The sequence below is a fragment of the Micromonospora sp. KC723 genome (assembly GCF_004348595.1).
Lineage (GTDB): Bacteria > Actinomycetota > Actinomycetes > Mycobacteriales > Micromonosporaceae > Micromonospora.
Genome location: NZ_SMKD01000038.1, coordinates 1 through 43,288 on the forward strand (window position 1 = coordinate 1; position 43,288 = coordinate 43,288).

Genomic DNA, 43,288 nt, shown 5'->3' on the forward strand with positions numbered 1-43,288 from the left:
GCGCCATGCCCCGCCCTACTCTCCGTGCCCCTGCACCGACCGTAGGCGCTGTTCAGGGCCCGGCCCGGCGGAACGGGCAAGCCGGCGGCACGCACCCGGCAGACGGCTGGTTCCCGGCGGTCACCAGCGCCCGCGGGTCGCCGACGGTCACCGGGGCGTACCGCCGGGAGAACCGGCGTCCGACCCCGTCGGGGCCCTGCCGGGCAGGGACACGTCCCCGCGCCCCGGTTTCCCGGAGCGCGGGGACCCCCCGTCCCGGCTACTGCAGGAACGCCCCCAGCGGCGAGAGCAGTAGCCGGCCGAGCGCCGCGGCGTTGTCGTCCAGCCGCGTACGCTCGCAGTCTCGGGCGTGCGGGTCGTGCCGGCAGCGCCAGATCTTCTGGGCGTTGCGCCAGGCCACGTCCCGGGTGTATTCCACCAGTTCGCCCTGGTACCAGTCGTCGATGTCGCCGTTGAGCATGTCCAGCAGCAGTTGCCAGCGCTCCAGGTAGCCACGGCGCAGCGACGGGATCTTGTCGGCGAAGATGTCGTTGATCTTCAGGTAGTCGCGGTGCTGGTCGGTGCCGTCAACCGGCTCCGACTCCAGGTGGTCGAAGGTGGTCACCAGCGCGAACGGCAGGTCGAAGTTGATGTGCGCGTTCACCCCCGCGGCCGCCGACGGCAGCGGCCGGGCGTCCGGCCCCCGCATCCGCGCGAACAGGCAGGACCACGCCTTCGGGGTGGTCGGGCTGGACTCCGTCCACAGGCGCAGCGCGTCGAAGTAGCGGGCGGCGAACTCCACGTCGAGGCGGGCGAGGAAGACCGGGTCGGCGAAGAAGTCGTCGTACAGCCCCTCCAGGACCCTGGTGGTGATGACCAGGTAGAGCCGGTTGAAGTCGGCCAGCGGGCAGCTCGCCTCCAGCGGGGGCAGCCGGACCAGCAGGTCCTGGAGTTTGGTGAGGTGGTCCACCACCGCCGGCACGTCCTCGGGGTGGTCGGCGAGCAGCCCGACGATGTCGGCGTGGACCGGACCCCAGACCGATTCCGTCATGTCTCCTCCACAGTGGTCCGGGGCGAGCCCGTGTGCCGTCGTCCTCCGCGCATCAGCCTTCCAGCGCCGTACGCCGGCGCCATCAGTAGAACGACGTATTCGCGCCGCGACAGTCGTACGTCACTCGCCCCGGTTGCGCAGGAAGATCGCGCTGGCCTGCACCCGGGTCCGGACCTGGAGCTTGTCGAAGATGTGCGAGACGTGCACACCGATGGTGCGCTCGCTGATGAACAGCCGCTGGCCGATCTCCTTGTTCGTCAGGCCCTCGGCCACCGCGGCGAGCACCTCCCGTTCCCGGGCGGTGAGCACACCCAGCTCGTCACCGGTCGGCTCGCCCCGCCCGCCCGACCGGGTAGCCGGCTGCGACCGCTCCTTCAACTCCACCCGAGCCCGCCCCGCCAGGTTCCTGATCTCGCTGGTCAGCGGCACCGCGCCCAGCCCCTGCGCCGTCTCGTACGCCTGGCGCAGCAGCTTCGCCGCGGTGGCGCTGCGACTGCGTCGCGCCAGCAACGCCTCGGCCTGCCGCAGCCGCGAGTACGCCGCCGGGTACGGGTGGTGGCGTCGGTCCCACTCGGCCGCCGACCGGGCCCACGCCTCCGGGTCGCCTCGACCGTCGAGCCGGCTCAGCTCGGCGGTGCACAACGCCAGGAAACCCTCGGCGACGTAGCGGACCGGGCCGGCCGCCGTCATGCTCTTGGCGGTCACCCGCTCGACGGCGTCCCGCAGCCGCCGCAGCGCCGTCTCGTCCACTGGCACGCGGCTGGCGCGCGCCTGCGCCTCCGCCCGCAACCCGTGCCAGGCCAGGGTCGCCAGCAAGACCACGTCGTCGGAGCGGCTCTCGGTGAGACCACGCTGCACGGCCTGCCGGGCGACGTCGTGCCGACCCTGCCACATGGCCAGCCCGGCCCGCAGGATCAGCATCGGCAGCACGTGGCGGGGAGCGCCGCCGCCGGCGAGCATGGTGGCCACCGCCTCCAGGTCGCGGTCGGAGGCCTCGACGTCGCCGTAGCCGACGGAGAGCCGGCAGCGGGCCAGCAGCAGCTCGACCGCGTCGGCGCCGGACGGGCGGTGCCGCAGCGCCGCCGCGACCACCTTCTCCGCCTCGGCCCACTGCCCCACCCGGAACAGCCCGTTGGTGGCGATGGCGAGCAGCCGTGTCTCGTAGGTGCGCCCCAGCCCCAGCTCGGCGACCCGCTCGGCGCCCCGGCGGGCCACCACCACCCCTTCCTCGAGGATGTTCAGCGGCCCGGTCAACAGCTCCGCCAGGTGCAGGTACGCGCACGCGACGTCCTCGGGCCGGCCGGCCCGCTCGGCGGTCTCCAACGCCCGGCGCACCACCGCCAGACCGGCGTCGGGATCCTCCAGGAACGCCTCGCTGAAGCCCAGCGCGGCGCTGGCGAGCACCACCTCTGTGGTGCTGCCCTCGACCGTCGCGGCCAGGTCCAACGCCTCGCGGGCCCGCTGGCCGGCCTCGGCGTAACGCCCCAGGTGCAGCAGCAGCTCGGCGAGGCGGGCGGCGGCGGTGGCCCGTTCCCCGTCGGTGCAGTCGGCCGCCTCCAGAACCCACTGGTACTCGGCCTCGGCGGGAGCGGACCGGCCGGCGGCGGCGAGGTAGCGGGCCCGCCGGATACGCAGCGCGCACGACGGCGCGGTGTCCGCGCCGGTCAGCTCGGCCAGCAGGGACAGCGCCCGGGCGTGTTCGCCGCACTGGTGCGCGGTCTCCGCGGCGTGTTCCAGCAGTTCCGCCCGGTTCACCTCGACCGACGCCGGCATCGGGCCGGTCGCCGGGGAGGCGGCCAGCTGTAGCGCCACCGACCAGTGCCGGTGCGCCTCGGCGAAACCGTGCAGCCGTTCGGCCTCCCGGGCGGCGGCCATGGCCGCCGACAGGGCCCGGGCGGGTTCCCCGGCCAGCCGCCAGTGGTGTGCCAGCCGGGCCTGGTGCAGGTCGGCCGGGACCCGGTTCAGCGCCTCGGCGTAGCGCCGGTGCAGGGCCGACCGCTCCGCCGGCAGGAGTTCGTGCTCCAGCACCTCGGCGACGAGCCGGTGGCGCAGCCGGTAGCCGTCGTCGGCGCTCACGAGCAGGCGGTGCGCCACGCTGGCGCGGACGGCGTCGATCAGTTCCTGCTCCGGCAGGTGCAGCACGTCGGCCAGCAACCAGTGCGCCACCGGTTCCACGCCGGCAGCGACGGCGTGGACCACGGCGTGCGCGTGCCGGGGCAACGCGTCGACGCGGGCCAGGAAGATCTCTCGCAGCGTGTCGGAGAGTCCGTCGTGGCCGTCACGCAGGTCACGGGCGAGTTCCTCGACCACGAACGGATTGCCGCCGCTGCGCTGCCAGATCTGGTCGGCGGCCTCCGGGGTCAGCGGGGCGCCGACGATGGCGGCGGCGAGGCGGTCGGTGTCGGCCCGGCCCAGCGGGGCGAGGTCGAACACCCGTACCGACCGGAGCCGACGCAGCTCGGTGAGGACCCGGCGCAGCGGGTGGGCGCCCTGCAACGCCTCGGCCCGGATCGCGGCGAGCACGGACAGTTGCAGGTCGCCGAGGCCGGCGAGGAGGTAGAGCAGGAGCTGGCGGGTGCTCCGGTCGACCCACTGCAGGTCGTCGAGGACGAGCACCAGGGGGCGTCCCTCGGCGATCAGGCTCAACCCCCGGGAGACCCGTTCGAGCAGCGCGCCGCCGTCCGGGGTGGCCGGCTCGTCGGCGAACATCCGCAGCAGACCGCGAACGGCGGACGAGGTACGGGCCTGGGTGACGGTCAGGTCGGCGTCGAAGCGGCGCAGCGCCTGCACGACCGGGTGCAGCGGCGAGGCGTCGCCGATGTCCAGGCAGGAGCCGGTGAGCACCACGGCTCCGGCGTCCCGCAACCGCGCTCCGGTCTCGTGCAGCAGACGGGACTTGCCCACCCCGCTCTCGCCGGTGACGAAGACCGCCGCGGTCTGCCCCGGCCCCGGCTCGCCGAGGAGCACGGCGCGCAGCTCCGTCAGCTGGTCGGCACGGCCGACGAGCGGTGCGGTGTCCACATCGCTGGCCATGCTCGCAGCCTAGTCACAGGGCCCCGCACCGTTCTACGGGCCGGACGGCCCTGTGGTACCTCTCGTGTCGACTTTGGGACCGAAGGTTGCGGTGGGCCGACATACGTCGTTCTGCAGATCCCCCCGACGGCCCGGTGGTGACAGTCTCCGTAGGCCGTCAGGGCACCGCTGCTGGGGAAGGTGGATGCGATGCCAATGTCCACGATCGTCACCGGTCGGCAAGAGGACGTCACCGCGCCGGCCTGGCCGGTGCCGGAGGAACGACGCCTGGTCAGCGTGCTCTTCGCCGACATCGTCGGCTCGACGGCGCTGACCGAGCGGCTCGACCCGGAAGACGTCCGGGCCCTGCAACTGGCGTACTTCGACACCGTCGCCGGGGTGCTGCGGCGCTGGCAGGGGGTGGTCGAGAAGTACGTCGGTGACGCGGTGATGGCGTTGTTCGGGGCCCGCCGTTCCGACGGCCTCGACGCGTACCGGGCGGTGCGTGCCGGGCTGGAGATCCAGGGGGCGCTGGACCGGCGGCCGATGCCGGGGGGCGTGCGGCTGCGGGTCCGGGTGGGGGTCGCCACCGGCGAGGCGGTGGTCGACCTGGCCGCCGCCCGCGACGGCGGTCACGGCGCGGCCAGCGGCACGGTGACCACCACCGCGGCCCGGTTGCAGGAGTACGCGCCGGCGGGCGGCGTGGTCGTCTGCGCCGCCACCCACCGGGCCACCGCCGGGCTGGTCGAACAGCACGCGCTGGCTCCGGCGGCGCTGGCCGGCAAGGCCCTGCCGGTCGACGTGTGGCGGGCCCGCGCGGCGTGCCGGCCCCGGCCGGCCCGGCACGACGGGCCGCTGGTGGGGCGGCGCCGCGAGCTGGCCACCGCGCGGGAGCAGCTCGTCCGCGCGGTGCGGGAGCAGCGTCCCCGGTGGGTGTCGCTGGTCGGCCCGGACGGCATCGGGCGCAGCCGGCTGCTGCACGAGCTACGCCGGACGCTGCGGCAGGTCGACGGGGTGTCGGTGCGGTGGTGCGTGGCGCACTGCCCGCCGTACCCGGAGGCGGCGCTCGCCCCGGTCGCCGACCTGGTCGGCGATCTCGCCGGCGCGTGCGAGGGGGACGCGCCGGCGGTGCTCCGCCGCCGGTTGGCGGCCCTGGTCGGTGGGGTGCTCCCGCCGGCCCGGGCCGCCACGGCGGTCGGCGCGCTGGCGGGGCTGCTGGCCGGCGCGGGCAGGACGGCGGACGGCGCGGCGGCCTGCCGGGAGGTCCTGCTGGCGTTGGCCGCCCGGCAGCCGGTGGTGGTCGCGGTCGACGACCTGGACCGCGCCGCCCCGGAGCTGGGCCGGTTCCTGCACACCCTGTTCGCGGCGGCCACCGTGCGCGGGCTGCCGCTGGCGGTGCTGGTCACCCATCGGCCGCACTGGGCGGATCTGTTGCCCGGGCCCGCCGACCGGCGGTGCCGGGTGACGCTACCGCCGCTGCCGGCGCTCGACAGCGGCCGGCTGGTGCGGCGGATGCTGGCCCGCGCGGGGCAACCGGCCGCGCTGGCCGCGCGGCTGCTGCCCCTGGTCGCCGGTGTGCCCGGCTACGCCACCGGGTACGTCGCCGAGGCCGGACGTGGCGCGGTCGTCGCCGAGCCGCCGCTGCCCGAGGCGGTACGGCGGGTGGCCGGTGCGCGGCTGGACCGGCTCGACGGCGTGGGGCGGGCGGTGCTGATGGCCGGGGCTACGCTGGGCGGGCCGCTCACCGCGGCGGCGGTCGACCGGCTGCTCTGCTGGACGCCGGGCCGGGCGGCGGACATCCTGTGCCGGCTGGCCGCCGACGGCCTGCTCCGGCCCGACCCACGCGGCCGGTACGCCTTCGTCGACCCGGCCCTGCGCCGGGTGGCGTACGAGCGGCTCCCCCGGGCGGTGCGGGCCGAGTTCGTCCGCCGGGCCGGCGGGTGCGGGTCGCCGGTCGTCGCGGGAGCGCCGACGTGCGACGGGACGGGTCCGGCACGGCCGGGTACGCCGACCCGGTCGGTCGTCCGCACCGACCCCGACACCGCGCCGACCGGACCGGACGCCGGCAGTGCGTCGACCGGGCGTCGCCACGGCGGGGCCGCCGGGGACACGGTCGGAACCGACCGCGACCGCTCGACCGGGTCGCCCGCCCAGGGCGGCGCACCCGATCCCCACGCGTCCATCCTTCAGGTGGGGTCCTTCCGCCCGGCCGGGTCCCCAGCACGACGGCGATCGGCCCGCGTCGCCGTGGAACGTCCGGCGCTGGCGGTCGTACCGGCGGCCGACCTCGCAGCCGGGCGCGGACGCCAGTCGCGGAGCGATTCGACGCCGCCGCTGTGCGCCGCCTGATCCAGAGTGGCCGGGAAGCCGGCGGTGAGTGCGTCGATCGCGCGGCGGATCCGGACGTTCGCCGCCGATCCGGTCGCGCCGGTGAGCGCGACGTGGTGCAGCACGCCGACCACGGCCAGGGCCAGCGCCTCGGCGTCGGTTTCCGCGGGCACCCGTCCGAGTTGTTGTTCGGCGCTCAGATAGCCGGCGGTCGCGTGCTCGATCGCCTGTAGCCCGGCGGTCCCGTTCCCCAGTACCGCCTCGACGTCTGCCGCCAGCTCGGGCCGGAGGGCCATCAGCCGGGTCAGCGCCAGCAACGTGTCCAGCGGGGTGGCCAGGGCGGCGTCACCCAGATTGCCGGCGACGGTGCCGGAACCGGCGCGCTGCGCCAGGCCCGCCACCTCGCCGGAGATCTGGAAGGACCGATCGACCGCGTACCCGGTCAGGAAGTCGTCGAAGGTCGCGAAGTGCGTGTAGAGGAGCCCGGTGGCGACGCCGGCCTCGCGGGTCACGGCCCGACCGGTCAGTCGACTGGGCCCGGCCGTGACGATCACGCGTTCCAGGGCGGCGAAGAGCTGCTGCCTGGGCTCGGGGATGGTGACTCCGCGGGGCATGGCCGAAGTCTATGCACTGCCGGGGCCGCTGTTGCACCAGGATGAGCGTCTGTTCATACTGGTATGAGCAAGTGCTCATTCTGGGATGCGGGGAGTGTGGGATGAAACGCGCGGTCATCGTGGGGGCGGGCATTGCCGGCCTGGCCGCCGCCCTGCGACTCGGACAAGACGGGTGGCGCGCCCTCGTGGTGGAGCGCGCCCCCACCCGACGCGGCAGCGGCTACCTGGTCAACCTGCTCGGACCCGGCTACGGCGCCGCCGAACGGCTCGGTTTGCTGCCCGCGCTGTCCGCCCACGACGTGGGACTGTTCACCACCGTGCTGGTCCACGCCGACGGACGACCCAAGTTCACGGTGCCATCCGCCATCGCCGAGGCCACCATCGGCAAACGGGCCATCTCGGTGTTCCGCGGCGACCTGGAGTCCACTCTGTACGAGGCGGTGCGCGACCGCGTCGAGATCCGCTTCGGCGTCACCGTCGAGTCCATCGACCAGGACACCGACGGAGTACGGGTGGTGCTGAGTGACGGCACCACCGAACACGCCGACCTGCTGGTGGGCGCCGACGGGGTGCACTCCGCCACCCGTACGGCCGTCCTCGGATCCGGCTTCCGGGTCGACCTGCCGTACGTGGTGGGCGCCTTTCCGCTGGACCACCCGGTGGCGGGCGTGCCGCGGTCGTCCGCCACCACGTTCATCGGTCCGGGGCGCACAGCGGCAGTCGTCAACCTCGGCCCGCACCGGTCAGCGGCGTTCTTCACGTACCGGTGCGCCGACCCGGCCGCCGAACTGAGGCGCGGACCGGTCGGCGCGCTCGGCGCGACGTTCGGGGATCTGGGGGCAGGGGTGCCCGACGCGCTCCGCCACCTACGGGAAGATTCGGCCCGCGCCTACTTCGACGCGGTCAGCCAGGTGGTCGTGCCACGGTGGAGCAGCGGCCGAGTCGTGCTGCTCGGAGACGCGGCCTGGTGCGTCACGCTCTTCGCCGGACACGGCGCCGCCCTCGCGCTCGCCGGCGCCGACCACCTCGGCGCCGCCCTGCGACGGCACGCCGACGACATTCCGTCGGCGCTGGCCGAGTGGGAGTCGCGCCTGCGCCCGGAAGCCGCCAAACGGCAGGCACTCGCCCGCCGGGGAATGCTGCAGTACGCGCCGCCCAGCCAGTTCCACGTGTGGATGAACGACCTGACCATCCGGGCGATCACGCTCCCGGGCATCCGCGGCCTCGTCCGGCGGGGCATCGAACGCGCGAACCGCTGAGGCTCAGCCAGGCGCCGTGCCCGTCCTGTTACCCGTCCCCGCCCACACGTCGTTCGGTGAGCCGGGCGGCAGGGCGGCGAGGAACGACAGGACACGTTCCCAGGTCAGGGCCGTGGCCGCCGGATGGTGGTCGAGGTCGTCCGGGTCGGTCCACAGGTGACCGCGACCCGGGTAACGGAACACCTCCAGCCTCGCCCCCGCGCCGGTCAGTGCCCGCTGCCAGTCGTCGACCTCGACCCGCGACTCGTACGGGTCGGGGTCGGCGAGGTGGCACTGGACCGGCAGCCCCGGGCGGACCGCCGCCGGAGCACCGCCGGTGCCGTGCAGGAGCAGCAGCCCGGCGGCGGCCGGCCGCTCGGCCAGCAGCACGCCGGCCACCCCGGCGCCCATCGAGTAGCCGGCGAGCACCGTGCCGGCGGGCAGCGGGGCGAGCGCCGCCCGGGCCCGGCGCAGCACCTCCTCCAGGGTCACCTTCTCCAGCAGGGCGAAGCCCGCCGCCGCGGTGTCGGCCGGGGGCAGGGCGTACAGGTCGGGGGTGACCACCTGGTGCCCGGCGGCGCGCAGCCGCTCGGCGTCGGCCAGCACCGCCGGTCGCAGCCCGTAGACGGAGTGGAAGAGCGCGATCTGAGCCACGAACTCATCCTGCCCCGACCGGCCGCCGGTGTCCCGCCGCCACGTCGGGACCGGTCGCGCCGTCCCGGTCGGTCGCGGCACCGCCGGGCGGGTCGCGCCGACCCGATCGCGTGGACGCGGCGGCGGGGTCAGCCGGGTGGTCCGGCGACCGGGCTCAGCGTCCGGCTGCGGCCCCGGAACTCGGCGATCACCTCGTCGCCGCGCAGGACCGTGACGTCGTAGATGCCGTTGCGACCGTGACGGACCCGCTCGGTGGCCCGTGCGGTCAGCACGTCGCCCGCGCGGACCGGACGCAGAAAGCTGATCTCACCACCGGCGGCGACGGTCGCCGGGCCGTAACTGTTGCAGGCCAGCGCGAACGCCGTGTCCGCCAGCAGGAAGACGTACCCCCCGTGACCGATACCGTGTCCGTTGACCATGGCCGGGGTCACCCGCATCCGGGCCTCCGCCGCGCCGGCGCCGGCACCGACCAACTCGATGCCGAGGCTGCGGGACGCGACGTCCACGTCGAACATGTCGTGCGCGGGGGTACGCGCCGACGCCACCGGTTCGTCCCGCCCCCGCCGCGCGACCGGATCCCGCTGCTGCCGCCGGGGGCTGTGGTCCTGCACACGCTCCTCCTGCCGGTCGACTCCGCGGCCCCGGACCACCGGGGCCTCCCCGGTACCGTACGCCGCCGCGGGCCAGGAAAGCGGTGGCGGGGGCACCGCCGGGGGTCACGCACAGGCACGGCACAATGGCGGACCGTGGAACGGATCGGAGAGGAACGCCGATGACGCGCAGCGCAGCCGCCCCCGACGCGGTCGGGGCCGACGTGGCCCGACCCGGGCAGGCCGACCGCCCCCGGGTACGACCGACCAGCCGCGGCGAGGATCTCGTCACCGTCCTGCTCGGCGCCTGCCTGGTCGCGGGGGCGATGTCCGACGGCTGGGCGCACACCAACATCATCGACACCATCGAGGGCTTCTTCACCCCGTGGCACGGTCTGCTGTACGCGGGGTTCGCCGCCACCGCCGGCTGGACCTGCTGGCTGGCGTACCAGCGACGGGACGTCGCCCCGCGCTGGTGGCGCGACGGCTGGCCGGCCGGCTACCGGGTGGGCGCGCTCGGCGTCGGGATGTTCCTCCTCGGCGGCCTCGCCGACATGCTCTGGCACGAGACCCTCGGCGTGGAGGTCGGCCTGGACGCCTCGTTCAGCCCGAGCCACCTGCTGATCGACGCCGGTGCGGTGTTGCTGCTGACCAGTCCGTTGCGTGCCTGGTGGGCCAGTGGCGAGGGCGGTTCGCGGTCGGTCACCGGGGTGCTGTCCCTGGCGATGGGGGCGATGGCCCCGACCCTCCTGCTCACCCACTCGTCGGCCTTCCTCTCCGTCGCGCCGACAGAGGCGATCGGCGCGTACGGCAACCAGAACGGCGCGATCCTCGGCGTCGACGCGTACCTGGTGACCACCGTGCTGCTGACCGCGCCGTTCCTGCTGGCCCACCGGCGGCGGCCGACCTTCGGCGCCGGGGCCGCCCTGGTGGCCGGGGTGGCCCTGTTCGACCTGGTGATGGTCGAGTTCCCGGCCTCCCAGACGGTCGCCGCGCTCACCGCCCTGCTCGGCGCGGTGCTGGCCGACCTGGCGCTGCTGCGGCTGGACGCGGTGCGGGGCCCCGACGCGGCGCTGCGGCTGCCGGTCGCGGGAGCGGTCTACGCCGGGCTGGTCTGGGCGGGGCATCTGGTCGGCCTGGCGCTGACCGACGGGCTGCGGTGGACGCCGGAGGTGTCCGGCGGGGTGGTCACGCTCACCGCGATCGTCGGAGCCGTCCTCGGTGGACTGGCGGCCCGGCCCACCGCCGCGCGGGCGACCTGAACGCCCACCGCACCCGACCCGACCGGGCGCCGGTGGGCCGGCGCCCGGGGGCGTCGGGGCCCGGCGGGGTTAGAGTGGGGGCACGGCGGTGGGGCCCGCCGCCCCGGCCACCACCGGGAGAACCGCGTCCGGCACGCCAACGGTCCCTGCCAGTGGCCCGTGTGCTGGTGGGGAGGAACAGGTGCCGACACCACGCCGCATCGACCCCGACGTCGACCTGCGGGTGCCCGCCGACCGTCGCGAACTCGACGCGCGCCCGGCGGCCGTGCTCGGCGTCGTCGCCGCGGGCGGCGCGCTCGGCGCGCTGGCCCGGGCCGCGGCCCAGGCGGCGCTGCCGCACTCCCCGACCGGCTTCCCCTGGGCCACCTTCGGCGTCAACGTGCTCGGCTGCCTGCTGATCGGGGCGCTGATGGCGCTGATCGGTCGACGTCGCGTCCCGCCACTGACCCGTCCCTTCCTGGGTGTGGGCGTGCTCGGCGGCTTCACCACCTTCTCCTCGTACGCGGTGGACGCCCACCGGGCGTTCGTCGCCGGGGCCGCCCAGACGGCGCTGGCGTACCTGGCGGCGACGCTGGTCGCCGGGCTGCTGGCCGTCGTGGCCGGCGACGCGCTCACCGCGCGGGTGCTCGACGGGCGTGGAGCTGGGCGGTGACCGTCCTGCTCATCGTCCTCGGCGCGGCCGTCGGGGCGCCGCTGCGGTACCTCACCGACCGGGCGGTGCAGGCCCGGCACGGCTCGGTCCTGCCCTGGGGCACGCTGACCGTCAACGTCGTCGGGTCGCTGCTGCTCGGCGCGGTGCTCGCGGTCCCGGCCGGGCCGGCCGTCACCGCGCTCGTCGGCACCGGCTTCTGCGGAGCGTTCACCACCTGGTCCACCTTCGGCTACGAGACGGTGCGGCTGGCCCGCGCCGGAGCCCGGACCGCCGCCCTGGCCCACGCGCTGCTCAGCGTGGCGACCGGGCTGGCCGCGGCGGGTGCCGGCCACGCCCTGGGGCACGCGCTGGGCGGCTGACCGTCGGCCCTGCGCGCCCGGACGGCGTGGGCGTATGGTGACGGAAGCGGTCGTCGTCAGTGGCACCCGCACGCCGGGCGGCCGGCCGCCCGGCGGCCGAGACTGCCGTACGGCGGAGCGCCTGGGCGGCACGGATGGGACGGAGTGGCGCTGTGGAGTGGTTGTTGGCCCCGGCGACCCCGGCGGCGGCCAGCGCCTTGCGCGCCGAGCTGACCGCGTTCCTGCGCCGGCACGCACAGGAACGCGACGAGGTCGAAGACGCCGCGATGGTCATCTCCGAACTGGTCGGCAACGCCGTCGAGCACGCCGGAGGCCCGGTCTGGGTGGGCCTGGACTGGTCGGGTGTGCGTCCCACGCTGGTGGTGCACGACCTCGGCCCGTCGTTCGACCCCGCCGACCTGCCGGCGCCGGCCACCGGCAGCATCCGGGGCCGCGGCCTGTGGCTGGTCCGCCAGCTCGGCGCGGAGCTGGATGTGGTGTCCAAGCGGGGCACCGGCAAGAAGGTACGCAGCGTGCTGCCGGTGACCCGGCGGATCGAGCTCTCCTTCGACCCGCCCCGCCGGGAGGTCAACCCGCTGCCCGCCCTCGACGAGGCGGGGCCGCGCGGCTTCGGCCGGGAGTCCTTCCTGCGCGCCCTTGTCGTAGAACTGGCCCGCACGGCCGAGAACCGGCAGGGGCCGAGCGCCACGGAGGAGATGGTGGCCCAGGTGGGCGCGACCGTCGGCGGCCAGATGGAGGAGGAGTACCGCCGGGCCCGTGACGTGGTCGGCCAGCTCACCCCCGCGCAGGTGGCCGAGTGCTACCTGCGGCTCAAGTCCGCCATCGGCGGCGAGTTCTACGTCATCTCGATCGACGACGACCGGATCGTGCTGGGCAACCGCCGCTGCCCGTTCGGCGACACCGTACGCCGCGCGCCCGCGTTGTGCCGGATGACCTCCAGCGTGTTCGGGGGCATCGCTGCCCGCAACCACGGCGCGGCGGTCGTGCTGCTGGACGAGCGGATCGCCGTGGGCGACCCGGAGTGCCAGGTCACCGTGCTGCTCGGCGCGGCCGCCCGGGACAATCCGGGCGGCCACCACTACCGTCAGGGCTCCTGAGCCCCGGGGCGTGGCCCGTGCGGTCAGCCGCGCAGCGCCACCACCGGGCCGAGGACGACGACCGCCGGCGGCCGGACGCCCTCCCGGGCCGCCAGGTCGCCCACCTCGTCCAGCCGGGACGCCCAGGTCCGCTGACCCGGGTGCCCGGCGTCCTGCACCACCAGCACCGGGGTGTCCGGCGCGCGGCCGTGCTCCACCAGCACCGCCGCGATCTTGGCGATGGTGTCGACCGCCATCAGCAGCACCAGGGTGCCCCGGGCGCGGCCCAGCGCCACCCAGTCCACGAGGGACTGTGGGTGCCCCGGCGGCAGGTGCCCCGAGACGACGGTGAGGTCGTGGGCGACCCCCCGGTGGGTGACCGGGACTCCGGCCAGCGCGGGCGCGGCGAGCGCGCTGCTCACCCCGGGCACGAGGACCGTCTCCACACCGGCCGCCGCACACGCCTGGACCTCCTCGTGGCCGCGACCGAAGACGTACGGGTCGCCACCCTTGAGCCGGACCACCCGTTTGCCGGCGCGCGCGTGGTCGACCAGGGCGTCGTTGATGGCGTCCTGCGCCATGGACGGCCCGCGCGGCACCTTGGCGGCGTCGATCACCAGCACGTCCGGGCGGAGCCCGGCGAGCAGCCCCTGCGGGGCGAGCCGGTCGGCCACCACCACGTCCGCGCTGTCCAGCATCGCCTTCCCGCGGACGGTGATCAGGTCGTCGGGGCCGGGGCCGCCGCCCACCACGGCGACCTGCCCGGGGCGCAGGCCCGGCCCGTGGTGGCCACCGTCGTGGTGATGGTGGTGATGGCCACCGTGAAGGTGATGGTGGTGGTGGCCGCCCACCGGGTCGTCGGGGTGGTCGTGCGGCGTCTGCGGCCGGCCCACCTTGTCGGCGAAGCCCGGCATCAACACCCGGTACGCGCAGGTGTCGCAGTTCATCCGGATGTCCCCGCGCAGCGCCTCGGTGTGCCGTTCCAGCACCAGGTCGGCCAGCGCGTCACAGTCGCCGATCAGGCCGGCGACCCGCACGTCGAGGTCGGGATGCTCGGCGGCGAACTCCTGCGACTGGTTGACGATCCGGTCCGGCAGCACCCCGGCGAAGAGAAAGTACGGGGCGACGACGATCCGCCGGGCGCCGAGCCGGCGCAGCCGCGCCAGCACCGCCGGCACCGACGGCTCGGCGAGGGAGACGAAACCCGGTTCGACGCCGGCGTAGCCGCGGCCCTCCCACAGCAGCCGGGCCACCTTGGCCACCTCGGCGTTGGCGTCCGGGTCGGTGGAGCCCCGCCCGATCAGGGCCACCCAGGTTCCGGCCCGGTCCGCCCCGGCCAGGGCGGCGTCGATCCGCTCCTGTAGGGCGGTGTGCAGCAGCGGATGCGGGCCCAGCGGGCGGCCGTACCGGTAGGTCAGACCCGGGTGGCGGGCCTGCTCGCGGGCCATCGCGGCGGGAATGTCGCCCTTGCCGTGGCCGGCGGCGGTGAGCACCAGCGGCAGCGCGACCAGGCTGCGGTGGCCCCGCTCGACGAGCGTGGTCACCGCGTCGGTGAGCGGCGGGCGGGACAGTTCGATGAACCCGCCCTCGACGTCGCCGACGCTTCCGCCGGCACGGCGGCGGACCCGGTCGACGAGCGCGGCGAACTGGTCGACCCCGGCCGCGCTGCGCGTGCCGTGCCCGACGATGACCAGCGCGGTCATGACGTTTCCTCCAGGTAGAGCAGGGCGTTGAGGGCGGCGGCGGCAACCGCCGAACCACCCTTCTCGCCGACGTTGGACACGGCCGGCAGGCCACTGGCCCGCAGTGCCGCCTTGGACTCGGCGGCGCCGACGAAACCGACCGGCAACCCCACCACCAGCGCGGGCGCCGCGTCCAGGGTGATCAGCTCCGCCAGCGCGGTGGGGGCGCAGCCGACCACCCACACCGCGCCCGGTCCCACCCGGCCCAGGGCGACCCGGACGGCGGCGGCCGAACGGGTCAGCCCGGTGGCGCGTGCCAACTCGGCGGCGGCGGGCTCGGCGACCGGGCAGACGATCTCCCGACCGGCCCGGGTGATGCCGGCGGCGACCATCCACACGTCGGTGACGATCACCGCACCGGCGCGCAGCGCGGCGAGGCCGCCGGCCAGGGCCGCCTCGTCGCAGACCAGATCGGTGACGTAGTCGAGGTCGGCGCTGGCGTGCACCACCCGCTCGGTTACCGCCCGGGTCAACGGGGGCAGGTCGGTCAGGTCGACCCGGGAGCGCAGGATCCGGTACGACTCCTGCTCGATCGGGTGCACCACCCGGGTCACGGGGCCGGCTCCGCGCCGGGCGGGGTGCCGGTGCCGGTGCGTACCCGCCCGGCGGGGCTGCGCCGGGGCACAGCGGTCGGGGTCGAGGTCATCGGTCTCCTCGCGGGTCGGGGGTGGCGCGGATGGCGTCCACCGGGCAGATCTCCAGGCACTCCAGGCAGCCGGTGCACCGGTCGGCGCGGACGGTCAACCCACCGGCAGTGGGCAGGATCGCGTGCGTCGGGCAGGTGAGCAGGCACGCGCCGCAGCCCTGGCAGGCGTCGACGGTCACCGGCGCGGTCACGACCGCCACCGGTAGCCGCGCGGGGTCACCATCCGCCCGCCGACCATCCGGGTCTGCGAGCTGCCGACCACCACCACGCTGTACATGTCGACCGTCGCCGGGTCGACGGTGGCCAGGGTGGCCAGGTGCACCCGTTCGCCGTCGCGGCTGGCGTTGCGCACCACCCCGACCGGGGTGTCCGGCGCGCGGTACGCGGCGAAGGTCTTCAGGGCCGCGCCGAGCTGCCAGTCCCGGGCCCGGCTGCGCGGGTTGTACAGCAGCGCCACCAGGTCCCCCTCGGCGGCGGCGGTGATCCGCCGGGCGATGACCTCCCACGGGGTGTGCAGGTCGGACAGGCTCAGGTACACGTGGTCGTGCCCGAGCGGGGCGCCGAGCAGCGCCGAGGCGGCCAGCCCGGCGGTGACCCCGGGCACGCCCACCACGTCGATGCGTTCGTCGGCGTGCTCCAGGGCGGGGCTGGCCATCGCGTACACGCCGGCGTCGCCGGAGCCGACCAGCGCGACGGCGTGTCCGGCGGTGGCCTCGACGACGGCGGCCCGGGCCCGTTCCTCCTCCGCGCCGAGCCCGCTGACCAGCACCCGGGTACCCGGGCGGAGCAGGTCGCGGACCTGGTCGACGTACTGGTCGAGGCCGACGACCACGGCGGCCCCGCGCAGTTCGGCGACCGCGCGGGGAGTGCGCAGGTCGACCGCGCCCGGGCCGAGACCGACGACGGCCAGCCGGCCGCGCGGGACCTGCCGGGCCACCGCCACGGTGGCCATCGCCGAGGCGGTCTTCGGCACCAGCAGGGTTCCGCCGCCGGCGAGCGCCGCGGCCTCCGCGACGCTGGGGGTGCCGACGGCGGCGCGGACCACCTCGCTGGGGTGCGGCACGTCGACCGCCGCCAGCTGCGCCGCCGGCCGGGTCACCAGGGGTACGCCGAACGCGTCGGCGGTCGCCACGATGCCCGCCTCGTCGGCCTTGAGGTCCACGGTGGCCAGGCAGCGCAGGCTGGCCGGGGAGAGACCGGCGGCGGCGAGCACCCGGCGCAGCAGGTCGGTCACCTCGGCGGTGGGGACGCCACGGCTGGAGCCGATCCCGGCGACCAGGGACGGGGGCCGCAGCACGGCGGTCCGCCCGTCCGGCGGCACGACCCGGTCGGTGACCAGCAGCCGGTGGGCGTCGGCGGGGGCGTCGGGGTGGACGTTCGGCGGCAGGGCGGGCAGCGGCCAGGTGGCGTCGGCGACCAGCCGGACCGGCGCGCCGTCGAGGATCGCCCGGGACACCGCGGCGACCGCCCCCTCGACCGGCCAGCCCAGGGTGTCCAGCCCGGGAAGGCCGACCGCGTCGGTGGCGGTGGTGACCACCGGCTGGGCGTCGAGCAGCGCGGCCACCTCGGCGGCGAGCGTGTTGGCGCCGCCGCCGTGCCCGCCGAGCAGGGCGACGGCGTGCCGGGCCGCCTCGTCGACGACCACCACGCCCGGGTCGGTGCGTTTGTCGCCGAGCAGCGGCGCGAGGACCCGCACCACCGCCCCGGTGGCCAGGAACGCCACCACCGCGTCGCACTCGGCCCAGGCGGCACGCAGCGCGTCGGCGGCGCTGTCGGCGTCGACGAGCCGCGCGTGCGGCCAGGCGTCGGCGAGGACCCGGGCGTGCCGGCGGCCGGCGGCGGTGGCCGCGACGAGTCCGACGTGGCGGGTGGCAGGGCTGGTCACGGGCACTCCCCGGTGAGGACGACCACCGGGTTGGTGGCCGCGAGTCGGACGGAACCGCCGGGCAGGTCGGCCAGGCGGGCGGCGGCGAGCTGGCTGCCGGAGACGGCGTAGCCGGCGGCGCGCAGCAGGTGGACGGCGGGGGCGACCCGGTCCAGGGCGGCGAGGGTGACGACCACCCGGCCGGGCCGGCGGGCGGCCACCGCGTCGAGCACGTCGGTGCCGCCCCCGCCGACGAACACGGCGTCCGGATCGGGCAGTCCGCGCAGGGCCGCCGGGGCGTCGCCGGTCACCACCCGCAGGTGTACGCCGTGCCGGACGGCATTGGCGGCGACCGGCGCGGCCGGGTCCCGGTCGACGGCGACGACCGCCGCGCCGAGCAACGCGCACTCGATGCCGACCGAGCCGCTGCCCGCGCCGACGTCCCAGACGAGCCGGCCGATGCGGGGACGGAGCCGGGCGACCACGAGAGCCCGCACCTCCGCCTTGGTGATCATGGAGTCGCGGTGGGCGTACGCGGACTCGGGCAGCGCCCAGCCGCCGGCGGGCGCGGCGGCCGGCTGGTTGTCGGTCCGCATCGGCCCGACGCCGGACCGGAGCTTCCCGCCGGCCTCGGCGGTCGGGGCCAGGCTGAGCAGGACGTGCGGGTCGGCCCAGGTCCGTTCGGCCGCCGCCTCGGCGGTGGTCCGGGTGACCCGCTCCGCGTCGGTGCCGAGGTGCTCGGCGACGACGAGGTGCCGGGGCCAGCCGGCCAGTCCCGCGCCGATCTCGGCGGCCCCGGCCCCCGGGGCGGTGAGCACCGCGACGGCGGGCAGCGCCCGGCAGGCGTTCAGCGCCGGCCGCAGGTCCCGCCCGTGCGCGGTGATTACGGCCGCGCCGTCCCAGTCCAGGCCGGCGCGGGCGAAGGCCGCCGCGACGCTGGAGACGGCGGGCAGCACCCGCACCGGCAGCCCGGTGGCGCGCAGCCGGCGGACGATGCCGAAGAACCCGGGGTCGCCGCTGGCCAGGACGACGGCCGGCGCGCCGGCGGCGACGGCGGCGACAAGCCGGTCGAGGGCGGGGGCCAGTGGCCCGAGCACGACGGTCGCCGCGCCGACCGGCACGGTCACGGCGGCGAGGTGCCGGGCCGCCCCGACGACCAGCCGGGCCCCGGCGAGCAGCGGCGCGACGGCCGGATGCGGCGGGGCTCCCCCGGCGTCGACGCCGACCACGCTGACCAGCGGCTCGCCGGCGGCGGCCGGGGACCACGGGAGGCTCACGCCACCCACCGCCCGGAGGAGGCGACCACCCGGGAGCCGGCGAAGTCCACCATCGCCACGTCGACGGCGACACCGTGCCCGGCGAAGCGGAGCAGCACCTGGCGTACCCGGTGGCAGAGCAGGTCCCCGGCGGGACCGAGCAGCCCGGCGGCCTCCCACAGCTCGTACGCGTGCCGTCCGGTGTTCGCCGCCGCGACGGCCGCGACGAGGCCGGCGTCCCCGCCCGCCTCGGCGGTGACCGCGCCGAGCAGCGACAGGTCCACCTTGGACCGGGTGTAGTGGGTCATCAGGATCCCGGCGGCCAGCTTGGCCAGCTTGCCGGCCATCCCGACGAAGACCACCGAGGTCATGCCGTCGGTGACGGCGGCGGTGACCGCCGCGCCGGTGAAGTCGCCGACCTCGACGAAGCACACCTCGGGCAGCTCCGGCAGCAGCGCCCGGGCGGCCCGTTCGGTACGCCCGCCGGTGCACAGCACCACGGTCCGCTCCCCCTGCGCGGCCATCACCTGCACCGCCTGCACCACGCTGGCCCGCCACGAGGCGGTGGAGAAGGGACGGACGACGCCGGTGGTACCGAGGATGGAGATGCCGCCGAGGATGCCGAGCCGCCGGTTGGTGGTCTTGCGGGCCATCACCTCACCGCCCGGCACGCTGATCACCACGCGTACCCCCACCTCGGTCAGGTCGACCACCTCGGCGACGGCCTCGCCGATCATGCGGCGCGGGGTGTCGTTGATGGCCGGCCCGCCGACGGCCAGGCCGAGCCCGGGTTTGGTGACCGTGCCGACGCCGGGGCCGCCGTCGAGGCGCAGGCCCGGCTCGGCGTCCCAACCGACGGTCGCGGTCAGGTGCGCGCCGTGGGTGACGTCCGGGTCGTCCCCGGCGTCCTTGACCACCACCGCCTCGGCCCGCGCCTCGGGCGGCGGGGTGAGGTCGCAGCGGGCGACGGGGAAGGTGACCCGCCGTCCGGCGGGCAGCCCGATCTCCACCTCCCCCGGTGGTGTCCCGGTGACCAGGGCGGTCACCGCCGCCTTCGCCGCCGCCGTCGCGCAGGCCCCGGTGGTCCAGCCGGTACGCAGGGCGGCGGGTCGGACCTTCGCGGTGCGCGGCAGGTCCGGTTCCCGCAGCGGCGGCTCGGCGTACGTCATCGGGGCGGCCCGTCCCCGCCGGCTGTCCCGCCGGCGTCGACACCGGCGGTCCGGGCGCGGCGCAGTTCGGCCCGGGCGGCCGGCTCGGCCCGGCGGTAGGTGTGGAAGTGCCCGGGATGGTAGAGGTGCGAGCGGGTGCCGGCGGCGGCGAGCGCCGGACCGACCAGGAACAGGGTGTGCTTCCACAGTTTGTGTTCCTTGACCGTGGCCTCCAGCTCGCCGAGGGCGCAGCGGACCACCAGCTCGTCGGGCCAGGTCGCCTGGTAGGCCACCACGACCGGGGTGTCCGGCGGGTAGCCGCCGGCGAGCAGTTCGGCCTGCGCCTGCCCGGAGCGGGCGGCGGAGAGGAAGAGCGCCATGGTGGTGCCGTGCCGGGCGAACTCGCGGACCCGTTCCCCCGCCGGCATCGGCGTCTTGCCGCCCTCGAGCCGGGTGAGGATGACCGACTGGGCCACCTCGGGGATGGTCAGCTCGCGGCCGACGATCGCGGCCACGGCGGTGAACGAGGAGACCCCGGGAACCACCTCCACGGCCAGGTCGAGGGCCCGGCACAGGTCGAGCTGCTCCTGGACCGCGCCCCACAGCGCCGGGTCACCGGAGTGGATCCGCGCCACGGTCAGCCCGTCGGCGGCGGCCCGCCGGTACAGCGGCAGCACCCCCTCGATGGGCAGCTGGGAGGAGTCGACGATCTCGGCGTCGGGGCGGGCGTGGGCGAGCACGTCGGCGTGCACCAGGCTGGCCGCCCAGACGACCACGTCCGCCTCGGCGATCACCCGGGCGGCGCGCAGGGTGAGCAGGTCGGCGGCGCCGGGGCCGGCCCCGACGAACCACACCTTTCCGTTGGTCACAGCTTTCCTCCCCGCCGGTCCCGGCGGGCGGGCACCAGCAGCGTCGACAGGTATGGCAGGTCGTCGTCGGCGTCGTCGACCGTGCCGATCCGCTCGTCGGGCAGGCCGAGGCTGCGGCCGAGCACCGCGTCGGTCAGCCGGCCGTGGCGGCGCAGCGCGTCGACCAACTCCGGGTGGCGGCGCCAGCCCTTGTAGACCACGACGGTGCCGGGGCCGGCGAGGGCGTCGTCGACCAGTGCCGGCCCGGCGGTGGCCGGCAGCAGGGTGAGCGGCTCCCGGCCCTCGCACAGCGGCACGCCGCTGCGGGCGGCGAGGTCCTGCATGGCGGTGATCCCGGGCACGGCGCGCACCTCGACCGCCGGGCGCAGGGCACGCACGCTCTGTGCCAGGTAACCGAAGGTGGAGTAGACGTTCGGGTCGCCGATGGTGGCGAAGGCGACCGACCGGGCGCCGTCGTCGAAGGCGGCGACCACGGCCGCCGCGGCGGCGTCCCAGGCGGCCTCCCGGCGGGCGGTGACCCCGCCGGTGTCGTCGAGGGCGAACGGCAGCCGGCGCAACCGGTCTGACGGGACGTACCCGCGCACGGTGGCCTCCGCTCGGCCCGCCGGCGCGTCGCCGTCCGCTGACCGCCGGTCCAGCACCGGTACGACCACCAGGTCGGCCTCGCGCAGCACCCGCACCGCCCGCAGGGTGAGCAGGTCCGCCTCGCCCGGTCCGACGCCGACCCCGGTCAGCAGGGCGGCCGGGCCCGTGTCGAGCTCCGGGGCGTTCACCGGCTCGCCGCCTCGACCAGACGGCGGGCGGCCAGTGGTCGGCCGGCCCAGTGGGTGTGCAGGTAGGAGGCGTGCACCCGGCCGGTGACGAAACCGTGCGCGGTGTCGTTCCAGCGCCATGCCGGCCGGTCGCCGTGCGCCGGGTCGGTGACGGTGCGGTGGAACTCGTGGCCGCGTACCGGCTCGCCGGCGCGGTGGACCGGGGAGTCGGCGGCGGCGACGGCGTCGCGGTAGCCGATAGTGAGCCGCCCGGTCATCCGGGCGGTGTGCGGCAGCCGCCCGCACATCGGCACGCCGTCGAGGGTTTGGCCCAGGTAGAGCAGTCCGGCGCACTCGGCGACGATCGGCCCGTCGAAGCCGGCCAGGTCGGCGCGGAGCCCGGTGTTGGCCGCGAGGGCCTCGGCGTGCACCTCGGGAAAGCCGCCACCGACGACCACCGCCCGGGTGCCGGCCGGCAGGGCGGGGTCACGCAGCGGGTCGACGGTGACGACGGCGGCGCCGGCGGCGGCGAGCAGCTCGGCCGTCTCGGCGTACGAGAAGGTGAAGGCCGGCCCGCCGGCGACGGCGACGACCGGGCGGCCCGCGCCGGCCGGGCCGCCGACGGCGTCGGCCGGATCCCAGGCGGGAACGGTCAGCGGCGAGGCGGTACGGGCCAGGTCGAGCACGGCGTCGAGGTCGACGGTGGACTCGACCAGTGCGGCCAGCGCGTCGACCACGGCCACCGACTCCGGTGCCCGTTCGGCGACCGGCACCAGCCCGAGGTGGCGGGCGGGCGCGGCCACCTCGGCCGCCCGGGTGACCGCCCCGAGCACCGGTACGCCCACCTCGGCGAGCGCGTCGCGCAGCAGCCGCTCGTGCCGGGGCGAGCCGACCCGGTTGAGGATCACCCCGCCGACGCGCACCCGCGGGTCGAAGGCCCGCATGCCGAGCACCAGCGCGGCGGCGGAACGGCCCTGCGCGGTGGTGTCCAACACCAGCAGCACCGGCGCGTCGATGAGCCGGGCGACGTGCGCGGTGGAGGCGTACGCGCCGCGCCCGACCGCGCCGTCGTGCAGCCCCATCACGCCCTCGACCACGGCCACGTCGGCGGGGGTGGGGACGGCCGCGCCGTGCCGCAGCAGGGGCGCGACGCGGTCCTCGCCGACCAGCCACGGGTCGAGGTTGCGTCCGGGCCGGCCGGCGGCGAGCGCGTGGTAGCCGGGGTCGATGTAGTCGGGACCGACCTTGTGCGGGCTGACGGTCAGGCCACGGCGGCGCAGCGCGGCGAGCAGTCCGGTGGCCACGGTGGTCTTGCCGTGCCCGCTGGCCGGCGCGGCGACGACCAGCCGGGGCAGCGGCCAGGGGGCGGTCACCACTCGATCCCCTTCTGGCCCTTCTGGCCGGCGTCCATCGGGTGCTTGACCTTGGTCAGCTCGGCGACCAGGTCGGCGGCCTCGACCAGTCGGGGGTCGGCGTCCCGGCCGGTGATCACCACGTGCTGGAAGCCGGGCCGTTCGGTCAGGGTCGTCACCACCTCACCGACGTCGACCCAGCCCCACTTGATCGGGTAGGTGAACTCGTCGAGCACGTACAGGCCGTAGCGTTGCGCGGCGAGGTCGCGCTGGATCTGCCGCCAGCCCTCCAGCGCGTCGGCGGCGTGGTCGGTCTCGCCGCCGCGCTGGATCCAGGACCAGCCCTCGCCCATCTTGTGCCAGGCCACCGGGGCACCCTGGCCGGTGCGCTCGTGCACCTCGCCGAGGGCCCGGAAGGCGGCCTCCTCGCCGACCCGCCACTTGGCGCTCTTGACGAACTGGAACACCCCGATCGGCAGCCCGGCGGTCCAGGCGCGCAGCGCCAGCCCGAAGGCCGCGGTCGACTTTCCCTTCATCACTCCGGTGTGGACGATGGTGAGCGGCCGGTTGCGTCGCTGCCGGGTGGTCAGTCCGTCGGCGGGCACGTGCGAGGGCTTTCCCTGCGGCATCAGGCAACGCTCCTGGTGGTCGTGACGGACGGATGCGGGGTGTCACCGCGGCTGGAGTTCGGGCCGTACGAGGGGCGCGCGCCGGCCAGGGCGGCCAGCGGGGCGGTGGCGACCTCGGCGAGCCGGTGGTGGCCCGCGCCGAGCTGGGCGGCGAGCCGGCGGGCCAGGTCGAGGCGGACCGGGCCGGTCTCGCAGTCCACGACGACGCAGGGGGCGCCGGTCGCGGCGAGCACCGCCGCCGCGCGGGCGGCCCGGTCCAGCGGACGCGGCCCGGCGGTGGCCCGGCCGTCGGTGACGACCAGCACCAGGGGACGGCGTCTGGGGTCGCGCAGCCGCTCCAGGCGCAGCAGGTCGGCCGCCGCGAGCAGCCCCTCCGCGAGCGGGGTACGCCCCCCGGTGGGCAGTTCCGCCAGCCGCGTCGAGGCGGCCAGCACGGAGGAGGTGGCGGGCAGCACGGTCTGCGCGGCGACGCCCCGGAAGGCGACCACGGCGACCTTGTCCCGGCGCTGGTAGGCGTCGGTGAGCAGGGCGAGCACCGCTCCCTTGACCGCCGCCATCCGCTGTCGCGCGCCCATCGACCCGCTGGCGTCGACCACGAAGAGCACCAGGTTGCCCTCGCGTCCCTCGCGGACCGCCTCCCGCAGGTCGGCCGGGCGCAGCACGAGCGGTCCCCCGCGCCGGCCCCGCCCGTTCTGGTGCGGGGCGGCGGCCCGCAGGGTGGCGGGCAGGTGCAGCACGCCGGGCCGCCCGGCGGGCGTCCGGGCGCCGGTGGTCCGGCCCCGCCCGGTCCGCGCCCGTGAGCGCCGGCCGGGCACCCCGTCGCCGATGCCGGGGGCGGTGAACAGCCGGGCCTTCAGCCCCTGGTCGGGTACGGCCGCCGGCTGCGCCGTCGCCGCCTCGTCGCCGGGGAGGGGAACGTCGGTTTCGGGGGTGTCGCCCGCGCCGGTTCCGCCCGCACGGCCCTGCCCGCCGCGGTCCGGCTCGTCGGCACCACCGTCCGGTTCCGGGCCGGCGGGGTCACCGGAGCCGGAGCCGCTGTCCGGGCCGGAGCCGCCGTCGGGGCCACCGTCGCTGTCCGGGCCGGGATCGCCTGCCGAGCCGGGACCACCGCCGGGGCCACCGTCGTCCGGGTCGTCGGGGTGCTCCTCCCGGGCCCGCTCCAACGCCTCGTCGAGGCGCTTGTCGTCCAGGCCGGGGCTGTCGAACGGGTCGCGGCGGCGGCGGTGCGGTAGGGCCAGCCGGGCGGCGACCCGCACGTCCTCGGCGGTCACCCGCTCCCGGCCCTGCCACGCGGCGTGCGCTACGGCCGCTCGGGCGGTGACGATGTCGGCGCGCATCCCGTCGACGTCGAACGCCGCGCACACCTCGGCGATCTGCCGCAGGGCCGCGTCGGGCAGCACCACCCGGTCCAGCCGATGCCGGGCGGCGGCGACCCGGCGGGCCACCTCCGCGTCGGCGTCGGCCCACCGGGCGGCGAACCCGGCCGGGTCGGCGTCGGCGGCGAGCCGGCGGCGGACCACCTCCACGCGGACCGCCGGGTCGCGGCTGGCGGCCACCTCGACGGTCAACCCGAACCGGTCGAGCAGCTGGGGGCGCAGCTCCCCCTCCTCCGGGTTCATCGTGCCGACCAGCAGGAACCGCGCGGCGTGGCTGACCGAGACGCCTTCCCGCTCGACGTGGCAGCGACCCATCGCGGCGGCGTCGAGGAGCAGGTCGACCAGGTGGTCGTGGAGCAGGTTCACCTCGTCGACGTAGAGCACACCCCGGTGGGCGGCGGCGAGCAGGCCCGGGTCGAAGGCGCGTACCCCCTCGGCGAGGGCCTTCTCCAGGTCGAGCGAGCCGACCACCCGGTCCTCGGCGGCGCCGACGGGCAGCTCGACCAGGCGGGCCGGACGGCGCTCGGCCGGCGCGGCGGCCGGATGGGGCCCGTCCGGGCAGCCGGGGTCGGGTACGGCCGGGTCGCAGCCGAAGCGGCAGCCGGCCAGCGCGTCCACCGGCGGCAGCAGCGCCGCCAGGGCGCGGACGGCGGTGGACTTGGCGGTGCCCTTCTCGCCCCGCACCAGCACCCCGCCGATGGCCGGGCTGACCGCGTTGAGCAGCAGCGCCAGACGCATGTCGTCCATGCCGAGCACCGCCGAGAACGGATAGCTCATGCCCGATCCTCCAGGTCGCCCTCGCTGGCCAGGTACGTCTCGCGGAGCCGGTCCAGGGTGGCCGGGTCGGGCGCGGCCCACAGTCCCCGGTCGGCGGCCTCCAGCAGGCGTTCGGTGATGCCGCGCAACGCCCACGGGTTGGACCGCTGAAGGAACTCCCGGTTCTCCTCGTCGAAGACGTACGCGGCGGTCAGCTGCTCGTACATCCAGTCGTCGACGACACCGGCGGTGGCGTCGTAGCCGAACAGGTAGTCCACGGTGGCGGCCAGCTCGAAGGCGCCCTTGTAGCCGTGCCGGCGCATGGCGGCGATCCAGCGCGGGTTGACCACCCGGGCCCGGAACACCCGCCGGGTCTCCTCGCCGAGGGTGCGGGTCCGCACGTCGTGCGGCATCGCCGAGTCCCCCACGTACGCGGCCGGGGCCGCGCCGGTGAGGTGGCGGACCATCGCGACCATCCCGCCGTGGTACTGGAAGTAGTCGTCGGAGTCGACGATGTCGTGCTCGCGGGTGTCCTGGTTCTTCACCGCCACGGCGATCCGGGCGAAGGAGCGTTCCATGTCGGCGCGCGCCTCCCGGCCGTCGAGTCCCCGGCCGTACGCGTAGCCGCCCCAGACGGCGTACACCTCGGCGAGGTCGGCGTCGGTGCGCCAGTTGCGGGCGTCGATCAGTGGCAGCAGCCCCGCCCCGTACGCGCCGGGTTTGGAGCCGAAGATCCGGGCGGTGGCCCGCCGTTCGTCACCGTGCTCGGCGAGGTCGGCGGCGACGTGGGCGCGGACGTGGTTGTCGGTGTCCGGCTCGTCGAGGGCGGCGACCCGCCGTACCGCGTCGTCGATGAGCGCGACGACGTGCGGGAAGGCGTCCCGGAAGAAACCGGAGATGCGCACGGTGACGTCGACGCGGGGGCGGCCCAGCTCGGCCAGGGGCACCACCTCCACACCGGTGACCCGGCGGGACCGGTCGTCCCAGACCGGCCGGCACCCGAGCAGGGCGAGGACCTCGGCGATGTCGTCTCCCTGGGTCCGCATGGCGCTGGTGCCCCAGACGGTGAGCCCGACCGAGCGCGGGTACGTTCCGGTGTCGGCGAGGTGCCGGGCCAGCAGCGAGTCCGCGAGGGCCACGCCGACGTCCCAGGCGTTGCGGCTGGGGATGGCCTTCGGGTCGACGGAGTAGAAGTTGCGTCCGGTGGGCAGGACGTTGACCAGGCCCCGGGTGGGTGAGCCGGACGGGCCGGGCGGCACGAACCGCCCGTCGAGCGCGCCGATCAGCCGGTCGATCTCGTCGGTGGTGCGGTCCAGCCGGGGCACCACCTCGCGGGCGGCGAAGCGCAGCACCTCGGCGGCGTCGGGGATCGACCGTCCGGTGACCTCGTCGACGACGGCGTCCACCGTGGTGGCGTCCCAGCCGAGGGTCTCCATGCCGACGACGAGCCGGCGGGCCAGTCCCTCGATCAGGTCGACGGCGTCGGCTGCGGTGACGGCCGGCCCGTCCACCACCTTGGTCAGCGCCGCCGGCACGACGACCCGTTGCCCCGGCGCGGCGAGCAACGCCTGCTCGTCGAAACCGTACGCGGCGGCGAGGGCCTGCCGCAGGCCGGGCAGGGCGCGCACGCCGCCCCAGACCTGCGGGGCGCGCAGCACGGCGAGGACCAGGTTCACCCTGGCCTCCCCGGCGGGGGCCTCGGCGAGGATGTGCAGGCCGTCGCGGATCTGCACGTCCTTGACCTCGCACAGGTAGCCGTCGAGGTGCAGCACGAAGTCGTCGAAGTCGTCGGCGTCGGGCATGTCCTCGGTGTGCAGGTCGTGGTGCAGTTCGGCGGCCCGGACGAGCTGCCAGATCTGCGCCTGCACGGTGGGCACCTTGGCCGGGTCGAGGGCCTGCACGGTGGCGTACTCGTCGAGGAGCTGTTCCAGCTTCGCCAGGTCGCCGTAGGTTTCCGCGCGGGCCATCGGTGGGACGAGGTGGTCCACGACGACGGCGTGGGCGCGGCGTTTGGCCTGGGTTCCCTCGCCGGGGTCGTTGACGATGAACGGGTAGACCAGCGGCAGGTCGCCGAGGACGGCGTCGGGGGCGCAGTCTGCGGCGAGCCCGAGGCCCTTGCCGGGCAGCCATTCCAGGGTGCCGTGCTTGCCGAGGTGCACCACCGCGTCCGCGCCGAAGCCGCCGTCGGCGGCCGGGGCGGCCAGCCACCGGTACGCGGCCAGGTAGTGGTGGCTGGGCGGCAGGTCCGGGTCGTGGTAGATGGCGACGGGGTTCTCGCCGAAGCCGCGCGGCGGCTGGATCAGCAGCGTCACGTTGCCGAAGCGCAGCCCGGCGAGGACGACGTCGCCGCCGTCGACGTACAGCTCGCCGGGGGGCTCGCCCCAGTGTTCCCGGATCGCCTCGCGCAGGTCGGCCGGCACCCGCGCGAACCAGCGCCGGTAGGTCTGCCCCGGCACCCGGGCCTCGGCGGCGGCGAGCTGTTCGGGGGTGAGCCACTCCACGTCGTGCCCGCCGGCGGCGATCAGCGCGTGGATCAGCGCGTCCCCGTCGACAGGCGGCGGGGCGTCGCCGAGGTGGTAGCCGGCGTCGGCGAGGGCGGCCAGCAACCGCACCGCCGAGGCGGGGGTGTCCAGGCCGACGGCGTTGCCGACCCGGGAGTGTTTCGTCGGGTACGAGCTGAGCACCACCGCGACCCGCTTGTCGGCGTTCGGCACGTGCCGCAGCCGGGCCTGCCGCACCGCGATGCCGGCGACCCGGGCGGCGCGCTCGGGGTCGGCGGCGTAGACCGACAGCCCGTCGGCGTCGATCCGCTTGAACGAGAACGGCACGGTGACGATCCGGCCGTCGAACTCGGGGATGGCCACCTGCATGGCGGCGTCCAGCGGGGACAGTCCCGCGTCGCTGTCGGCCCACTGTTCCCGGGTGCTGGTGAGGCAGAGCGCCTGGATGACCGGGACGTCGAGGGCGGCGAGCGCGCCGACGTCCCAGGCGTCCTCGTCGCCCCCGCCGGAGGCGTCGGCGGCGACCGTGCCGCCGGCGGCGAGAACGGTCACCACCAGGGCGTCGCAGCGGGCGAAGAGGTCCAGGGGGCCGGTGCCGGGGGCCAGTCCGCGCAGCGAGCCGCAGAAGATCGGGACCGGGTTGCCGCCGGCGGCGGTGACCGCGTCGGCGAGCACGTCGACGAAGCCGGTGTTGCCGGCCAGGGCGTGTGCCCGGTAGAAGACGATCCCGACGGTGGGCCGGTCCGCTTCGACTTGGCGGTCGCCGTGCACCCCGTACGCCGGGGTGGCGGCGGGCGGCGCGAAGCCCTCGCCGGTGAGCAGGACCGTGTCGGAGAGGAACCGGGCCAGCTGGGCGAGGTTCTCCGGACCCCCTTCGACCAGGTAGGACAGTGCTTCGGTGGCCACCCCGGCAGCCACCGTGGAGGTGGCCATCAGCTCGGCGTCGGGCACCGCCTCGCCGCCGAGGACGACCGTCGGCACGCCGGAGGCGAGCACCGCGGCGAGGCCGTCCGGCCACGCCTGACGGCCGCCGAGCAGCCGTACGACGGCCAGGTCGACGCCGTCGAGCAGCCCGGGCACGGCGTCGACGCCGACCCGGGCGGGATTGGCCAACCGGTAGTCGGCGCCGCTGGCGCGGGCGGCGAGCAGGTCGGTGTCGGCGGTCGACAGCAGCAGGATGCGCACGGGGCGGCTCCGGAGAGTGACACCCGGACTGCCGCGCGGACGGTCGGGCGATGACGAGGGATGGGCGCGGGGTCGGCGGGCCCGCCGGGCGCGGGTCTGACCCGGCCGGCGCAAGCCGGCCGGGTCAGCGGTGCGCGGTGCGGCGACCGGCGCGGAGGCGGCCGGTCCGGAGGGCGGTGCGGGGGGTGGCGGTGCGGCGGATCGCGGGTGCGGCGGCGTGCCCGGATCGGGTACGGCGGGAGCCGCTGGCGGTGGGGACGCTGCGCGTCATCGGGTCCTCCTCGGGTGTCCACGCCCTGGGGTCACTCCGACGGCCGAAGTATCCTGGCTCCCGGATCGACGCTCACCCCCGGCCTTCCAACCGCAGACACACGGCCGTGGCGCACGAGGGGGGATCGCTCCCCGGTGACAGTGGCGGGACCGCGCCGGAATCGCACCGGCTTCCTTCACTGCCGTCAGGCCGCGAATGCTGCCACACCCCTCGCCGCCGGGTCAACGCGTCGCCACCCGGCCGGCGGTGGTCGCATCCAGCCCGTGATCGTCAGCTGCTCAGCGGTGAGTTGCCCAGCCGGCACCGGGTCGGTCGTGGACGGGCACAATCTGGCGCGTCGCCCTCAGCGCATCCGGCGCTCCGGGTGGGCCCGGTTCCAGGCGCGCATCCGCTCCGGGTAGCCGGTCTTCGCCGCCTCGTACAGCGGCACCGCATGCCGGTGCGCCAGCTTCGCCGCCGCCCGTGGCGAGCCGGTGCGGCGGCGGATCCACTCACCGTCGTGGGCGATCGCCATCACGGTGGTGTCGGTGGCGGCGGTCTCCGGTTCGAGGTAGAACTCCACGCCGTGCCGGCTGGTCACGAACGCCTCCAGCGCGGCCAGGTCGTCCCGGGTGCCCTCCCGGTCGAGCTTCGTCGGGATCCCCTCCACGGTTCGGGACCGCCGGCTGAACCAGCCCATCTGCCCGCTCCTTCCCTCGGCTGACCTCCAGTGGAGCACCCGAACCTGTCAGCAGGCTGCGAGGACGGTGACAACGAGCTGACCGCGTCAGCCGAGCGCGGCCAGGTCCGTGTCGGTCAGCCGCAACGCGCCGGCGGCGACGTTCTCCACCAGGTGCGCCGGGTCGCCGGTGCCGGGGATGACCAGCACGTGCGGCCCCTGGTGCAGGGTCCAGGCGAGGCGTACCTGCTGCGGGGTCGCCCCGTGCGCCCGGGCCACCGCCCGCACGGCGTCGGCGTGCTCGGTCACCGCGCCGGACTCCCGCCGCGTCCCGGTCAGGGTGAAGAACGGCACGTACGCCACCTGCCGCGCCCCGCACTCGCGCAGCAGCGCGTCCTGGTCGCCCCGGTTGTCGAGGGCGTAGGTGTTCTGCACGCAGACCACCGGGGCGATCGCCTGCGCCTCGTCGAGGTGGTCGAGGCGGACGTTGGACAGGCCAAGGTGCCGGATCAGCCCGGCCTCGCGCAGCGCGGCGAGGGCGCCGAAGGACTCGGCGACGCGGTCCCGGCCCGGCCGCCGCACGATCCGCAGGTTGACCACGTCGAGGTGGTCGCGGCCGAGCCGGCGCAGGTTCTCCTCCACCTGGGCGCGCAGCCCGGCCGGGGAGGCGTCCTCGCGCAGGCCGTCGGCCGGGTCGTACGCGAAGCCGACCTTGGTGGCGATCACCAGGTCCTCCGGGTACGGGGCGAGCGCGGCCCGGATCAGCTCCGTGGCGTACCGGACCGGCCCGGTGCCGACGTCGAGGGTGCCGCCGGGCGAGACGTAGAAAGCGGCGGTGTCGATGTGGTTCACGCCCAGCGCGACGCCGCGGCGCAGCACGGCGACCGCCCGGCTGGGGTCCGGGTGCGGAGTGATCCGCATGGAGCCGAAACCCATCCGGCGCACGGTCGCGTCGCCCAGGGTCCAACTGCCCGCGGCGGTCGCGGTGATCTCCTCGTCAGGCATCGGGCGACAGTAGTCACCGGGCCGCCCGCCGCGCAGTCGGTCGCGTACCCGATACCCCGGGCAGCCGTGCGCTGCTACGTTCTACGCGTGGGACGGTCCGCCGGTGGGCGGATCACCGGCACCAGGGCCAACGTCGGGATCAGCAGCAGCGGCACCACCAGCAGCGCGTGCAGCGTCCCCACCCGGTCACCGAGCAGGCCCAGCAGCGGCGGGCCGGCCAGGAACGCCGTGTAGCCGATCACCGCGACCACGCTGACCCGGACGGCGGCGTGGGCCTCGTCGTCGGCGGCGGCGCTCATCCCGACCGGGAAGCCGAGCGAGGCGCCGATGCCCCACAGCGCCACCCCGACCATCGCCACCGGCTGGTTGTCGGCGAGCACCGCCAGGCCCGCGCCGGCCACGGCGAGCAGGATCGTGCCGAACAGCACCGGCACCCGGCCCCAGCGGTCGATCAGGACGGTGCCGGCGGTCCGGCCGAGGGTCATGCCGGCGACGAAGATGCCGTAGACGGCCGCCCCGGTCGCCTCGTTGACGCCGTGCCCGTCGATGAAGGCGACCGCGACCCAGTCGGTGGCGCTGCCCTCGGCGAACGCCATGACCAGGACCAGCGCGCCGATGAGCAGGGTACGTGGCTCCCGCCAGGCGGCCCACAGGCCACCGCGACGAGCCGCACCGCCGTCGCTGTCCGCCGACGCGTGCGGCGCCGGCAGGAACGCCCGCGCGCCGAGCAGCGTGCCGCCGAGCACCAGGGCGGCCATTACGCCCAGGTGCGCCCAGATCGGCAGACCGACCCGGGCGGCGCCGGCGCCGAGCCCCGCGCCGGCCACCGAGCCCAGGCTCCAGGCGGCGTGGAAGCGGGGCAGGATGGTGCGCCCGAGCCGCTTCTCCACCGCCGCGCCCTCGACGTTCATCGCGACGTCGCAGGCGCCCAACCCGTAGCCGAAGACGACCAGCCCGACCGCCACGCCGGGCAGCCAGCCGACCAGCCCGGTGGCGAGCCCGGCGGCGGTCAGACCGAGGGCGACCAGCACGGTGGCGACCACCACCGTGCGGGCCGGGCCGAGGCGCTGGGTGACCAGGCCGGCCGTGGACAGGGCGAGCACCGCTCCGGCCGACAGTGCGATGAGCAGCAGGCCGAGCCGGCCGGCGCTGAGGTCCAACGCCTCCCGGACCGCCGGAACCCGGGAGAACCAGGTGGCCACGGCGAGGCCGTTGAGGGCGAAGACCACCGCGACGCCGGTGCGGGCGGCGAGCACCACCGGAGGTGCGGCGGCAACGGATGGTGCGGTGACCGGATCGGCTGGCCTCACGGGGGTCCTCTCGTCGGCGTCGTGCTCGACCATCGCACACCTGAAAGCGCTACCAGCACAAACCGTTCCCCGCCCCTTACCAGGTCGGCACCCGACGAGGCATGATCACGGGGAGAGCGCTCCCACCCCCGACGACGTGGAGGATCCCATGACCTCGGCGCACCGTCCGGCCACCCTGGACGACGTGGCCCGGCTGGCGGACGTGTCCCGCTCGACCGCGTCCCGGGTCGTCGCGGGCACCGGGTTCGCCTCACCGGCCGCTCGAGACCGGGTGCTGGCCGCCGTCGACCGCCTCGGGTACGTACCGAACGCGACGGCCAGGGCACTGGTACGCGGTGGCGGTGTCCGGTTGGTGGTGGCGGTCTCCGGCGTCACCGCGGCCGTGCTGGACGACCCGTACGTCGACCGGGTCGTCGGCGCCGCCGCGCGGGCCTGCGCGTCGTACCCGGTCGGGGTGGTGCTGCACTGGCTCCCGCTGCACGGCTCGGCCACCCTGGAGCGGATCGCGCGGGACCGCGGCGTCGCCGGCGTGGTGCTGGTGAACGCCACCGAGCCACTGCTCGACACCATCCCGGCGGGACTGCGGGGCCGGATCGCGTCGATCGGTATCGGCACCCCGACGGTGCCCTCCTTCGACGTGGACAACGCCGGCGGGGCCGATCAGGTCGTCCGTCACCTGTACGCCTCGGGCCGCCGCCGGATCGCGATGGTGACCGGCCCGCGGTGGCTGTCCTGCGCCGGCCGTGTCGTCGGGGCCTACCAGCGGATCATGCGGGAGTCCGGGCTGCCGGTCCGCCTGGTTTCCGGGGACTTCACCGCCGAGCGGGGCCGGGCGGCGGCCGGCGAGTTGCTGGCCCGGTGGCCCGACACCGACGCCGTCTTCGCCGTCAACGACCTGACCGCGTTGGGGGTGATCGCCGGGCTCCGGGAGACCGGCGTACGGGTGCCCGGCGACATCGCGGTCGCCGGGTTCGACGACATCCCGCACGCCGCGCTGAACACGCCCGCCCTCACCACGGCCAGCCACCCGGTCGGGCCGATCGCCGCCGCGGCGGCGACCGCGGTGCTGCACAACCGGCCCGTCCCGCCGGTGACCTCGTTCCCCTCCGCGCTGGTCCGCCGCACGAGCGCCTGAGCCCCGCCGCGTTCCACGCCGCGCGACCACCGCGCCGCCCCGCGTCCGCGCCGCCGCGCGACCCCCACCACGGGGTCCGCCGCCCGCGCCGGCGCCTTGTCCACCCGGCCGGCATCTTTGCACTTCGGGTGCCCCGAGCCGGCCGAGCCCGCGGCGCATCGATGGCCTTCTCGCTGCCCGTGCGGCGGCTCCTGGCGCCGGCCATCGACATCGTTACTTGACATCCCAAACTTAAGCAGCTTAATAATGGCTTGACGAGCCGGCTCGGCCCGCTCGAAGCATCGCCGCTTCACCACGGCGATCCGACAAAGGGATCTACTGATGTCACTCTTCTCGCGACGCCTGGTCCGGCGTCTCGGTTTCTTGACCGTCGTGTCCACCGCAGCCACGCTCACGATCACCGCCTGCTCCGGCGATTCACCCTCCGGCACCTCCAACGCCGCGAACAGCTCCATCAGCATCAACGGGACCGCCTCCACGATCGTCGAGAACTGGAACCCGTTCTCACCCACGCAGTTGCAGCCCACGCTGGGTGTCATCCACGAGGCGCTCTACTACTACAACTTGGCCAGCGACGTCCCGCCGCGGCCGATGCTGGCGACCGCGTACTCGTGGGACACCGCCGGCAGGCAGCTGACGATCACCACTCGCGAGGGCGTCAAGTGGTCCGACGGTCAGCCGTTCACCGCCAGGGACGTCGCCTTCACCTTCGAACTGATCCGCCAGAACAAGGCGATCAACGGGAGCGGTCTCACGCTCACCTCGGCGAAGGCCACCGACGACAAGACCGTCGTGCTGACGTTCCCGACCACCTCGTTCGTCAACGAACCGGGCGTCCTCGGCAACACCGCGATCATTCCGGAACATGTCTGGAGCAAGATCAGCGACCCGGCGAAGACCACCAACCCCAAACCGGTGGGCACCGGCCCGTACAAGCTCAAGTCGCTCAACGCGCAGGGCTTCGTGATGGAGAAGAACCCGAACTACTGGCAGCCGGGCAAGCCGGAGATCCAGACGGTCCGCTACATCACCCTGGCCACCGCGGACGCGGCGAGCGCCGCCCTGACCGCGGGCCAGGTGGACTGGATGAGCTCGTACATCCCGAACCTCGACAAGATCATCGCAGGCCACAAGAACCTCGCCTACGTGAACACGCCGGCCCTGACGGCATCGATCTTCACCTGCTCGAACGCGGCCATGGGTTGCAAGGGCCCACAGACCGACCGGGCCGTACGCCAGGCCATGTACCACGCGCTCAACCGCGACCAGCTCAACAAGCTGGCCGGTGGCGGCTTCGCCGGGACGGCCTCGCCGACGCTGCTGCTGCCCGATCGTGACCAGAAGTGGATCGCGGACCCGGCCAACCTCAAGACGCCGGCCGGCTCCGATGTCGCCAGGGCCAACCAGATCCTGGACGCGGCCGGCTGGGTCAGGGGCGCCGACGGCATCCGCAGCAAGGGCGGCGAGCGGCTGTCGATGCGGATCCAGACCGTGACCGGCTGGAGTGACTTCATCTCGCTCAACGACGCGATGGCGCAGCAGTTCAAGGAGGTCGGCATCGAGCTGAAGCCCACCCAGTTGTCCTCCAACGAGTGGAACGACAACCAGGTGCAGGGCAACTTCCAGTTGTCGCTCGACTCGATCGGCCTGGGCGCGTCGTCCAACCCGTACTACACCTACAACGGGCGCTACACCTCGGCCACCACGGCGAAGGTCGGCGAGTCGGCCGGCACCTCCGGCAACTACGCCCGCTACAGCAACCCGACGGTCGACCAGGCGGTCGCCGCCGCCGCGGCGACCAACGACGAGAACGCGCAGAAGCAGCAGTACGCCAAGATCCAGGCGCAGATCGTCCAGGACCTGCCGTACATCCCGATCTACCTGAACTCGACGCTGACCCAGTTCAACACCAGCCGGGCGACCGGATGGCCGACCAACGACAACAAGTACGCCTTCCCGGCCACCTGGAAGTCGTGGGACAGCGGCATCGTCCTGACCACCCTGAAGCCGGCCGGCTGAGCGGCGTCGGCGGCCGACGTGCACCTCCTGCGGAAGGTCGGGTTCTACGTGATCGCCCTGTGGGCGGCACTCACGGTGAACTTCATCATCCCCCGACTCATGCCGGGCGACCCGGTCTCGCTGCTCATCGCCAAGCTCGGGCAGCGTGGACCGGTGACCCCGGAAGCCAGGGCGTCCATCGAGGTGCTGCTCGGCACCGACACCGACCAGCCCCTGCTCGCGCAGTACGTCGACTACCTGGGCAACCTCGCCACCGGGGACCTGGGGCTGTCGGTGTCGTACTTCCCGGCGCCGGTCACGTCGATCATCGGCCAGACACTGCCGTGGACGATCGGGCTCATCGGTCTGGCGACGGTCATCTCGTTCCTGCTGGGCATCGGGCTCGGCACCGTCGCCGGGTGGAAACGCGGGTCGTGGTTGGACAACCTGATCCCGGTGACCACGATGTTCCAGTCGGTGCCGTACTTCTGGCTGGCGCTGATCCTGCTCTTCGTGTTCGGCAGCGTGTGGCCGGTCTTTCCGCTCAACGGCGGCTACGACATCTACGACACGGTGCCCGGCTGGAACGCCGAGTTCATCGGCTCGGTCCTCTACTACGGCACGCTACCCGCGCTGACGATCATCATCTCGTCGGTCGGCGGCTGGATGCTCGGCATGCGCAACATGATGGTCTCGACGCTGTCCGAGGACTACCTGCTCACGGCCGAGGCCAAGGGCCTGCGGCCGGGCCGGGTGATGCGCACGTACGCGGCACGTAACGCGATCCTCCCGTCGATCTCGGGCTTCGCGATCTCGCTGGGTTTCGTCGTGGCCGGCTCGATCGTCACCGAGGCGGTGTTCTCGTACCCCGGGATCGGCTCGGCGCTGCTGCAGGCGGTCGGCAGTAACGACTACGCGCTGATGCAGGGCATCTTCCTGGTCATCACGCTCTCCGTGCTCGGCGCCAACCTGCTGGTCGATCTCCTGTACTCGGTCATCGACCCGCGTACCAGAGCACGGACCTGACCGGTGAAAGGACCAATGACGTGGCATTGACCACCCAGGCCGCCGAGCCCGTGGGCGGCGCCGGGGGCTTCCTGGCCGGCTCGGCGCCGCAACGTGCCCGGCGGCGTCGGCTCGGCCTGCCGCCGATGACGGCGAAGCTCGCCGCCGGCCTGATCATCAGCGGCGCGATCCTGCTCTTCGGGTTGCTCGGCCCGTTCGTCGTGCAGGATCCGACCCGGGTCGACGACATCGGCCTGACCGGGCCGAGCAGCGCCCATCTGATGGGCACCACCCAGACCGGCCAGGACGTGCTGGCCCAACTGGCGTACGCCACCCGCGGCTCGCTGACCATCGGCGCGATCGTCGGCGTGCTCACCCTGCTGCTGTCCGGGTTCTTCGGCGTGGTGGGTGCCTACGCGGGCGGCTGGGTGGACGAGTTCTTCTCGCTGTTCACCAACATCATGCTGGTCATCCCCGGGCTGCCACTGGTGATCGTGATCTCCAGCTACGTACCGGACAAGAGCCTGTTGCTGGTCGCGCTGGTGCTCTCCCTCACCGGCTGGGCCGGGTCGGCGCGGGTGCTGCGCGGGTACACGCTGAGCCTGCGCAACCGCGACTACGTGCTGGCGTCACGGGTGGCCGGGGAGAAACGCTGGCGGATCCTCGCGGTCGAGATCCTGCCCAACCTGATCCCGCTGCTGGCCTCGCAGATGGTGTTCGCCGTCATCTTCGCCATCCTCGGCGAGGCCGGCCTCTCCTATCTCGGCCTCGGCGCGAGCGGCTCGATCAGCTGGGGCACCATGCTCTACTACGCCCAGAACGGCCTCGCGCTGCGACTCGGCGCGTGGTGGTGGTTCGTGCCACCGGGTCTCCTGCTGGCGCTGTTCGGCGCGGCGTTGTCGCTGATCAACTTCTCGATCGACGAGATCATCAACCCCAAGCTGCGCAACCAGACCCGGGCCGCTCGTCGCGGCTGGCTGATGTCCCGGAAACAGTTGGAGACCGCCAAGGAGGCCACCCTGTGAGCGCGAGGAGTGAGCCGGGCTCGCGAGCCCCGCAGTCGCGAACGGAGGCCACCCTGTGAGCGCGAGGAGTGAGCCGGGCTCGCGAGCCCCGCAGTCGCGAACGGAGGCCACCCTGTGAACGGACCGATGCCGGCGCCACCGGTGCGGCCCGTGGTGTCGGCACCGGTCCTGACCATCGAGGACTTCAGCGTCGACTACCTCGTGGATCCGGTCGTACACGCGGTGAAGAACGTCTCGCTCACCCTGCGCCGGGGCGAGGTGCTCGGCCTCGCCGGGGAGAGCGGCTGCGGCAAGAGCACCCTGGCGTACGGCATCGTGCGGCTGCTCAAACCGCCGGCGGCGATCGTCTCCGGCCGGGCGGTGTTCCACTCCCGGGAGGGCATCGAGATCGACTGGAACCTGCTGGACGCCGAGGAGTTGCGGGCCACCCGGTGGGACAAGATCTCTATGGTGTTCCAGGGGGCGATGAACTCCCTGAACCCGGTCATCTCGATCCGGGACCAACTCGAGGACGTCTTCACCGCCCATCGTCCCGAGTTGGGCCGGCACGAGCGCCGCAAGCGCTGCGCCGAACTGCTCGAGCGGGTCGGCGTGGACCCCGCCCGGCTGCGCGCGTACCCCCATGAGCTGTCCGGCGGGATGCGCCAGCGCGTCATGATCGCCATGGCCATGGCGCTGGAACCGCAGGTCATGATCATGGACGAGCCGACGACCGCGCTGGACGTCGTCGTCCAGCGCGAGATCCTGCGCGAGATCACCCGGCTGCGCGACGAGTTGGGCTTCGCCGTCGTCTTCATCACCCACGACCTGCCGCTGCTGCTCGAGATCAGCGACCGGATCGCGGTGATGCGCGCCGGCGAGGTGGTGGAGCTCGGCGACGCGCTGAGCCTCTACACCGACCCGCAGCACGACTACACCAAGCAGCTCCTGGCGTCCTTCCCCAGCCTGACCGGCGAGCGCGGGTCCTTCGTGCGTGGCGGCATGGACGAGCGGCTGCTTGCCCTCGACGCGGTCCGACTCGACGATCCGAACGCAGGGAGCACCGCGTGACCACCTTGACGGCCGAGCACCTGGTGAAGAACTACCACCTCCGGCGGGGCCTGCGCGGCAGCACGCTGCGGGCGGTCGACGACGTCAGTTTCACCCTGGAGCCGGGACGGACCGTCGCGCTCGTCGGGCAGAGCGGCAGCGGCAAGTCGACCATCGCCAAGCTTCTGCTGCAGCTCGAACGCCCCACCGCGGGCCGGATCCTGGTCGACGGCAAGCCGGCGCAGCGGCGGGGCGGTGGCCTGGACCGCTACCGCCGCACCGTGCAGATGGTGTTCCAGGATCCGTTCGCCTCGCTCAACCCGTACCACACCGTCGAGCACCACCTCGAACGCCCGATCCGCCTGCACCACCCCAAACTGTCCGGGGACGAGGTGCACCGCCGCGTCCTGCACCTGCTGGAGCGCGTCCGGCTGACCCCCGCCGAGAACGTCGCCGCCCGCCGGCCGCACCAGTTGTCCGGCGGCCAACGCCAGCGCGTCGCCATCGCCCGGGCACTGGCACCCAGGCCCGGCGTCCTCATCGCCGACGAGCCGGTGTCCATGCTGGACGTCTCGATCCGACTCGGCGTGCTGAACCTGCTGGCGACGTTGCAGCGCGAGGAGGACCTCGGCGTGCTGTACATCACCCACGACCTGGCCACGGCCCGGCACTTCGCCGACGAGATCCTGGTCATGTACCGGGGGCGGATCGTCGAGCGGGGCGATGCCGACGAGGTCATCCTCCGGCCCCGGCACGAGTACACGAAGACGCTCGCCGCCGCCGCACCGAATCCGGAGCGCAGGCTCAGCGAACTGCGCGGAGGATGAGCGGGCCGTGGGTGCTTGTCAGCGGCGCATGCTGGACTGCAGCACCACGGCGGCCGCCCCGGTCGCCGACGCGGTCGCCGCGGCCAGCGACACTGTCACGGACACCGAGCGGCGCCAGGTGCGGGCGTCCGCCGCGGCGATGCGCGACGTGATCGCCGGGCCGTAGACGAAGGAGGCCGCGGCGAAGCCGGGACCGGTGAGCACGAGCAGGTCGATGTCGAGCAGGTTGACCACCGACTCCGCGGCGGCGGCCACGTAGCGTGCCGAGTCGTCGAGCAGCGCCCGGCAGGCGGGCGCGCCGGCGCGGGCCGCGCGGGCGACGGCGGCGAAGTCGGCCGCCACACTGCGCCGCGCGCCGGAACCGTCCAGGCCCGCCTCACCGGCGGCCACCGGATCGGCCAGCGCCGCCCCGACGACGGCCTGCGGGCCGGCGAGCACCTCGAGGCAGCCGCTACTGCCGCACCAGCACGGCGGGCCGTCGACCTGCAGGCACAGGTGGCCGAACTCGCCGGCGTTGGCCTGCGCGCCGCGCAGCGCGACGCCGTCGATGACGATGCCCGCGCCGATGCCGCTACCCATGTAGAGCGCGGCGAAGGCGCGGGTCGGTCCGACCCGGGCGACCCAGTACTCCCCGACGGCCGCGGCCGTCGCGTCGTTCTCGACCAGCACCTGCATCCCGGTGGCCGCCGCGAGCCGCCGGTCGAGGTCGCCCCCACGCCAGCCACGCAGGTGGGGCGGTGCCTGCTCGGGGTGCGCCCCGGGTCCGTACGGGCCGGGCCAGACGACGCCGACGCCCAGGCACCGCGCCGGGTCCACGCCCGAGGCGTCGATGAGCACGGCGACGTCGGCGGCGAGTCCCCGCACCAGGGTGTCCGGATCGACGCCGGCCGGCGCGGGCCGGGCCAGCCGGGAGATCACCCCGCCGGTCTGGCCGGTGAGCACGTACGTCGTGGTGTCCTCGTCGAGGTGGATGCCCACCGCGACTCGCGCGACCGGATCGAGGCGCAGCAGTGTGCGCGGCTTGCCGCCGGTGGGGCTGCGGCCGGTCTCCCGGACCAGGCCCTCCTCGATCAGCCGGCGTACGGTCATCGACACCGCGGCCTCGGTCAGCCCGGTCATGGAGGCCAGTTCGACGCGGCTCAGCGGCTCCGCGGAGCGGATGGCGTCGAGGATGCTCTCCCGGGCGCCCGTCCGTCGGCTGCGGCCGACCGGGGTGCCGCCGACCGGAGTGAGTGCACCACCGCTCACCGCCGACTCACCGTCTCCTCAGCCGATGCCCCGATCGTCACCGGGGTCTGGCGCACAGCATCGCACCACCGCCCGCGGCAGCGGGCCACGGGTGTCGCGCACGACGTCGGCCCGGCAGTGGTCGATCGGACGCACCCCTCCGCATAGTCAGCCATGGATCTCCCGTAGTGCCGGTGCCGTTGACGACTTCGTTCAGTTACTTAAGAATATAGGCCGGCAGCTCCCTCCGAGACGACGGACACGATCGATGACCAGAAGCGACCTCCACCCGGCCCGGGCCGTGCGCGCCGTCGGCGGTCCGGCGCCCCCGGAGGTCGGCGCCTCGTCACTGACCGCCGGCGCGGTCCACGCGGAGGGGGAACCCATCCGCCGCGAGGACACCGGGGCGTTGCCGGCACGACAGGGCCCGCGCTCCGCGACCCCCCTGGCCGTGCCCGTGGGCGCGCACTGAGGCCGGCCGTGGACACCACGACCGGCCCCCGCCTGGTCGGCCTCGTGCTGACCGAGAACGCCGCCCAGGTCGGTGTCGAGCCCTTCTTCATGGAGCTGATCGCCGGCATGGAACAGGTCCTCGCGCCGACCGGCGCCGGCGTGCTACTGCTCGTCGTCGCCGACCTGGCGGCGGAGCTGGCGACCTACCGGCGCTGGGCGGATGAGGACACCGTCGAGGCGGTGGTCGTAGTCAACATCGTGCACGCCGACGTCCGCCCGGAGACGCTGGTGGCGCTGGGCCTGCCGGCCGTGCTCGCCGGCCGCTACACCGGGTCCGCGAAGCTCAGCGGCGTGGTCACCGACGACGCAGGCGCGATGGCCGCGGCGGTCGACCTGCTGGTCACCCTCGAACACCGGGTGATCGGTCGGGTCAGCGGACCAGCCGAGCTGGTGCACACCGCCGAGCGCACCGCGGCCATGCACGCGGCGGCCGAGCGCCTCGGCCTGCAGGTGCGGATCGTCGAGGCCGACTACAGCGCCGAGGGTGGCGTGCGAGCCACCCGCGAGCTGCTCGCCGGCCGCCCCGCGCCGACCGCCGTCATCTTCGACAACGACGTCATGGCCGCAGCCGCCGAGGAGGACCTGGTGCGTTCCGGCCTCCGGGTGCCGGATCAGGTGAGCCTGCTCGCCTTCGCCGACTCGGCGCTCTGCGAGTTGGCGGTGCCGCCGTTGTCGGCGATGAGCATCGACGCCCACGAGCACGGTGTCAGTCTCGGCCGGGCCGCGCTCGACGTGCTGACCGGCGCCGGGCACCAGGACCGTGCCGGCCCGCCGATCCGGATGCAGCAGCGGGCCAGCACCGGCCCGGCTCCGGGCCGGGTCAGCTGACCTGGTCGCGCACGACGTCCGCCGCCAGGAACGCTGGCGGTCGGCACCCGGTCGGAACGTCCCGCCGGCCGTTCCCCTCCGTGCTGGTCCACGGGACGAGCGCCTGACCGTCGGGGCCGCCGCGCCGCCCGACAGCGCCCGCCGGATCCGCGCCGCCCGGCCTCACGACACCACACCACGCCGTCCCGGATCCGCGCCGCCCAGTCGACGGCGCGCCACCGGGACACGGCCGCTACAGCGGGGGCAGCCCCAGCGCCTCGTCGACCCGGGCCAGCACCGCCGCGTCGTCGTCGGCCCGTACGCCGCGCAGCAGGTCGATGGCGGTGGCCCGGACCTGCCCGACGATCACCGCCAGCGGCAGCGTGTGCCCCTGGGTGAACAGCCGCCCGACGGCCCGTACCGCCGCCAGGGCCGCGGCGTCGGCCTGCTCGGCGTGCCGGTCGGCGGCGGACTCCGCGCCGTCGAGGTCGGCGGCGAGCGCCTCTCCCGCCGCCCGGACCGCCTCGGCCAGCACCCGCAGCGCCGTGACCAGCTCATCCGGTACCGGACTGGACAGCCGGTTGCAGGTCACCCCGGCCCGGGCGAGCACCCGCACGTTACGCACCGCGTAGTCGACCTGGGCGACGGAGGCGTCCACGGTACGCAGCCGTCCGATGTGCCGGCGGCGGCGCACATTGAGTCGCAACGCCTCCCCGGCGGCGAGAACGGCGGTCCGGAGCCGCTCCACCCCGGCGTCGAGGCCACGGGCCCGGTCCAGCGCGGCCCGGGCCGCCGCGTCGTCCCGGTCGGCGAGGGCGGTGGCCACCTCCTCCACCACCTCGGCCATCCCGTCGAACGTACGCCGGAACTCGGCCACCAGCGGCGCGAGCGGCCGGCGGGCGTCGACGAGCTGGCTGGCCACCACCGCCACCGCGCCGCCGATCAGCGCGTCGACGAACCGGAACGGCACCAGCGACTCGGTCGGCGGGGAGACCACCACCAGGTAGAGCGCCGACACGGCGGCCTGGACGACGCTCACGCTGCTCGCGCCGATCGCCACCGCCAGCGCGACGGTCAGCAGGATGACGGTGAAGACCGTTCCGGTGCTGCGCGGCCCGAGCGCCTGGACCACCAGGTCGGCGACGAGCACGCCGGCGGCCACGCCGAGCACCACCTCGATCGCCCGGCGCATCCGCTGTCCGCGCGCCTGACCGAGCACGATCAGCGCGGCGGCCGGGGCGAAGAACGGTTGCGGATGGCCGACCAGCCGGGTGGCGAGCAACCACGCCACGGTCGCCGCCAGGGTCGCCTCGGCGACCGGCACCCAGCCCTGCCGCAGCCGTACGACGGCCTCCCGCAACCAGCCCCACCGGACCATCGCCACCTCCTCCCACCAGCTCGGGGCCCCACGGTAGCCGGGCCGGCGGGTCAGGTCCGCCAGACCCCGGTGGCCGCCGCCGCGTACGCCCGGAGGTCACGGGGCGGACGGGCGGTGGCAGTTCCGGCGACCACCTCGCTGACCTGGGCCAAACCCCTCGTGGTATCGACCGTGCTCGTTTCTGCCGTCACCGTACGGGAGGGCGGGCG

Annotated in this window: 36 protein-coding genes and 1 riboswitch; of the genes, 14 read left to right on the forward strand and 22 right to left on the reverse strand. The window is 75.0% G+C overall.

Annotation, left to right across the window (positions count from 1 at the left end; translation table 11 throughout):
* Positions 1 to 259: 259 nt before the first annotated feature.
* Both E1165_RS11425 and E1165_RS11430 read right to left on the reverse strand, forming a co-directional pair.
* Complete coding sequence (locus E1165_RS11425; protein ID WP_132390563.1) at positions 260 to 1,030, reverse strand: DUF5995 family protein; 771 nt, start codon at positions 1,028 to 1,030, stop codon at positions 260 to 262.
* A gap of 120 nt (positions 1,031 to 1,150) precedes the next feature.
* Positions 1,151 to 4,063 (reverse strand): helix-turn-helix transcriptional regulator, encoded by a 2,913-nt coding sequence (locus E1165_RS11430; protein WP_132390565.1) that lies wholly within the window; start codon positions 4,061 to 4,063, stop codon positions 1,151 to 1,153.
* Between the two features lie 189 nt (positions 4,064 to 4,252).
* On the opposite strand from E1165_RS11430, the gene E1165_RS11435 reads away from it, so the two are divergent.
* Both E1165_RS11435 and E1165_RS11445 read left to right on the forward strand, forming a co-directional pair.
* A complete protein-coding gene (locus tag E1165_RS11435) occupies positions 4,253 to 6,391 on the forward strand; it encodes an adenylate/guanylate cyclase domain-containing protein (RefSeq protein ID WP_243704713.1) in 2,139 nt (712 codons plus the stop codon).
* A 694-nt stretch (positions 6,392 to 7,085) separates the two neighbouring features.
* Positions 7,086 to 8,243 carry an FAD-dependent monooxygenase gene (locus E1165_RS11445; protein WP_132390569.1) on the forward strand — a complete coding sequence of 386 codons (1,158 nt, stop codon included), beginning with the start codon at positions 7,086 to 7,088 and terminating at the stop codon, positions 8,241 to 8,243.
* 3 nt (positions 8,244 to 8,246) lie between these two features.
* Here E1165_RS11445 and E1165_RS11450 read toward each other — a convergent pair whose 3' ends face one another.
* Both E1165_RS11450 and paaI read right to left on the reverse strand, forming a co-directional pair.
* Complete coding sequence (locus E1165_RS11450; RefSeq protein WP_132390571.1) at positions 8,247 to 8,876, reverse strand: dienelactone hydrolase family protein; 630 nt, start codon at positions 8,874 to 8,876, stop codon at positions 8,247 to 8,249.
* 128 nt (positions 8,877 to 9,004) lie between these two features.
* Positions 9,005 to 9,391, reverse strand: coding sequence for a hydroxyphenylacetyl-CoA thioesterase PaaI (gene paaI / locus E1165_RS11455; protein WP_132390621.1), 387 nt, complete (start codon positions 9,389 to 9,391; stop codon positions 9,005 to 9,007).
* 257 nt (positions 9,392 to 9,648) lie between these two features.
* Between paaI and E1165_RS28925 the strand changes: the two genes are divergently transcribed.
* From E1165_RS28925 to E1165_RS11475, 4 genes are all read left to right on the forward strand, one after another.
* A complete protein-coding gene (locus E1165_RS28925; RefSeq protein ID WP_165945196.1) occupies positions 9,649 to 10,728 on the forward strand; it encodes a hypothetical protein in 1,080 nt (359 codons plus the stop codon).
* A gap of 181 nt (positions 10,729 to 10,909) precedes the next feature.
* Positions 10,910 to 11,380 (forward strand): CrcB family protein, encoded by a 471-nt coding sequence (locus E1165_RS11465; protein ID WP_132390573.1) that lies wholly within the window; start codon positions 10,910 to 10,912, stop codon positions 11,378 to 11,380.
* The gene (gene crcB / locus E1165_RS11470) at positions 11,377 to 11,739 is read left to right on the forward strand and encodes a fluoride efflux transporter CrcB (protein WP_132390575.1); all 363 of its coding nucleotides are present in this window, start codon (positions 11,377 to 11,379) and stop codon (positions 11,737 to 11,739) included. Before E1165_RS11465 ends, crcB begins: the two co-directional genes overlap by 4 nt.
* A gap of 152 nt (positions 11,740 to 11,891) precedes the next feature.
* Positions 11,892 to 12,836, forward strand: coding sequence for an ATP-binding protein (locus tag E1165_RS11475; RefSeq protein ID WP_165945197.1), 945 nt, complete (start codon positions 11,892 to 11,894; stop codon positions 12,834 to 12,836).
* 23 nt (positions 12,837 to 12,859) lie between these two features.
* Here the strand turns inward: E1165_RS11475 and cobA are convergent, their stop codons facing one another.
* The 16 genes from cobA to E1165_RS11550 form a co-directional block, all read right to left on the reverse strand.
* The gene (cobA, locus tag E1165_RS11480; RefSeq protein WP_132390579.1) at positions 12,860 to 14,518 is read right to left on the reverse strand and encodes a uroporphyrinogen-III C-methyltransferase; all 1,659 of its coding nucleotides are present in this window, start codon (positions 14,516 to 14,518) and stop codon (positions 12,860 to 12,862) included.
* Positions 14,515 to 15,111 (reverse strand): precorrin-8X methylmutase, encoded by a 597-nt coding sequence (locus tag E1165_RS11485; protein ID WP_132390581.1) that lies wholly within the window; start codon positions 15,109 to 15,111, stop codon positions 14,515 to 14,517. Before E1165_RS11485 ends, cobA begins: the two co-directional genes overlap by 4 nt.
* 88 nt (positions 15,112 to 15,199) lie before the next feature.
* Positions 15,200 to 15,403, reverse strand: coding sequence for a DUF362 domain-containing protein (locus E1165_RS11490; RefSeq protein WP_132390583.1), 204 nt, complete (start codon positions 15,401 to 15,403; stop codon positions 15,200 to 15,202).
* Positions 15,391 to 17,088 (reverse strand): precorrin-3B C(17)-methyltransferase, encoded by a 1,698-nt coding sequence (gene cobJ, locus E1165_RS11495; protein ID WP_371687331.1) that lies wholly within the window; start codon positions 17,086 to 17,088, stop codon positions 15,391 to 15,393. Before cobJ ends, E1165_RS11490 begins: the two co-directional genes overlap by 13 nt.
* Positions 17,085 to 18,353 (reverse strand): precorrin-6y C5,15-methyltransferase (decarboxylating) subunit CbiE, encoded by a 1,269-nt coding sequence (gene cbiE / locus E1165_RS11500; protein ID WP_132390587.1) that lies wholly within the window; start codon positions 18,351 to 18,353, stop codon positions 17,085 to 17,087. The genes cobJ and cbiE overlap by 4 nt, the downstream gene beginning before the upstream one ends.
* The gene (locus tag E1165_RS11505; RefSeq protein ID WP_132390589.1) at positions 18,341 to 19,492 is read right to left on the reverse strand and encodes a cobalt-precorrin-5B (C(1))-methyltransferase; all 1,152 of its coding nucleotides are present in this window, start codon (positions 19,490 to 19,492) and stop codon (positions 18,341 to 18,343) included. Before E1165_RS11505 ends, cbiE begins: the two co-directional genes overlap by 13 nt.
* A complete protein-coding gene (gene cobM / locus E1165_RS11510; protein ID WP_132390591.1) occupies positions 19,489 to 20,340 on the reverse strand; it encodes a precorrin-4 C(11)-methyltransferase in 852 nt (283 codons plus the stop codon). The genes E1165_RS11505 and cobM overlap by 4 nt, the downstream gene beginning before the upstream one ends.
* Complete coding sequence (gene cobI / locus E1165_RS11515; RefSeq protein WP_165945195.1) at positions 20,337 to 21,113, reverse strand: precorrin-2 C(20)-methyltransferase; 777 nt, start codon at positions 21,111 to 21,113, stop codon at positions 20,337 to 20,339. Before cobI ends, cobM begins: the two co-directional genes overlap by 4 nt.
* A complete protein-coding gene (locus E1165_RS11520; RefSeq protein WP_132390595.1) occupies positions 21,110 to 22,468 on the reverse strand; it encodes a cobyrinate a,c-diamide synthase in 1,359 nt (452 codons plus the stop codon). The genes cobI and E1165_RS11520 overlap by 4 nt, the downstream gene beginning before the upstream one ends.
* Positions 22,462 to 23,073 (reverse strand): cob(I)yrinic acid a,c-diamide adenosyltransferase, encoded by a 612-nt coding sequence (gene cobO / locus E1165_RS11525; RefSeq protein WP_132390597.1) that lies wholly within the window; start codon positions 23,071 to 23,073, stop codon positions 22,462 to 22,464. The genes E1165_RS11520 and cobO overlap by 7 nt, the downstream gene beginning before the upstream one ends.
* Positions 23,073 to 25,226 (reverse strand): putative cobaltochelatase, encoded by a 2,154-nt coding sequence (locus tag E1165_RS11530; protein ID WP_132390599.1) that lies wholly within the window; start codon positions 25,224 to 25,226, stop codon positions 23,073 to 23,075. The genes cobO and E1165_RS11530 overlap by 1 nt, the downstream gene beginning before the upstream one ends.
* Positions 25,223 to 28,891: a cobaltochelatase subunit CobN gene (gene cobN, locus E1165_RS11535; RefSeq protein ID WP_132390601.1), complete on the reverse strand. Its 3,669-nt coding sequence runs from the start codon at positions 28,889 to 28,891 to the stop codon at positions 25,223 to 25,225. The genes E1165_RS11530 and cobN overlap by 4 nt, the downstream gene beginning before the upstream one ends.
* Positions 28,892 to 29,015: 124 nt before the next feature.
* The gene (locus tag E1165_RS28930) at positions 29,016 to 29,162 is read right to left on the reverse strand and encodes a hypothetical protein (RefSeq protein WP_165945198.1); all 147 of its coding nucleotides are present in this window, start codon (positions 29,160 to 29,162) and stop codon (positions 29,016 to 29,018) included.
* A 46-nt stretch (positions 29,163 to 29,208) separates the two neighbouring features.
* Positions 29,209 to 29,338: riboswitch (cobalamin riboswitch) on the reverse strand.
* 167 nt (positions 29,339 to 29,505) lie between these two features.
* Positions 29,506 to 29,841 (reverse strand): hypothetical protein, encoded by a 336-nt coding sequence (locus tag E1165_RS11540; RefSeq protein WP_132390603.1) that lies wholly within the window; start codon positions 29,839 to 29,841, stop codon positions 29,506 to 29,508.
* A gap of 87 nt (positions 29,842 to 29,928) precedes the next feature.
* Positions 29,929 to 30,825 (reverse strand): aldo/keto reductase, encoded by an 897-nt coding sequence (locus E1165_RS11545; protein WP_132390605.1) that lies wholly within the window; start codon positions 30,823 to 30,825, stop codon positions 29,929 to 29,931.
* A 74-nt stretch (positions 30,826 to 30,899) separates the two neighbouring features.
* Entirely contained in the window at positions 30,900 to 32,168 is a 1,269-nt protein-coding gene (locus E1165_RS11550; protein WP_132390607.1) for an MFS transporter, read from the reverse strand.
* A gap of 115 nt (positions 32,169 to 32,283) precedes the next feature.
* On the opposite strand from E1165_RS11550, the gene E1165_RS11555 reads away from it, so the two are divergent.
* The 6 genes from E1165_RS11555 to E1165_RS11580 all read left to right on the forward strand — a co-directional run bounded on the left by E1165_RS11555 (position 32,284) and on the right by E1165_RS11580 (position 39,154).
* Positions 32,284 to 33,270 (forward strand): LacI family DNA-binding transcriptional regulator, encoded by a 987-nt coding sequence (locus E1165_RS11555; protein WP_132390609.1) that lies wholly within the window; start codon positions 32,284 to 32,286, stop codon positions 33,268 to 33,270.
* Positions 33,271 to 33,591: 321 nt separating this feature from the next.
* Positions 33,592 to 35,289, forward strand: coding sequence for an ABC transporter substrate-binding protein (locus E1165_RS11560; protein WP_132390611.1), 1,698 nt, complete (start codon positions 33,592 to 33,594; stop codon positions 35,287 to 35,289).
* 18 nt (positions 35,290 to 35,307) lie between these two features.
* The gene (locus E1165_RS11565) at positions 35,308 to 36,294 is read left to right on the forward strand and encodes an ABC transporter permease (RefSeq protein ID WP_132390613.1); all 987 of its coding nucleotides are present in this window, start codon (positions 35,308 to 35,310) and stop codon (positions 36,292 to 36,294) included.
* A gap of 20 nt (positions 36,295 to 36,314) precedes the next feature.
* Complete coding sequence (locus E1165_RS11570) at positions 36,315 to 37,298, forward strand: ABC transporter permease (protein WP_243704714.1); 984 nt, start codon at positions 36,315 to 36,317, stop codon at positions 37,296 to 37,298.
* Between the two features lie 150 nt (positions 37,299 to 37,448).
* A complete protein-coding gene (locus E1165_RS11575) occupies positions 37,449 to 38,348 on the forward strand; it encodes an ABC transporter ATP-binding protein (protein WP_243704715.1) in 900 nt (299 codons plus the stop codon).
* Entirely contained in the window at positions 38,345 to 39,154 is an 810-nt protein-coding gene (locus tag E1165_RS11580) for an ABC transporter ATP-binding protein (RefSeq protein ID WP_132390615.1), read from the forward strand. Before E1165_RS11575 ends, E1165_RS11580 begins: the two co-directional genes overlap by 4 nt.
* 18 nt (positions 39,155 to 39,172) lie before the next feature.
* Here the strand turns inward: E1165_RS11580 and E1165_RS11585 are convergent, their stop codons facing one another.
* Positions 39,173 to 40,402: an ROK family transcriptional regulator gene (locus E1165_RS11585; RefSeq protein ID WP_243704716.1), complete on the reverse strand. Its 1,230-nt coding sequence runs from the start codon at positions 40,400 to 40,402 to the stop codon at positions 39,173 to 39,175.
* Between the two features lie 247 nt (positions 40,403 to 40,649).
* Between E1165_RS11585 and E1165_RS11590 the strand changes: the two genes are divergently transcribed.
* Together E1165_RS11590 and E1165_RS11595 are read left to right on the forward strand one after the other, a co-directional pair.
* Positions 40,650 to 40,853, forward strand: coding sequence for a hypothetical protein (locus E1165_RS11590; RefSeq protein ID WP_132390617.1), 204 nt, complete (start codon positions 40,650 to 40,652; stop codon positions 40,851 to 40,853).
* Between the two features lie 8 nt (positions 40,854 to 40,861).
* Positions 40,862 to 41,722 (forward strand): LacI family DNA-binding transcriptional regulator, encoded by an 861-nt coding sequence (locus E1165_RS11595; RefSeq protein ID WP_243704717.1) that lies wholly within the window; start codon positions 40,862 to 40,864, stop codon positions 41,720 to 41,722.
* A 232-nt stretch (positions 41,723 to 41,954) separates the two neighbouring features.
* Here E1165_RS11595 and E1165_RS11600 read toward each other — a convergent pair whose 3' ends face one another.
* Complete coding sequence (locus E1165_RS11600) at positions 41,955 to 43,079, reverse strand: aromatic acid exporter family protein (RefSeq protein ID WP_132390619.1); 1,125 nt, start codon at positions 43,077 to 43,079, stop codon at positions 41,955 to 41,957.
* Positions 43,080 to 43,288: the final 209 nt, after the last annotated feature.

What these genes read in the sequence shown, in the direction of transcription:
- E1165_RS11555 (WP_132390609.1), top strand. Translation starts at nt 32,284, where the DNA reads ATGACCTCGGCGCACCGTCCGGCCACCCTGGACGACGTGGCCCGGCTG.
- E1165_RS11530 (WP_132390599.1), bottom strand. Translation starts at nt 25,226, where the DNA reads ATGAGCTATCCGTTCTCGGCGGTGCTCGGCATGGACGACATGCGTCTG.
- E1165_RS11505 (WP_132390589.1), bottom strand. Translation starts at nt 19,492, where the DNA reads ATGACGTACGCCGAGCCGCCGCTGCGGGAACCGGACCTGCCGCGCACC.
- E1165_RS11600 (WP_132390619.1), bottom strand. Translation starts at nt 43,079, where the DNA reads ATGGTCCGGTGGGGCTGGTTGCGGGAGGCCGTCGTACGGCTGCGGCAG.
- E1165_RS28925 (WP_165945196.1), top strand. Translation starts at nt 9,649, where the DNA reads ATGACGCGCAGCGCAGCCGCCCCCGACGCGGTCGGGGCCGACGTGGCC.
- E1165_RS11590 (WP_132390617.1), top strand. Translation starts at nt 40,650, where the DNA reads ATGACCAGAAGCGACCTCCACCCGGCCCGGGCCGTGCGCGCCGTCGGC.
- E1165_RS11545 (WP_132390605.1), bottom strand. Translation starts at nt 30,825, where the DNA reads ATGCCTGACGAGGAGATCACCGCGACCGCCGCGGGCAGTTGGACCCTG.
- E1165_RS11430 (WP_132390565.1), bottom strand. Translation starts at nt 4,063, where the DNA reads ATGGCCAGCGATGTGGACACCGCACCGCTCGTCGGCCGTGCCGACCAG.
- cobO (WP_132390597.1), bottom strand. Translation starts at nt 23,073, where the DNA reads ATGCCGCAGGGAAAGCCCTCGCACGTGCCCGCCGACGGACTGACCACC.
- paaI (WP_132390621.1), bottom strand. Translation starts at nt 9,391, where the DNA reads ATGTTCGACGTGGACGTCGCGTCCCGCAGCCTCGGCATCGAGTTGGTC.
- E1165_RS11425 (WP_132390563.1), bottom strand. Translation starts at nt 1,030, where the DNA reads ATGACGGAATCGGTCTGGGGTCCGGTCCACGCCGACATCGTCGGGCTG.
- E1165_RS11550 (WP_132390607.1), bottom strand. Translation starts at nt 32,168, where the DNA reads ATGGTCGAGCACGACGCCGACGAGAGGACCCCCGTGAGGCCAGCCGAT.
- E1165_RS11560 (WP_132390611.1), top strand. Translation starts at nt 33,592, where the DNA reads ATGTCACTCTTCTCGCGACGCCTGGTCCGGCGTCTCGGTTTCTTGACC.
- cobA (WP_132390579.1), bottom strand. Translation starts at nt 14,518, where the DNA reads ATGACCGCGCTGGTCATCGTCGGGCACGGCACGCGCAGCGCGGCCGGG.
- E1165_RS11540 (WP_132390603.1), bottom strand. Translation starts at nt 29,841, where the DNA reads ATGGGCTGGTTCAGCCGGCGGTCCCGAACCGTGGAGGGGATCCCGACG.
- E1165_RS11445 (WP_132390569.1), top strand. Translation starts at nt 7,086, where the DNA reads ATGAAACGCGCGGTCATCGTGGGGGCGGGCATTGCCGGCCTGGCCGCC.
- E1165_RS28930 (WP_165945198.1), bottom strand. Translation starts at nt 29,162, where the DNA reads ATGACGCGCAGCGTCCCCACCGCCAGCGGCTCCCGCCGTACCCGATCC.
- E1165_RS11435 (WP_243704713.1), top strand. Translation starts at nt 4,253, where the DNA reads ATGCCAATGTCCACGATCGTCACCGGTCGGCAAGAGGACGTCACCGCG.